The sequence below is a fragment of the Caballeronia sp. INML3B genome (assembly GCF_023631305.1).
Taxonomy (GTDB): Bacteria; Pseudomonadota; Gammaproteobacteria; order Burkholderiales; family Burkholderiaceae; genus Caballeronia; species Caballeronia turbans.
This window is the reverse complement of record NZ_JALQDI010000036.1, coordinates 1-57,671: the sequence shown is the minus strand read 5'-3', so window position 1 is coordinate 57,671 and position 57,671 is coordinate 1. Positions and strand designations below refer to the sequence as shown.

The 57,671-nt window shown below is 63.8% G+C and carries 47 protein-coding genes and 1 pseudogene (1 of these 48 running past the window's edge); 14 read left to right on the top strand and 34 right to left on the bottom strand.

Features of this window, described 5'->3' with window-relative positions:
* The 6 genes from NCS58_RS14270 to NCS58_RS14245 form a co-directional block, all read right to left on the bottom strand.
* Positions 1-304, bottom strand: the 5' end (the start) of a protein-coding gene (locus NCS58_RS14270; protein ID WP_061120836.1) for a FadR/GntR family transcriptional regulator. 401 nt of this gene lie to the left of the window's left edge; only the first 304 of its 705 coding nucleotides appear in the window; its start codon is at positions 302-304; its stop codon lies off the left edge, out of view.
* A gap of 86 nt (positions 305-390) precedes the next feature.
* Complete coding sequence (locus NCS58_RS14265) at positions 391-729, bottom strand: thioredoxin family protein (RefSeq protein WP_061120835.1); 339 nt, start codon at positions 727-729, stop codon at positions 391-393.
* 89 nt (positions 730-818) lie between these two features.
* Positions 819-1,379 carry a hypothetical protein gene (locus NCS58_RS14260; protein ID WP_061120834.1) on the bottom strand — a complete coding sequence of 187 codons (561 nt, stop codon included), beginning with the start codon at positions 1,377-1,379 and terminating at the stop codon, positions 819-821.
* A gap of 70 nt (positions 1,380-1,449) precedes the next feature.
* Positions 1,450-1,800 (bottom strand): hypothetical protein, encoded by a 351-nt coding sequence (locus NCS58_RS14255; RefSeq protein ID WP_143756420.1) that lies wholly within the window; start codon positions 1,798-1,800, stop codon positions 1,450-1,452.
* Between the two features lie 420 nt (positions 1,801-2,220).
* Entirely contained in the window at positions 2,221-3,156 is a 936-nt protein-coding gene (gene panE / locus NCS58_RS14250) for a 2-dehydropantoate 2-reductase (protein ID WP_061120832.1), read from the bottom strand.
* A 30-nt stretch (positions 3,157-3,186) separates the two neighbouring features.
* Entirely contained in the window at positions 3,187-3,528 is a 342-nt protein-coding gene (locus NCS58_RS14245) for a hypothetical protein (RefSeq protein ID WP_061120860.1), read from the bottom strand.
* A gap of 281 nt (positions 3,529-3,809) precedes the next feature.
* On the opposite strand from NCS58_RS14245, the gene gndA reads away from it, so the two are divergent.
* From gndA to NCS58_RS14235, 3 genes and pseudogenes are all read left to right on the top strand, one after another.
* Entirely contained in the window at positions 3,810-5,216 is a 1,407-nt protein-coding gene (gene gndA / locus NCS58_RS14240; protein ID WP_061120831.1) for an NADP-dependent phosphogluconate dehydrogenase, read from the top strand.
* A gap of 111 nt (positions 5,217-5,327) precedes the next feature.
* Positions 5,328-5,690, top strand: a pseudogene (locus NCS58_RS34470) (STM2901 family protein).
* Positions 5,691-5,936 (top strand): DUF1493 family protein, encoded by a 246-nt coding sequence (locus NCS58_RS14235; protein WP_250477265.1) that lies wholly within the window; start codon positions 5,691-5,693, stop codon positions 5,934-5,936.
* A 124-nt stretch (positions 5,937-6,060) separates the two neighbouring features.
* Here the strand turns inward: NCS58_RS14235 and NCS58_RS14230 are convergent, their stop codons facing one another.
* The 6 genes from NCS58_RS14230 to NCS58_RS14205 are packed head-to-tail and all read right to left on the bottom strand — an operon-like array spanning position 6,061 to position 12,803.
* Positions 6,061-7,182, bottom strand: coding sequence for a Gfo/Idh/MocA family protein (locus NCS58_RS14230; RefSeq protein ID WP_061120830.1), 1,122 nt, complete (start codon positions 7,180-7,182; stop codon positions 6,061-6,063).
* Positions 7,179-8,252 (bottom strand): sugar phosphate isomerase/epimerase, encoded by a 1,074-nt coding sequence (locus tag NCS58_RS14225; protein WP_061120829.1) that lies wholly within the window; start codon positions 8,250-8,252, stop codon positions 7,179-7,181. Before NCS58_RS14225 ends, NCS58_RS14230 begins: the two co-directional genes overlap by 4 nt.
* Positions 8,253-8,298: 46 nt before the next feature.
* Positions 8,299-9,264, bottom strand: coding sequence for a substrate-binding domain-containing protein (locus tag NCS58_RS14220; RefSeq protein ID WP_061120828.1), 966 nt, complete (start codon positions 9,262-9,264; stop codon positions 8,299-8,301).
* A 32-nt stretch (positions 9,265-9,296) separates the two neighbouring features.
* On the bottom strand, positions 9,297-10,313 hold the full coding sequence (locus tag NCS58_RS14215) for an ABC transporter permease (RefSeq protein WP_061120827.1): 1,017 nt from the start codon (positions 10,311-10,313) through the stop codon (positions 9,297-9,299).
* Entirely contained in the window at positions 10,294-11,781 is a 1,488-nt protein-coding gene (locus NCS58_RS14210) for a sugar ABC transporter ATP-binding protein (protein WP_061120826.1), read from the bottom strand. Before NCS58_RS14210 ends, NCS58_RS14215 begins: the two co-directional genes overlap by 20 nt.
* 2 nt (positions 11,782-11,783) lie before the next feature.
* A complete protein-coding gene (locus tag NCS58_RS14205) occupies positions 11,784-12,803 on the bottom strand; it encodes a LacI family DNA-binding transcriptional regulator (protein ID WP_061120825.1) in 1,020 nt (339 codons plus the stop codon).
* 205 nt (positions 12,804-13,008) lie between these two features.
* Here NCS58_RS14205 and NCS58_RS14200 point away from each other — a divergent pair, with 205 nt between their 5' ends.
* Positions 13,009-13,425: a YciI family protein gene (locus NCS58_RS14200; RefSeq protein WP_061120824.1), complete on the top strand. Its 417-nt coding sequence runs from the start codon at positions 13,009-13,011 to the stop codon at positions 13,423-13,425.
* Between the two features lie 46 nt (positions 13,426-13,471).
* On the opposite strand, the gene NCS58_RS14195 is transcribed toward NCS58_RS14200, so the two are convergent.
* From NCS58_RS14195 to NCS58_RS14185, 3 genes are all read right to left on the bottom strand, one after another.
* Positions 13,472-14,665 carry a thiolase family protein gene (locus NCS58_RS14195; RefSeq protein WP_061120823.1) on the bottom strand — a complete coding sequence of 398 codons (1,194 nt, stop codon included), beginning with the start codon at positions 14,663-14,665 and terminating at the stop codon, positions 13,472-13,474.
* Positions 14,666-14,678: 13 nt separating this feature from the next.
* Positions 14,679-15,386, bottom strand: coding sequence for an SDR family oxidoreductase (locus tag NCS58_RS14190; protein WP_061120859.1), 708 nt, complete (start codon positions 15,384-15,386; stop codon positions 14,679-14,681).
* A gap of 79 nt (positions 15,387-15,465) precedes the next feature.
* Entirely contained in the window at positions 15,466-15,894 is a 429-nt protein-coding gene (locus NCS58_RS14185) for a MarR family winged helix-turn-helix transcriptional regulator (protein WP_061120822.1), read from the bottom strand.
* Between the two features lie 367 nt (positions 15,895-16,261).
* Here NCS58_RS14185 and NCS58_RS14180 point away from each other — a divergent pair, with 367 nt between their 5' ends.
* Positions 16,262-17,416, top strand: a complete 1,155-nt coding sequence (locus NCS58_RS14180) for a branched-chain amino acid ABC transporter substrate-binding protein (protein ID WP_061120821.1) — start codon at positions 16,262-16,264, stop codon at positions 17,414-17,416.
* A gap of 7 nt (positions 17,417-17,423) precedes the next feature.
* On the opposite strand, the gene NCS58_RS14175 is transcribed toward NCS58_RS14180, so the two are convergent.
* Positions 17,424-18,350, bottom strand: a complete 927-nt coding sequence (locus NCS58_RS14175) for a LysR substrate-binding domain-containing protein (RefSeq protein WP_061120820.1) — start codon at positions 18,348-18,350, stop codon at positions 17,424-17,426.
* Between the two features lie 139 nt (positions 18,351-18,489).
* On the opposite strand from NCS58_RS14175, the gene NCS58_RS14170 reads away from it, so the two are divergent.
* From NCS58_RS14170 to NCS58_RS14160, 3 genes are all read left to right on the top strand, one after another.
* Positions 18,490-19,644: a methionine aminotransferase gene (locus NCS58_RS14170; protein ID WP_061120819.1), complete on the top strand. Its 1,155-nt coding sequence runs from the start codon at positions 18,490-18,492 to the stop codon at positions 19,642-19,644.
* A 23-nt stretch (positions 19,645-19,667) separates the two neighbouring features.
* The gene (locus tag NCS58_RS14165) at positions 19,668-20,450 is read left to right on the top strand and encodes an ABC transporter substrate-binding protein (protein ID WP_061120858.1); all 783 of its coding nucleotides are present in this window, start codon (positions 19,668-19,670) and stop codon (positions 20,448-20,450) included.
* 101 nt (positions 20,451-20,551) lie between these two features.
* Complete coding sequence (locus tag NCS58_RS14160) at positions 20,552-22,135, top strand: DHA2 family efflux MFS transporter permease subunit (protein WP_061120818.1); 1,584 nt, start codon at positions 20,552-20,554, stop codon at positions 22,133-22,135.
* 44 nt (positions 22,136-22,179) lie between these two features.
* Here NCS58_RS14160 and NCS58_RS14155 read toward each other — a convergent pair whose 3' ends face one another.
* The 3 genes from NCS58_RS14155 to NCS58_RS14145 all read right to left on the bottom strand — a co-directional run bounded on the left by NCS58_RS14155 (position 22,180) and on the right by NCS58_RS14145 (position 28,047).
* Positions 22,180-22,617: a DUF29 domain-containing protein gene (locus tag NCS58_RS14155; protein ID WP_061120857.1), complete on the bottom strand. Its 438-nt coding sequence runs from the start codon at positions 22,615-22,617 to the stop codon at positions 22,180-22,182.
* 93 nt (positions 22,618-22,710) lie between these two features.
* The gene (locus NCS58_RS14150) at positions 22,711-26,400 is read right to left on the bottom strand and encodes a DUF748 domain-containing protein (RefSeq protein ID WP_250477264.1); all 3,690 of its coding nucleotides are present in this window, start codon (positions 26,398-26,400) and stop codon (positions 22,711-22,713) included.
* Between the two features lie 183 nt (positions 26,401-26,583).
* The gene (locus NCS58_RS14145) at positions 26,584-28,047 is read right to left on the bottom strand and encodes a DUF1254 domain-containing protein (protein ID WP_061120816.1); all 1,464 of its coding nucleotides are present in this window, start codon (positions 28,045-28,047) and stop codon (positions 26,584-26,586) included.
* Positions 28,048-28,437: 390 nt separating this feature from the next.
* Between NCS58_RS14145 and NCS58_RS14140 the strand changes: the two genes are divergently transcribed.
* Positions 28,438-30,675: a cation-translocating P-type ATPase gene (locus NCS58_RS14140; protein WP_086961472.1), complete on the top strand. Its 2,238-nt coding sequence runs from the start codon at positions 28,438-28,440 to the stop codon at positions 30,673-30,675.
* On the opposite strand, the gene NCS58_RS14135 is transcribed toward NCS58_RS14140, so the two are convergent.
* From NCS58_RS14135 to NCS58_RS14120, 4 genes are all read right to left on the bottom strand, one after another.
* Complete coding sequence (locus NCS58_RS14135) at positions 30,618-31,097, bottom strand: thioesterase family protein (protein ID WP_061120815.1); 480 nt, start codon at positions 31,095-31,097, stop codon at positions 30,618-30,620. The two genes, NCS58_RS14140 and NCS58_RS14135, sit on opposite strands and share 58 nt — an antisense overlap.
* A gap of 13 nt (positions 31,098-31,110) precedes the next feature.
* Positions 31,111-32,058: an L-carnitine dehydrogenase gene (locus NCS58_RS14130; RefSeq protein ID WP_061120814.1), complete on the bottom strand. Its 948-nt coding sequence runs from the start codon at positions 32,056-32,058 to the stop codon at positions 31,111-31,113.
* Between the two features lie 20 nt (positions 32,059-32,078).
* The gene (locus tag NCS58_RS14125) at positions 32,079-33,008 is read right to left on the bottom strand and encodes a 3-keto-5-aminohexanoate cleavage protein (protein WP_061120813.1); all 930 of its coding nucleotides are present in this window, start codon (positions 33,006-33,008) and stop codon (positions 32,079-32,081) included.
* 705 nt (positions 33,009-33,713) lie between these two features.
* A complete protein-coding gene (locus tag NCS58_RS14120) occupies positions 33,714-34,661 on the bottom strand; it encodes a choline ABC transporter substrate-binding protein (RefSeq protein WP_061120812.1) in 948 nt (315 codons plus the stop codon).
* A gap of 454 nt (positions 34,662-35,115) precedes the next feature.
* Between NCS58_RS14120 and NCS58_RS14115 the strand changes: the two genes are divergently transcribed.
* Both NCS58_RS14115 and NCS58_RS14110 read left to right on the top strand, forming a co-directional pair.
* Positions 35,116-38,184, top strand: coding sequence for an acetoacetate--CoA ligase (locus tag NCS58_RS14115; protein WP_061120811.1), 3,069 nt, complete (start codon positions 35,116-35,118; stop codon positions 38,182-38,184).
* A gap of 115 nt (positions 38,185-38,299) precedes the next feature.
* Positions 38,300-39,277, top strand: a complete 978-nt coding sequence (locus NCS58_RS14110; protein WP_061120810.1) for a GlxA family transcriptional regulator — start codon at positions 38,300-38,302, stop codon at positions 39,275-39,277.
* A 9-nt stretch (positions 39,278-39,286) separates the two neighbouring features.
* On the opposite strand, the gene NCS58_RS14105 is transcribed toward NCS58_RS14110, so the two are convergent.
* Entirely contained in the window at positions 39,287-40,435 is a 1,149-nt protein-coding gene (locus NCS58_RS14105) for a porin (protein ID WP_061120809.1), read from the bottom strand.
* 368 nt (positions 40,436-40,803) lie between these two features.
* Here NCS58_RS14105 and NCS58_RS14100 point away from each other — a divergent pair, with 368 nt between their 5' ends.
* A complete protein-coding gene (locus tag NCS58_RS14100; RefSeq protein WP_061120808.1) occupies positions 40,804-42,120 on the top strand; it encodes a hypothetical protein in 1,317 nt (438 codons plus the stop codon).
* 32 nt (positions 42,121-42,152) lie between these two features.
* Here NCS58_RS14100 and NCS58_RS14095 read toward each other — a convergent pair whose 3' ends face one another.
* Both NCS58_RS14095 and betC read right to left on the bottom strand, forming a co-directional pair.
* Positions 42,153-43,100, bottom strand: a complete 948-nt coding sequence (locus tag NCS58_RS14095; RefSeq protein ID WP_061120807.1) for a choline ABC transporter substrate-binding protein — start codon at positions 43,098-43,100, stop codon at positions 42,153-42,155.
* 48 nt (positions 43,101-43,148) lie between these two features.
* Positions 43,149-44,684 (bottom strand): choline-sulfatase, encoded by a 1,536-nt coding sequence (betC, locus tag NCS58_RS14090; protein WP_250477263.1) that lies wholly within the window; start codon positions 44,682-44,684, stop codon positions 43,149-43,151.
* A 109-nt stretch (positions 44,685-44,793) separates the two neighbouring features.
* Here betC and NCS58_RS14085 point away from each other — a divergent pair, with 109 nt between their 5' ends.
* Complete coding sequence (locus tag NCS58_RS14085; RefSeq protein WP_061120805.1) at positions 44,794-45,705, top strand: choline sulfate utilization transcriptional regulator; 912 nt, start codon at positions 44,794-44,796, stop codon at positions 45,703-45,705.
* A gap of 119 nt (positions 45,706-45,824) precedes the next feature.
* Positions 45,825-46,700: a formyltetrahydrofolate deformylase gene (gene purU, locus NCS58_RS14080; RefSeq protein ID WP_250538605.1), complete on the top strand. Its 876-nt coding sequence runs from the start codon at positions 45,825-45,827 to the stop codon at positions 46,698-46,700.
* Positions 46,701-47,450: 750 nt separating this feature from the next.
* Here purU and NCS58_RS14075 read toward each other — a convergent pair.
* From NCS58_RS14075 to NCS58_RS14040, 8 genes are all read right to left on the bottom strand, one after another.
* Positions 47,451-48,305, bottom strand: coding sequence for a glycine betaine ABC transporter substrate-binding protein (locus NCS58_RS14075; protein WP_061120803.1), 855 nt, complete (start codon positions 48,303-48,305; stop codon positions 47,451-47,453).
* Positions 48,306-48,431: 126 nt separating this feature from the next.
* A complete protein-coding gene (locus NCS58_RS14070) occupies positions 48,432-49,667 on the bottom strand; it encodes a hybrid-cluster NAD(P)-dependent oxidoreductase (protein ID WP_061120802.1) in 1,236 nt (411 codons plus the stop codon).
* A 23-nt stretch (positions 49,668-49,690) separates the two neighbouring features.
* The gene (locus NCS58_RS14065) at positions 49,691-50,989 is read right to left on the bottom strand and encodes an SRPBCC family protein (protein ID WP_061120801.1); all 1,299 of its coding nucleotides are present in this window, start codon (positions 50,987-50,989) and stop codon (positions 49,691-49,693) included.
* 96 nt (positions 50,990-51,085) lie between these two features.
* On the bottom strand, positions 51,086-51,844 hold the full coding sequence (locus NCS58_RS14060) for a drug:proton antiporter (RefSeq protein ID WP_061120800.1): 759 nt from the start codon (positions 51,842-51,844) through the stop codon (positions 51,086-51,088).
* Entirely contained in the window at positions 51,841-53,001 is a 1,161-nt protein-coding gene (locus NCS58_RS14055; RefSeq protein WP_061120799.1) for an electron transfer flavoprotein subunit alpha/FixB family protein, read from the bottom strand. Before NCS58_RS14055 ends, NCS58_RS14060 begins: the two co-directional genes overlap by 4 nt.
* A 4-nt stretch (positions 53,002-53,005) precedes the next feature.
* The gene (locus NCS58_RS14050; protein WP_061120798.1) at positions 53,006-54,916 is read right to left on the bottom strand and encodes a (Fe-S)-binding protein; all 1,911 of its coding nucleotides are present in this window, start codon (positions 54,914-54,916) and stop codon (positions 53,006-53,008) included.
* Positions 54,917-54,930: 14 nt separating this feature from the next.
* Positions 54,931-56,994 (bottom strand): NADH:flavin oxidoreductase, encoded by a 2,064-nt coding sequence (locus NCS58_RS14045; protein WP_061120797.1) that lies wholly within the window; start codon positions 56,992-56,994, stop codon positions 54,931-54,933.
* A gap of 41 nt (positions 56,995-57,035) precedes the next feature.
* Positions 57,036-57,566 carry a DUF5943 domain-containing protein gene (locus NCS58_RS14040; RefSeq protein ID WP_061120796.1) on the bottom strand — a complete coding sequence of 177 codons (531 nt, stop codon included), beginning with the start codon at positions 57,564-57,566 and terminating at the stop codon, positions 57,036-57,038.
* Positions 57,567-57,671: the final 105 nt, after the last annotated feature.

Below are 57,671 nucleotides of genomic sequence, written 5' to 3'. Positions count from 1 at the left end.
GCAGCGCGAGAATCTGGACGACCGCGCCCGGCTCGACGGCCTGCGCGTAATCGATGCGCAACGGCCGGATGCCCGCCCGCTCCACGATGAACACACCGCTGCCCTGGCGCGGCTCGACCATGCCTTCGTTCTTCAGCCGTGAGATGGCTTCGCGGATCACGGTGCGGCTCACGCCGAATTCCTGCGCGAGCACGGCTTCGGTCGGCAGCTTGCCGGTCGTGGCGAAGCTGCCGGTCTCGATGAGCTTCTGCAATTTCTGCGCGACCGTGTCCGACAGGGCGCGCGGCGGGATCTTCTCGAACATGCGACTCGATGGAACGCGTAAAGTCATCGGGTCATCATACAAGTTTCGGGAGCGGCGTTGACCGAGGAATAACCCTCGGAGGAACGCTATTGCGCGAGCGGTTCGTCGATGAGCGCGAGCGCGTCGCGTATTTCGGAGACGTCGCCGGGGCGCACGAGGCGCGCGACTTCCTTGCCGCCGAGCATGAAGACGAGCGTCGGCCAGAGCTTCACGCGAAACGAGCGGCCGAGCGGTCGGCCGCTGCCGTCTTCGATCTTCATATGCTTCACCGCGCCATGACCCTGGAACGCCTGCGCGATGAGCGGCTGCGCGGCGCGGCAGAAGCCGCACCAGTCGGTGCCGAACTCGACGACCATCGGGCCGCTCAGCGCGTCGATTTCGGCGCGCTCGGGCGCGGTCTTCGCGTATTCGATATTCATGCTCATGACGCTCGTCCTTGCTCCCTTGTGATTTCGGTGAAACTAGCAGAAAACTTGCCCACCCGCCGTAGCGAGCGGGCGCGGGAGCAGGGATATTACGATCCGACGGCGATCGCAGTCACCTCATGATTGGCGCCGCCCGTTATCGTGACCGGAATGTTCATCCGCAGCGCCATCATGAAAAGGCTGTTTCGGTTGTCGTAGTTATCCCTGTTGGGCCACATCTGGGCGCAGTATCGCGAGCCGTCGCTCGTCTGGAGCACGTAGGTGACCGCCGAACCTGGATCCTTGTCGACGATTCTCACCACCGTGCCGGTACGCGTGTCCTGCAACTTTAGAAACGCGGAATTCAGGGATGGAATCGGCGAATCACTCTTCGCAACGGCGAGGCCGGTTATGTTTCCCGAATCGTCACCCGAGAGTGTGACGGGCAGACCGTAATCCAGCGCCATCATCAGGAGATTGTTTCTATTTTCGTGAGTGACGATATTCAGTTGACCACAATATAACGCGCCCTCTCCGGTTCGAATGACGAAATTAACGTTCTCGAGATCATTCGAATCGATTATGCGGGTGAGAAAACCACCCTTGACGCCCGTGAGCGGAATGCCGCCTCGCACAAGGCCGAGGTTGACGGAACTATCAATGTTTCTCACTCGTGATCCTTTTTTCATGATTCCAAAATCGCGCGCCTCCGGATAATGGAGCGACGCGGCATGTGACTTTTTACGGGCGCCCGCTACGCGCGTCGTTTGGGTTCGATCCACCAGTCGATTCAAAAAGCGCATGACTGGGAGCGCCGACCATCGCCGCCTTCACATAACTGTTGATTCCGCCGATAACCATGACCGAGCGTCCTGATTCCAGCGCGAGCCGCAGCAGCGCATCGCGATTGCGCCGGCGCCGGACGTCCATCTGCCCGCAGTATTGCGTGCCGTCCGCCGTCTGAACGAGGTAATTCGCATACACCGACGCATCCGAGTCGATGATACGCACGACCACGCCGGCCTGCGCGCCATCGAGGGGAACCCCGGGGCAGATGAGCGATGGGATTACAGGCGAACTTCTGATTTTCATTTAAACGTCTCCTGACATGTAATTGGCCATTCAGGGAAATGGATGTTTATGCGAACAAGGCGATTATCGTTCGTTGAAAGGCTCTTCTCAGTTTTACGCTGATTGACATATATCACGCTTGGTATGTAAATTCTTAATCATGTTTTCGTACAAATTCGCGTCAACCAGTAAAAATTCAACGGCGAACAAAGTCCGCGCGCATCGCCAAAAGGCGTTGCGTGGCCATAAACAAGCTATTTAATATTACTAATGCGGTCAGGAAAACGATTAATCAGCGCCGATATTCGCGACTTGTCGCAGGCAAAATCTAGTAGCGAAAATTATGTCAGTCAATTTAGTAATTGTCATTTTTTGAGATGTCACTGACATAAAAATCCAACGCCGCCATTTCGGCGGCGCGTGAATCGTGGCAGGTAATGCTCAGGCGCGGGACATGCGAGCGCGCCGTGCCTCGTAGGCCTTCAGATGCGCATAAGCCACCGCGAGCGCCGACACACCGCTGAAAGCGGTGCGCCGCCGTGCCAGCAGATCCCCGACGATGTGATCCGCCTCGATCGGCGCGCCGTTCTCCAGATCGCGCAGCATCGACGCGGTCATCAGCGAGCCGCGTTCCGCGAAGAACGCACGGGCGCGCGCGACGACCGCCTCGCCCGGCGCGTGCGTGTTGTCGGCGGCGATGCCGCGGCATTCGTCGAAGAGCTGGAACAGCAGCGCTTCGCCGCCCGGTGCCGCGAGAATATCGCCGATGGGTGCGCGCATCAGGCACGTTCCCGTCGCGAGCGTCGCGAGGAACACCCACTTGTCCCACATCGATTGCAGGATGTTTCCGCTTACGTCCAGATCGAAGCCCGCGCCGCCGAGTTGTGCAGCGATCGCGTCGATGCGCGTTGTGCGGCCGCCGGCGCGTTCGCCGATGGTCATCGAATGCATCTTGTTCAGGTGCAGGATCTCGCCCTCGGCGTCGAGCGTCGCGGCGATCACGCATTGGCCGCCGAGCACGTTCGCCGGATCGAAGCGGGCATCGAGCGCATCGAGATGGCCCATGCCGTTCAAAAGCGGCAGGATCGCGGTGCCGGGGCCGACCGCGGGCGCGAAGGAATCGATCGCGCCTCGCAGGTCGTAAGCCTTGCAGCTCAGCAACACGAGGTCGTAAGGCCGGTCGATGTCCTTTGCGAGCACCATCGGCGGACAGGCGAACGCGAGATCGCCCTCCGGGCTCTTCACTTTCAGGCCGCATTGCCGCAGCCGCTCGGCGCGCCGCTCGCGCACGAGGAAGGTCACGTCCCTGCCCGCATCGAGCAGCCGCGCGCCGAAATATCCGCCGATGGCCCCCGCGCCCACTATCAGAATCCGCATGTATCGCTCCTCATGGTTTGATGCACCGCTTTACGCCTGCCACACGCCATAACCCGCTTCCCGCAAACCTATCGCCAGTTCCACTTCCATGTCGCGCGCGCCGTCGTAGGGCATCGGGTTGTACATGTCGTACAGATGCGGCAGAAGCCGCAGCCCGAACTCGCGTACGAAGCGGTTCGACTGGATGCCCGCCTTGTGCTTGTCGAAGCGCACGTCGGGATCGATGCCCGTCATGCCCACATACACGAACGGCATGCCGGTCACGTAGTCCGGATTCGCGCGGCGAAAGCGCGCTTCGTTCCAGACCGTGCCGGACAGTTCGATCACATAGACGGAGTAATGATGGCTGCGCGCGCGCCGGGATGGCGGCATGTCTCGGGTGGCCTTCGCGGCGTGCTCGTTGCGGGCGTTCATTCTAAGACTGCGTGACGCAACGCGCTCGATCGTCCGGCGCGCGGCCTGCCGGATGCGGCTCGAAGTGGTAAATTCGGGGCGGTCTGCGCTCGCGCAAGATGATCGGATCGCCGCACCGCCCGTCGAGCCGCCGATCAAGACTGAGATGACCTCTCACGCGAGCGCCGCTCCCATCGACACGTTTTCATCCCGAAGCCGCGCCACGAGCCGCGTCCGCTTCGGTTATCCGGAGATCAAGCATGAGCAAACAAGCTATCGGCGTGGTGGGCCTCGCCGTCATGGGCCGCAATCTGGCCTTGAACATCGAGAGCCGCGGTCACGCCGTTTCGGTCTACAACCGCAGCCGCGCCAAAACCGACGAACTGATTGCCGAACATCCCGACAAGAAGCTCGTGCCGACCTACACGCTCGAAGAGTTCGTCGAGTCGCTCGAAAAGCCGCGCCGCATCCTGATGATGGTGAAGGCGGGTGCCGGCACCGACGAGACCATCGCTTCGCTGCGTCCGCTGCTCGAGAAGGGCGACATTCTCATCGACGGCGGCAACACGCATTTCACCGACACCATCCGCCGCAATCAGGATCTCGCGAAGTCGGGCCTGCATTTCATCGGCACGGGTGTGTCGGGCGGCGAGGAAGGCGCGCTGAAAGGCCCGTCGATCATGCCGGGCGGACAGAAAGAAGCCTACGAACTCGTCGCACCGATCCTCACCGAGATCGCGGCGAAGGCGCCGGACGGCGAGCCGTGTGTCGCCTACATGGGTCCGGACGGCGCGGGCCATTTCGTGAAGATGGTGCACAACGGCATCGAGTACGGCGACATGCAACTGATCGCCGAGAGCTATGACGTGCTCAAACGTGTCGCCGGTCTGTCGAACGAAGAACTGGGCAAGGTCTACGTCGAGTGGAATCAGGGCGAGCTGGACAGCTACCTGATCGAGATCACGTCGAAGATCTTCTCGAAGAAGGACGAGGAAACCGGCAAGGATCTCGTCGATGTGATTCTCGATCGCGCCGCGCAAAAAGGCACGGGCAAGTGGACGAGCCAGAATGCGCTCGATCTCGGCGCACCGCTGCCGTTGATCACCGAAGCGGTGTTCGCGCGCGTGCTGTCTTCGCTGAAGGATCAGCGCGTGGCGGCGAGCAAGGTTTTGAGCGGCCCGTCGCCGAAGTTCGATGGCGATCGCGCGGCGTTCGTCGAGTCGGTGCGGCGCGCGTTGTATCTGTCGAAGATCGTTTCGTATGCGCAAGGGTTTGCGCAGTTGCGTGCCGCATCGGAAGAGTACAAATGGGACCTGCATTACGGCGAGATCGCGAAGATCTTCCGCGCGGGCTGCATCATCCGCGCGCGCTTCCTGCAGAAGATCACCGACGCGTATGAGAAGAATCCGCAACTCGCAAACCTTCTGCTCGATCCGTATTTCAGCGATATCGCCGCGAAGTATCAGGACGCATTGCGCGATGTGGTCGTCGCGGCGGTGAAGGCGGGCATTCCGGTGCCCGCGTTTTCATCGGCGATCGCCTATTTCGATGCGTATCGCTCCGAGCGGCTGCCCGCGAATCTCGTGCAGGCGCAGCGCGATTTCTTCGGTGCGCATACGTTCGAACGCGTGGACAAGGCGGGAAGTTTTCACGCGAATTGGGCGTGATTCCGTAACGATTGCGGCTCTGAGTTGAGAAACGCGGCTCTTGCGGGAGTCGCGTTTTTTCGGATGTACCAAATTAATATCGTCCGACTTATGAATGATTCACGGACGAACATGGGCCAGCGCTACCAATACGGCATGCATACGGATTTAGAGCCCGCCGAGCTGTTTTTCTTATCACAATCGATGAGATTTACAGAGAGACCGGCATAGACGATCTGTCGAGCATCGCGATGACCCTGCTGGGTCAGTTGCGTCGATCGTCTCCAGAACGATGCTGCCCTTCGACATCAAGTACAGAATTTTGCCGACGGTGACATCCTTTTGCGCGTCAAGTTCACTCGCAATCTGGGAGCCTTCGTTGCAAGGGCGATTCCGGGCGTCGGCTGGGTGCTTCTCGCCACCGATGTATCGACCATTCTGTTTCGATCGGTTCAGTCTTACAACGGTATCGTGAAACCCGAGGATCGGCTGTAAATGATTGCTCGACCGGAAGCGTGGGAGCGGCTCGTCGACTTCATAGAAGCCAAGCTGGGCAAACCGTTCCTGGGACAGAACAGCCTCGCGCCCGAGACCGATCTGTATCACGACCTCGACTTGAATCCACCGGAGATTTCAGCGTTGCTCAGCGAGTGGGGAACGAAATTCGACGTCGACATGAGCGAATTCCAGCTTGGCCACTATTACCCCTTCATTCAGTTGAGCAAGCCGGCGTTTTTCTGAACAGTACTCAAGTCCCCCTTCAGCCTCGAGGCTCGAGAAACGCTCGGCGGATGGCAGCTCACACTCGGCATGCTGGAGGAAGCGATGATTCGGGGAAAATGGGTGATCGACTAAAGCATCCGAATCAAGCAAGCGTCACCCATTCAGCATTCCTCTCGCTGCTTCTCAACACCGCATCCACGAACCTCAATCCCGCGACGCCGTCCTCGACCGTCGTAAGCCAGTCATCCCCTTGCGTAGTTCCGCTCGCGATGCACGCCGCCGCATCCGTATAAAGCTGCGCGAACGCTTCCAGATACCCTTCGGGATGCCCCGCCGGCACGCGCGTCGCATGCTGCGCTTCGGGGCTTTGCACGCGGCCACGCGTGATCCGTTCCGACGCGCCGCCGATAGTCGTGAACCACAACTCATTCGGCTTCTGCTGATCGAATGCGATGCCCGCCTTCGTCCCATACACACGCAAACGCAGCGCGTTCTCCTCGCCCGCCGCAATCTGGCTCGCCCACAACATTCCGCGTGCGCCGCCGGTATATCGGAACATCGCCTGCACGTGATCGTCCACACGGCGATTCGGCACGAATGTCGTCACCTCCGCCGACAACTCCGCCGGCCGCATGCCCGTCACGTAGTCCGCGAGCTGATACGCGTGCGTGCCGATATCGCCGAGACAACCCGCCGGACCCGCCAGCGCAGGATCGGTGCGCCACACCGCCTGGCGGTTCGCCTGCGTCTCGACGGGCAGCGAAAGCCAGTCCTGCGCATACTCCACCTGCACGACGCGAATATCGCCGAGCAGGCCGCGTCGAACCATTCCGCGCGCATGACGCACCAGCGGATAGCCCGTATAGGTATAAGTCACCGCGAACACGCGATCCTTCTCGCGCGCGAGTTTCGCGAGCGCCTCGCCTTCATCGAGCGATACTGCGAGCGGCTTGTCGCAAATCACGTGAATGCCCGCTTCGAGAAACGCCGTCGCGATCGGCGCATGCAGATGATTCGGCGTGACGATCGCCACCGCCTCGATGCCGTCCGAGCGCCCCGCCTCGACGCGCGCCATCTCGCGATAATCGTCGTAACTGCGCGCAAGCCCGATCGCCGCCGCACTCGACGCCGCACGCCGCGCATCCGACGACAACGCGCCCGCGACGAGTTCATAGCGATCATCGAGCCGCGCCGCGATGCGATGCACCGCGCCGATGAACGCGCCCTCGCCGCCGCCGACCATGCCCAGCCGCACGCGGTTCATCGCGTCTCTCCCGCCTGGTCTCCGATCCCGAGCACACCGCGCATCTGCTCGCGGCTCGCGCCGCTGCCCGCGAAGTCATCGAATGCACGCTCGGCCACGCGGATGATGTGATCTCGAATGAACACGGCGCCCTCGCGCGCGCCGTCTTCCGGATGCTTCAACGCGCATTCCCACTCGAGCACGGCCCAGCCGGGAAAATCGTATTGCGCCATCTTCGAGAAGATTGCCTTGAAGTCGATCTGGCCATCGCCCAGCGAACGGAAACGTCCCGCGCGATCGGTCCATCCCGAATAGCCACCGTACACGCCCTGCTTTCCATTCGGCCGGAACTCCGCGTCCTTCACATGAAATGCCTTGATGCGCGCGTGATAGATGTCGATGAACGCGAGGTAATCGAGTTGCTGCAGCACGAAGTGACTCGGATCGAACAGGATGTTGGCGCGCGGATGATCGTCCACCGCCGCGAGAAAGCGCTCGAACGTGACGCCGTCGTGCAAGTCCTCGCCCGGATGCAGTTCGTAGCACACGTCGATGCCCGCGCGATCGAACTCGTCGAGAATCGGGCGCCACCGTTTCGCGAGTTCCTCGAACGCGGCTTCGACGAGACCCGCCGGACGCTGCGGCCACGGATAGACATAGGGCCACGCGAGCGCGCCCGAAAACGTCACGTGCGCGCTCAGGCCAAGACGCTTCGACGCCGCCGCCGCGAGCTTCAATTGCGATATCGCCCATTGCGTGCGCGCCGCCGGATTGCCCCGCACGTGCGGTGCGGCGAACCCGTCGAACAGCGTGTCGTACGCCGGATGCACCGCGACCAACTGGCCTTGCAGATGCGTGGACAATTCGGTGATCGCCACGCCCGCATCGTCCACCGTGCGGCGGATGTCGTCGCAATAGGCATCGCTCGAGGCGGCTTTTTCCAGATCGATCAGGCGCGGATCGGCGGGCACCTGGATGCCTTGATAACCGAGCGAAGCCGCCCACGACGCGAGGTTCTCCAACGTATCGAACGGCGGCTCTTCGCCCATGAACTGCGCGAGAAATATCGCCGGCCCTTTGATGGTCTTCATCTTTCGCCTCTAGGAGAAAGAAGGCCGGGTGAACGGCCTTCGCACATCAGAACGGCGAGTTCGGGAAATAGAACTGCTTGGCGTTGTCCTTCGTGATGAGCACCGACGGGATGATGGTCGTCGGCGGCAGCTTGTCGCCCTTGAGGCGCGCCTCGGCGGTCAGCTTGATCGCGTCATAGATGAACTTCGGCGAGTACGACACGTCGGCCTGCACGCGCTTGTCGCCGTCCATGATGCGCTTCACGGCTTCCTTCGATCCGGCGCCGCCGAAAACGATCTTGACGTCCGTGCGCTTCGCCTGATCGATCGCCTTCAGCACGCCGACCATCATGTCGTCGTCGGCGGCCCAGACGGCGTCGATGTGCTTGAAGCGCGTGAGATAGTCCTGCATCACCTTGAAGGCATCGTCGCGGTTCCAGTTCGCGTACTTGGCGTCGAGAATCTTCATGTCCGGATGCTGCTTGATCACACCTTCGAACGCGGTCCAGCGCTCGTTGTCGAGGGTCGTCGGAATGCCGCGCAGCGCGACGATGTCGCCCTTGCCGTTCAGCGTCTTCGCGATGTATTCCGCGGGAATCTTGCCGAATGCGGTGTTGTCGCCGGCGACATAGGCATCCTGCGCGCTGGGGTCGGTGAGACCGCGATCGACCACCGTCACATAGACGCCCTTCTTCTTCACCTGCGCGACAGGTTGCGTGAGCGAAGCCGATTCCTGCGGGAAAATCACGAGCGCATTGATCTTGTTGACGGTCACGAGGTCCTGCAACTGGTTCGCCTGCTCGGGCGCGGTGCCGGCGGTCTTCACGATGACCTTCAGGTCCGGGTGCGCCTTTTCCAGCTCCTTCTTCGCTTCGTTGGCCCACCACACGATGCCGCCCGTGAAGCCGTGATCCGCGGTCGGAATGGCGACACCGAGCACGACCTTGTCGGCGGCGTGAGCGCACGGCAATGAGGCGGCGAACGCACTCGCCGCAAGCGTGAGCGCGCCGAGCGCGCGAAGCATGTTCTTCATGACGAAGTCTCCTTGTCTTGTGGATATTCCGGCTAACGACGACCGCGCTGCAAAAATGCTACGAGGATGATCACGGCGCCCTGCACCGCCGCGTTCAGATACACGCTGATGATGCTCGTCAGGTTCAGGATGTTGTTGATGACCGAAAGCAGAATCGCGCCGATGACGGTGCCGATCACGCGCCCTTCGCCGCCTTTCAGCGCAGTGCCGCCGACCACGACGGACGCGATCGCTTCGAGCTCCCAGAGGAGGCCCGTCGTCGGCGTGGCGGAGCCGAGGCGCGGCACGTACAGAATCGTCGCGACGGCAACGCACAAGCCGAGCAGCACATAGGTGACGATCTTCACGCGATCCACGCGAATGGCCGCATAACGCGCGACCTGCTCGCTCGAACCGATCGCCTGCACATGCCGTCCATACACCGTCCGATTGAGCACGACGGCGCCGCCCGCCGCGACGATCAGGAAGATCCATATCGGCACCGGCACACCGAAGAGGCTCGCGTAATAGACCGGCCCGTAGAGATCGACGAGCGAGTTGTCCAGCGTGAGCGCGCCGCCGTCCGCGAGCCATGTGAGCAGCGCGCGAAAAATGCCGAGCGTGCCGAGCGTGACAATGAACGGCTCGATGCGCCCCTTCGTCACCAGCACGCCGTGCGCGAAGCCGAACAGCCCGCCCAGCACGAGCGCGAGCACGACGCCGAGCGCGATGATCAAGAGCGGCGGCACCGCGTGCCCGTGAAAGCCCTGCATGAGCGCGTTCATCATGTAGATCATGCTGCCCGCGATCAGCGCGGCCATCGACCCGACCGACAGGTCGATGCCGCCCGAGATGATCACGAAGGTCATGCCCACCGCGATGATGCCGATGAACGATGTGCGCGTGAGCACGTTCATCGCGTTGTCGAGGGTGGCGAAGTCGCCGTTGAGCAACGTGCCGCCGACGCACAGCGCGATCAGCCCGATCAGCGGCCCGACGCCGAACAGAAAGCGCGCGGCGGCGGAAAGACGGCTCTCGCTGTCGATGTCTTCAGTGTGTGCCGGTCGCATGCGCGATCAACCTCTCTTCGGTCAAAAGATCCATGCCGAGCGTCGCGACGAGCTCGCCCGCGCGCATCACCGCGACGCGATGACACAAGCCGATCAGCTCGATCAGCTCGGATGAAATCACGATCACCGCGCGGCCCTCGGCGGCCAGCCGGTGAATCAGGAAATAGATGTCGCGCTTGGCGCCGACATCCACGCCGCGTGTCGGTTCGTCGAGCACGATCACGCGCGGATCGGGATTCAGGAACTTCGCGAGCGCGAGCTTCTGCTGGTTGCCGCCCGACAGCATGCGCGCGCGAATCGACGTGTTCCCCGTGCGAATGCCGAAATCGTTCACGGCTTTCTTCAACGCGTCGCGTTCGGCGTGCATGTCGATGAACGGATGCGCATAGCGCTCCAGCGTCATCATCGTCAGGTTGTCCTTGAGCGCCATGTCGACGTGCAGTCCGCGTCCTTTTCTATCCTCGCTCAGGTACGTGAGGCCCTGCTTCATCGCTTCGCGCGGGCTCGTCAGGCTGACGGTCTTGCCGTCGATCACGACGTGTCCCGCGCTCAACGGCCGCAAGCCGACGAGTGCCTCGAACAACTCCGTTCGTCCCGCGCCGACGAGTCCCGCGAAGCCGAACACTTCGCCTTTGCGCACCGAAAAGCCGATGCCGTTCGCCCAGCCCGGAACCGATGCGCCTTCGACCTCGAATGCGACCGGCGCGTCGTCGGTCAGCGGTGGCTTGTCGGGAAACATGTCGGAGACTTCGCGGCCGACCATCAGATTGGCCATCTGCTGGCGCGTGAGCTCCTCGGTCGGCGCGCGCGCGACGAAGCGGCCGTCGCGCATCACGATCACTTCGTCGGTCACGCGCTCCACTTCGTCGAGCTTGTGCGAGATATACACGATGGTCGTGCCCGCATCCTTCAGGCGCGCCATGAGGCTGAACAGACGCTGTGTCTCCGATGGCGTCAGCGTCGCGGTCGGCTCGTCCATGATGAGCAGCCGCGCGTCGCGCAGCATCGCCTTCGCGATCTCGACGAGCTGCTTCTCCGCGACGATCAGGTCGCGCACCTTCGTATCCGGATTCTTGTGCAGGCCGACGTCGTTCAGTCGCGCACGCGCGGCTTCGCGCATCGCCGGTTCGTCGAGGAAAAGGCCTTTCTTCAGCTCGTGGCCGAGGAACATGTTCTGCGTGATGCTCAAATGATCCGCGAGATTGAGTTCCTGGTGAATCAGCACGATCCCCGCGTGTTCGGCCTCGCGTGAACTCGCGAAGTCGCGCACGCGTTCGTCGATATACAGCTCGCCCGCGTTCGCGCGCTCGTAGCCCGCGAGGATCTTCATCAGCGTGGATTTGCCCGCGCCGTTTTCGCCGAGCAATCCATGGATGCGCCCCGGCGCGATATCGAAGGTGACGCCGTGCAGCACGCGCACCGGCCCGAACTGTTTTTCGATGCCCTGAAAGCGCACGGCGAGGCTCATCGTCACGCGCTCCTTCTTTGAATCAGCCGATGCGGCAGCAGCACGCCCGGCACTTCGGCGCGCGGATCGCGCAGGCGCTTGAGCAAGAGTTCAGCGGCGGTTTCGCCGAGCAGTTGCATCGGTTGCGACACGGTCGTCAGGGGCGGATAGACATGCGCGGCGACGGCGATATCGTCGAAGCCCACGACCGCGACATCGTCCGGCACCGCGAGCCCCACGCCGCGAAAGCCGTTCATCACGCCGATGGCGAGCGTATCGGAGACGGCGAAGGCGGCGGTCGGCCTTGCATCGCCGAGTGAAGCCAGTTGCACGGCCGCGCGTTCGCCGGCGTCGTAGTCGAGACTGTCGAGCTCGATCAGCCACTCCGCACGCGGCTCGATGCCCGCGTCCTTCAGCGCGTCGCGATAACCCGCGAGGCGTTGACGCCCGTACAGATAGCCCTGTCCCGAGTTGATGAGCGCGATGCGCCGATGACCCTTGGCCGTCAGATAGCGCACGACGTCGCCTGCCGCGAGATGATTGTCGATGCCGACATACGGCACGCCCGCCGCCGGATCGAACTCGCAGCACGCGACCCACGGCAGCGCCGACGCTTCTTCGGCGAGCGCCTTTTGCACGGCGGCAGGATCGAGGCAGATCGCGCCATCGGCGCGGCGTCCGCGCAGAAGATCGAAATAGCTGCGCTCGCGTAGCGGGTCCGCACCGGTGTCGCACAGCAGCATGAAGTAGCCGTTCTGGCGCGCGACGCTGTCGATGCCGCGCACGATCGCCGCATAGAACGGGTTGCCGAAGTCGGGGACCATCGTGAGCAGCAGGCGGCTTTCCGCCGTGCGCAGATTGCGCGCGAGCTCGTTGATGCGATAGCCGCTCAGCGCGACCGCTTCGCGGACTTTTTCTCGCGTCGCCTCGCGAACGTTCGTGTGGCCGTTAAGCACGCGCGAAACGGTGGCCACCGACACGCCCGCGCGCTCGGCGACGTCGGCAATCGATACTTCCTCACGTGGACGAACCGTATCTGACATTGCGGCGTCGCTCGCGGCGATCGAGATGTAATGGATTACATTATTTGATCGTACGAGCGCAATGGCAACAGCAATCGACTAGGGACAAACGCTTAAGACAGAAATCCACGGGCATGTGTCGATCCCTTGCAGGGTTGCGCGTCGTAAGGTGTGAGCGGGCCGATCACGCTCGACACCAATACACTCTTTTGAAGGAGCAATCCACATGCGATTCATGATGCTGATGATCCCGCGCGGCTACGAAAGCGCGGAGCCGGGCGCGATGCCGAGTGCGGAAGCCGTCGCCGCCATGATGAAGTACAACGAGGAATTGCAGAAGGCCGGCGTGCTGCTCGCGCTCGACGGACTGCATCCGCCGTCGATGGGCGCGCGCGTCACGTTCGAAGGCGGCAAGCCGCGCGTCACCGACGGACCGTTCGCCGAGGCGAAAGAAGTGCTCGGCGGCTACTGGATGATCCAGGTGAAGTCGCGCGAGGAAGCGATCGAATGGGCCAAGCGTTGTCCCGGATCGGAGAACGAGATGATCGAAGTGCGGCAGGTACAGGAGATGGAGGATTTCCCGCCGGACGTGAAGGCAGCCGCGGCGGGGTTCGACGAGATGCAGAAAGCGGTCAGGAAATGAGCGAGAGCCGGCCCCGATCGTGCCGGCCCCGCTCACGTCACGACGCTCAGATCAGGCGCTCCAGCGCGAGCGCAATGCCCTGCCCGCCGCCGATGCACAACGTGACGATCGCGCGCTTCACGCCGTCACGGCGCATTGCGTGCGCGAGACGCGTCGTGAGCACCGCGCCGGTCGCGCCGATCGGATGCCCGTGCGCAATCGCGCCGCCCTCCACGTTGACGATATCGTCCGGCACGCCGAGCGTCCTCGCCACGGCGATCGGCACCGCCGCGAAGGCTTCGTTGATCTCGAAGCGCTCCACATCGGCGAGGTTCCATCCCGCGCGCTGCAACGCCTGCTGCACCGCAGGCACCGGCCCGAGCCCGAACATGCCCGGTTCGACCGCCGCCACGCCGAACGCCGCGAGCCGCACGAACGGTTCGATACCGCGCGCATCGGCTTCCTTGCGGCTCGTCACGATCATCGCCGACGCGCCGCTGTTCAGCCCCGGCGCATTGCCCGCCGTGATCGTGCCGTCGGGACGAAACGCCGGGCGCAGTCTGGCGAGCGTCGCGAGACTCGTGTCGGGGCGCGGCTGCTCGTCGCGCGCGAACGTGACGGTTTCCCGGCCCGCCTTCACATCGACGCCGACGATTTCCGCATCGAACGCGCCGTCCTGCTGCGCGGCCGCGAACAACTGTTGCGAACGCTCGGCCCAGCGGTCCTGCGCTTCACGCGTGATATCCAGCTTCGTCACGAGGTCTTCGGTGTGCCAGCCCGAATGCTCGCCGGAAAACGCATCGACGAGGCCGTCGCGCAGCATGCTGTCGTAGATCTGCGCGTTACCCATGCGATAGCCGCGGCGCCCGCCGTCGAGCAGATACGGCGCGCGATCCATGTTCTCCATGCCGCCCGCGACCGCGAGCCTGGCGATGCCCGCCGCGATCTCGGTCGCGGCTGTCGCAATGGCTTGCGCGCCCGAGCCGCACACGCGATTGACGCTCAGCGCGGGCACGGAGACGGGCACGCCGCCGCCGACCGACGCCTGCCGCGCCGGATTCATGCGGTTGCCCGCCTGGATCACGTTGCCGAACACGACCGAGTCGATCGACGCGGGATCGAGCGCGCTGCCCGCCCGCCGCAGCGTTTCCGCGATCGCCGCCGCGCCGAGATCGACGGCGGGCGTGTCCTTGAGCGCGCCGTTGAACGCGCCGATCGCCGTGCGCACCGGATGAGACAAAACGATGTCTTGCGCAAACATGGCGGTGCCTCGCTTAGCGTGGGATGCCGGTGAGATAGATCGGCGTGTCGGTGGAGAGCGAACGCTTGACGTCGCGCCCGGTGTCATCGACGAGCACTTCTTCCTGGTTCTTTTCCAGCGCGGCGAGCACTTCGTTCACCACATGCGCCGGCGTCGACTTCGGCGCGGTGACCTGCGCCGTCATGTCGGTGTCGATGTAGCCGGGATGCGCCGCCACGACGAGCGTGCCCTGCTCGCGCAATTCCTCGCGCAATGCGTTGGTGGCCGCCCACGCCGCCGCCTTCGAAATGTGATACGCGCCGCCCGCCGGCAACGAAACCCAGCTCAGCACCGACAGAATGTTGACGACCGCGCCGCCGCCGTTCCTCTTCAGAACGGGCGCGAACGCCTGCGTGAGCGCGATCGGGCCGAACGTGTTGATCTCGAGCAGATCGCGGATGCCTTGCGTCGATGCCGGATCGACGAGCAGGCCGCGCGTCGTCGCGCCCGCGTTGTTGACGATCACCTGCACGTCGCTATAAGTCGCGGCCGCTTCGGCGATGTCGGCCGCGTTGGTCACGTCGAGGCGGATCGCTTCGACGCCGGGAATATCGACGCTCTTCGGATCGCGAGCGGCGGCGTAGACCTTCGCCGCGCCCGCTTCGAGCAGCGACTTTGCGAATTGCTTGCCGAGGCCGCGATTGGCGCCGGTGACGAGAACGACTTTTCCTTTGATCTGCATGATGTGCTCCATCAAACTGTGCATATGCACTAATACGATACGAAAAAGGCCCGCGCCCGGCGAGCCTGGTCGATGCCGCTCACTCCATCGTCGTCAGTTCGAACAGCGATTGACGCAATGCCTTCGCGCGCTTTTCGCCGAACTTCGCTTCGAATTCCGCCTGCGCGACACGCCATTGCGCCGATGCCTTGACGAGCGTGTCCTTGCCGGATGCCGTCAGCCGCAGACCGACCGCGCGCGAGCTGGCGGATTCCTGCGCCGCTTCGACGAGGCCGTCGCGCTGCAAGGGCTTGAGCGCGCGCACGAGCGTGGTGCGGTCCATCACCATCGACTCGGCGAGCTCGGCCATCTGCACGCCGGGCCTGCGCCCGATCGCCGCGAGAATCGTGAACTGCGCCGCCGTGATGCCGACCACGTTCAGGTGCCGCTCGTACATCTGCGACACATAACGCGCCGCCTGGCGGATAGCGAAACAGTTGCAGTCGAGAGGAGAAGAGTGGGAAGTCATGTCGAGCAGGATATGAGTGCATATGCACTTTGTCAAGCAAGGGAATATCGATCGTTGCGATAGGCGCCGCCCGGCGATGGTCGGGAATCGTCGTTCGCCGCGCGGTGCCGAAACGCGCCGAGCCGCCCCCGGCTTGCGATCGCGGCACATCGGGCCTGTGCCGAAATCCGCATCGGACGCGCGACTTAACACCAAGACGCGGCGAAATTGGCTTTCTACATTGCGCATGTCCGCTGCCTGTGCCGGGCCGCGCGCGAAGCGGCTGCTTTCATCGCCGGATTGCCGGCCGTCGAGGGCAAGTCCGTCTTGCCGGCACTGGACCGGTCGTGTTCCATTCGATTGCCAAATCAAAAGGGAGAGGAAAACCATGCGCATCCGTACCAAACCTTTGGCATGGCTCGTGGCATGCGCCGCGGCCACCTTCGCCGCCGCGCCCTTCGCCGCGAGCGCCGACGAACTGCCGGTGAAAGTGGGTTTTGCCGCGCCGCTGACCGGCGCGAACGCGGGTTACGGGAAAGACCTCCAGAACGGCGTGCAGCTCGCGCTCGACGAAGCCAACGCGAAGAAGATCATGATCGGCGGCAAGACGGCGAAGTTCGAGATCCGCGCGGAAGACGACCAGGCCGACCCGCGCGTCGGCGTTCAGGCGGCGCAGAAGCTCGTCGATGATGGCGTGGTAGTCGTCGTCGGGCACTTCAATTCGGGCACGACGCTGCCCGCCTCGCCGATCTACAACAGCGCCGGCATCCCGACGATCGACCCCGCCGCGACCAATCCGACCATCACGACACGCGGCCTGGAGAACATGTTCACCGTGATTTCGAGCGACGCGCAAAACGCGGGCAACGCCGGCGCGTATGCAGTGACGACGACGAAGGCGAAGCGCATTGCGATCATCGACGATCGCACGGCCTTCGGTCAGGGCGAAGCCGACGAGTTCGAGAAGGCAGTGAAGGCGAAAGGCGGCACGATCGTCACGCGCGAGTACAGCGACAATCAGACCGTCGATTTCAGCGCGCAGCTCACGCGCATCAAGGCCGCCAACGCCGATCTGATCTTCTTCGGCGGCCTCGACCGCCAGGCGGCGGCAGTCGTCAAGCGGATGAAGCAGCTCGGCATGAACGCGCAGTTCGTCGGCGGCGGCGGCGTGATGGACGCCGATTTCCTCAAGCTCGCGGGCGATGCCGCCGAGGGCGCGCAGGCGTGGGAATACGGCAGCCCGCTCGACAAGCTGCCCGAAGGCAAGGCGTTCAGCGACAAGTTCCAGAAGCGCTTCGGCGTCGCGATTCTCTCGTATGCGCCGTTTGGCTACGACGCCGCATGGGCCGCGATCAACGCGATGCAGAAGGCCAATTCCATCGATCCGAACGTGTACCGGCCCGTGCTGAAAACGAACACGTTCCAGGGCATCACCGGGCCGATCGCGTTCGACAGCAACGGCGCGCTGAAGAACGCATCGTCGACGCTGTATCAGGTGAAGAACGGACAGTGGGCGTCGGTCGTCACCAAGCACGGCATGTAACGATGCTTCAGGCCGGCGCCGCGTGCGTCCGCGCCTGAAGTCCCGCGCGCGTTTTCGCCGCCTCGTCGCCCAGCCATTGCGCGAATTGCTGCAATGCGGGCGACGGCGCGGGCCGCTCCGGATACGCGAGGTAATACGCCGCGCCGCTCGTCACGCACAGCGGGAACGGCGCGATCACGCGCTTCGCGCGCAAATCTTCCTCGATCAGCGAGACATCGCCGATCGTCACGCCCAGACCCTGCATCGCCGACGACATCGCCAGATCGAGCGTGTCGAAATGCTGCGCTTTCGTCGACGGCAGGCCCGCATAGCCGTAGGCGCCGAGCCACAGAAGCCAGTCGCGGCGGTCTCGCGTGGGATGCAGAAGCGTCTTGCCGGCGAGATCGTCGGGCGCGGGCGCGGCGTGCTTTTTCGGCTTCCACAATTCGGGCGCGCAGACGGGCGTCAGCACTTCATCGAAAAGATGATGCGACACCACGCCTCTGAGCGACGGCGCGGCGCCGAACACGATCGCCGCATCGAACGCCTCCGCGCCGAACTCGACGCCGTGCGACACCGACGCCGTCACCTCCACCACCAGCTCCGGGCGCTCATTCTGCAAGCGGATGACGCGCGGGAGCACCCAGCGCATCGCGCAGGTCGGGCACTTCACGCGCAGAATGCCGGATTGCGCGCCGCCTTTCGCGAGCGCATCGTCGATATGCGCGAACGCCTGTTGCAAGGGCGCGACGAGCAGCGCGCCGTGCTGCGTCAACGCGAGCCCGCGCGCCTGCCGCGTGAAAAGCGCGTAGCCGAGATGCGCCTCGAGTCCCGCAATCTGGCGGCTGACCGCGCCTTGTGTCACGTTCAGCACCTCGGCGGCGCGCGTGAAATTCAGCTTCTGCGCGACCACGAGAAAGGTCTTGAGCAGGTCGAGGGAGGGGAGCTGTTTCATCGGAGCTATCGGGTTTTTTGACATGTAGCCATGAATTGCAAGCATGGCTAGTATGACAAAGTTTCGATTGTCCGCGCTTTATTGCTGCGGTTGAATCGACGGCAGTCATCGCCGAACCGCAATACCGGAGACACTCGCCGTGCAAAGCGCCTGCATTCCCGAATCGAAGCTGCCGAAAGTCGGCACGACCATTTTCTCTGTCATCGGCCAGTTGGCCGAGGAGCATCACGCGCTCAACCTGTCGCAGGGCGCGCCGAACTTCGCGTGCGATCCGAAGCTGATCGAAGGCGTCGAGCGAGCCATGCGGGCAGGACATAACCAGTATTCGCCGATGTCCGGCGTCTTCGCGCTGCGCGAGGCAATCGCCGTGAAGACGCAGAAGCTGTATGGCGCGCAGTACGATCCGGACACGGAAATCACGGTGGTCGCGAGCGCGAGCGAAGGCCTGTACGCGACGATCAGCGCGCTCGTGCATCCCGGCGACGAGGTCATCTATTTCGAGCCGTCCTTCGACAGCTATGCGCCGATCGTGCAGTTGCAGGGCGCCACGCCCGTCGCAATCAAGCTTTCGCCCGAGACTTTCCACATCGACTGGGACGAAGTCGCCGCCGCGATCACGCCGCGCACGCGCATGATCCTCGTCAACACGCCGCACAATCCGACCGGCAGCGCGTTCACATCCGCCGACATCGAACGGCTCACCGCCCTCACGCGCGACACGAAGATCGTCGTGCTGTCGGATGAAGTCTACGAGCACGTCGTCTTCGATGGCGCGCCGCATCACGGCATGGCCCGCTATCCCGAGCTGGCGCAACGCAGCGTGATCGTGTCGTCGTTCGGCAAGTCGTATCACGTCACGGGCTGGCGCGTCGGCTACTGTCTCGCGCCGGCGCCGTTGACGGCCGAGATCCGCAAGATCCACCAGTTCATGACCTTCTCCGCCGATACGCCGATGCAAATGGCTTTCGCCGAAGCACTCGCGGACGAAGCGAGCTATCTGAATCTCGGGCCGTTCTATCAGCACAAGCGCGACCTGCTCGCCGAATCGCTGAGGCAATCGCGCTTCGAACTGTTGCCGAGCGCGGGCAGTTTCTTCATGCTGGCGCGGTATGACGCGATCTCGAACGAGTCCGACAGCGACTTCGTGCTGCGCCTGATCCGGGAAGCGCGCGTCGCGACGATTCCGCTGTCCGCGTTCTACACCGACGGCACCGACAACCACCTGATCCGTCTTTCGTTCGCGAAAGACGACGACACGCTCGTCGAAGGCGCGCGCCGCCTTTGTTCGATCTGACGATTTCCCTGGAGACCAACACGATGAAACTCAAACACATCGCCAGCGCCCTGTTCGTCGCATGCACGTTCGCGAGCGGTGCGGCGCTTGCCGCCGATACGCTGCGCTTCGGACTGGAGGCGCAATACCCGCCGTTCGAATCCAAATCGTCGACGGGCGAACTGCAAGGGCTCGACATCGACGTCGGCAACGCGGTCTGCGCCGCCGCGAAGATGCAGTGCAAGTGGGTCGAGACGTCGTTCGACGGCCTGATTCCCGCGCTGCAGGGCCGCAAGTTCGACGCGATCAACTCCGCGATGAACGCGACCGACCAACGCCGCCAGGCGATCGACTTCACGACGGTCGTGTATCGCGTGCCGACGCAACTGATCGCGAAGAAAGGCAGCGGTCTGGAGCCGACGTCGGCATCGTTGAAGGGCAAGAGCGTGGGCGTGCTGCAAGGCTCCATTCAGGAGACGTTCGCGAAGGCGCACTGGGAGAACGAAGGCGTGAAGGTCGTGCCGTATCAGGATCAGAACCAGGTATATGCGGATCTGAAGTCCGGCCGTCTCGACGCGACGCTCGTGCTCGCGCCCGCCGGACAGACCGGGTTCCTGTCGAAGCCGGACGGCGAAGGCTTCGCGTTCGTCGGTGCGCCGGTGCGCGACGACAAGATTCTCGGCAGCGGCATCGCTTACGGCGTGCGCAAGGGCGACGATGCGCTGAAGGCGAAACTCAACGCGGCGATCGAGAAGGTTCGGGCGGACGGGACCATCGACAAGTACGCGAAGAAGTATCTCGGCAATATCGATATTTCAGCGAAGTGACACGGCGGCGGCTTCAGCAGCTTTTTTTGAGCGCAGGCACACTGGCGGCTTGACCTTCTCGGCCGCGGCGCGACCATCGCGGCCCCGAGCATTGGAGCCGCATGAGCACGCCGACGACGCCCCGTTCCGCCGCCGCATCGCCACCTGCGCCGCCTGCGCCGCTCGCAGGCGGCCAGCTCGTCCTCGCCACCTTCGCGGTGGCGCTCGCGACCTTCATGAACGTGCTGGATTCGTCGATCGCCAATGTCGCGATTCCGACGATCTCCGGCAATCTCGGCGTGTCCGTCAACGAGGGCACGTGGGTCATCACCGTGTTCGCGGCATCGAACGCCGTCTCCATTCCGCTGACCGGCTGGCTCACACAGCGGCTCGGGCAAGTGCACCTTTTCGTCGGCGCAATCCTGATGTTCGTGCTGTCGTCGTGGCTGTGCGGCCTCGCGCCGAATCTGCCGGTGCTGCTGTTCGCGCGCGTGTTGCAGGGCGCGGTCGCCGGGCCGCTGATTCCGCTGTCGCAGGCGATCCTGCTCGGCTCGTATCCGAAAGAGAAATCGTCGATGGCGCTTTCGCTCTGGGCGATGACCGCGACCGTCGGGCCGATCGCCGGTCCCGCGCTCGGCGGCTGGATCACCGACAGCTATTCGTGGTCGTGGATCTTCTACATCAACATTCCGGTGGGCATCTTCGCGGCGGGCGTCACGTGGCTCATCTACCGCGATCGCGAATCGCCGACGCGCAAAGCGCCGATCGACGTCATCGGTCTGCTGCTGCTCGTTTCGTGGGTGGCGTCGCTGCAGATCATGCTCGACAAGGGCCGCGACCTCGACTGGTTCTCGTCGCCGCTGATCGTGGTGCTCGCGATCGTCGCGGCCATCGCGTTTGCGTTCTTCGTCGTGTGGGAGTTGACCGACCCGAATCCGGTCGTCGATCTGCGTCTTTTCGCGGGGCGCAACTTCTTCGGCGGGACGGTGGCGATTTCGGTCGCGTACGGCGTGTTCTTCGGCAATCTCGTGCTGCTGCCGCAATGGATGCAGCAGTATCTGAACTATCGATCCGTCGATGCGGGGCTCGTCACCGCGCCGCTCGGCATCTTCGCCGTGATCCTCGCGCCGGTGATGGGCAAGGTCTTGCCGCGCAGCGACGCGCGCATCATCGCGACGATGGCGTTCATCGGTTTCGCGTTCGTGTTCTGGCTGCGCTCGAAGTACGTGATCGAGATCGACACGTGGCATCTCGTGCTGCCGACGCTCCTGCAAGGCATCCCCATGGCGATGTTCTTCGTGCCGCTCACAGCGATCGTGCTCTCGGGATTGCCGCCGTCGAAGATTCCGGCGGCGGCGGGGCTGTCGAATTTCGCGCGGGTGTTTTGCGGCGCGGTGGGCACCTCGCTCGCGGGCAACGCGTGGGATAACCGCATCGCGCTGCATCACGAGCGGCTCACCGAGCAGGCGAATGTCTACAACCCGGCGTTTCTGCAGTCGCTCGGGCTATCGCAATCGACACTCGATGTCAGCGAAGCGCAAGCACGCGGGATGTTCAATTTCACCGTCAACACGCAAGCCGCGATGATGGGGCTCAACGATATCTTTCTGATCTCGGCGGTGATCTTCATTTTGATCATTCCGCTAATCTGGATTACGAAGGTGGCGAAGGGAGGCGGGGGCGGGGCGGCTTCGGGGGCGCATTGAAGGTAGCGCGAGCCTCGCGCGGCTCGCGTGGCTCGCGTGGCGTGTTACTCGGGCAAAAACCCCTGCTCCAGTACCGAGGACATCGTCCACGGACAGCTTTCCGGGAAATCTGCGAAACCGATACGCGCTTCATTCGCCGCCTGTTCGCGCGCATCGCCCCACATATCGGCGATCCGGTCCTCTTCGGTGAGCATCGGCTTCAGACTCGGCGTTTTCCTGAGCCGTCGCTCGATTGCGGCGCGCTGAGTCAGGATGGTGTTCGTCCAGCTATTGGTTCGCCGCTCCGGCTGAAACTGCCACTTCAGCAAATGCGCCAGCAAGATCGCCATCCTGCTCGCGAATTCCCTTTGTTCACTCTTACCGACGTCCTCGATTTCCTCAGCGATATGCTCGATATCGATGGACGCAAGCTTCCCTGCACGCAGCAGCGCGGCCTGTTCATAGGCCCACGCCACCACGTCCTTTTCATAAGGTGTTCCCATCGGCAGATTCCCGTTTTCCTTCGGATTTTCGGTATCGCCCATGCTAGTTTGCATTCCCTTGTTCATGCAGATCGTCCAGACGGCTAACGCGACTCACTTCAAACCGAGTTCCACGCGCGAACCCGCCCCCTTGTCCTTGATATCGTCCGCGGACATCTTCGGCGCGACGACAAAAATCCGCTTGCTGTCGATCTTCCCGTCGAAGTACTCCTGCACCGCCTGCGCGCGACGCTGCGCCAGATCGCGCAGCGACCCGTCATCCACCGGCGCATTCTTCGTCAAGGCCGCTTTCATGTCCGCATCGGACACCGTCTTCGTCATGCCGATGAAGTTGGTCGGCTTCTTGAACTCCGCCGACTTGTACACCTTCGCCAGATACTTGTCGTAGTCGGCATCCGATATCTTGATCGCGTTCCAGTCCACGGTCTCGCCGTTGTCGGACATGTCGCGCACCTTCGCGCGCTTGACCTGGCCGTCGAGCCACGCGGCCCGCAACGCCGGCTCGTCCGTATTCGGATCGACACGGCCCGTCACGTCCATTCGCACCGACGGCTTGTCCACCAGCGCCTTGGCAATCGTATCCAGCTTCTTCTGCGCGGCATCGTTCAACGCGGCCGAACCCGCATCGAATTCGATGTAGTTGAGATCCTCGCCGCTGCCGCCGCCGAACGCGTGCGCGAGCAGCGTGAACGGCGCGGTCACCGCCTTCTGCACGAGATTCACGATCGCCTGCCACACGAGCCCGCCGATCGAAAACTCCGGATTGTCGAGCGACCCGGAAATCGGAATGTTGACGTCGATCTCGCCGCGCGAATTCTTCAAGAGCGACACCGCGAGCCTCACCGGCAGCTTCGTCGCCGTCGGATTGTCGATGTGATCGCCGAACGTCAGCTGATCGATGAAGAGATGATTGTTCGCCGTGAGCTTGTTGTCGGCCAGCATGTAGTGCAGATCGACGTTGAGCTTGCCCTTCGTGATCGGATAGCCCGCGTACTTGGACGAATACGGCGTGAGGTTCGTCAGCTCGACGCCGTGCGCGCTCGCCGTCAGATCGAGCGCCGGCTTCTCGATCAGCGGGTTGATTTGCCCCTTGATCGATACCGGCCCGTTCGCCGCCAGCTTCGCCGATACATCGACGGGCGCGGGCGTCGTCGAACGCGTGCCGAATGCGCCGATCGTGCCGTTGATCGCAACGAGATTCGCCGTGTAGTTCGGCTTGATGAAGTTGTCGGTATAGGTCACGCGGCCGTCCTGCAGCACCAGCTGGCCGAAGTGCATGTTGACCGGCGGCCCGGAATCCGACGCGGTTTTCACCGGCACAGTCGCGGGCGCGCTCGCCGCCGCCGGCGCAGACGCGCCTTCCTCCTTCGCTCCGCCGCGCGTCACCGATTGCGGCCCGCCCTCACCCGCCACCACGCTCTTCAGGTTCAGCCTGCCCTGCGCGTCGAGCAGCACGCGGCCGTAGAACTTCGCGAAGGTCACGCGCGCCGCGTCGATATCGGTGCCGCGCTCGCTGTAGTTCACCTTCGCGTTGGTCAGGCCGAGCAGCTTCCAGCCCGCGAAGCGGTCGGACGTCGCCTTGTCGAGCATGCGCACATCCGACAACGAAACATCGCCCTTATACGACGCCGCGAGCGTCTTGCCGCTGCCCGACATCGCGACATCGCCGTTCGCGTTCAGATAGGCGCTCGTCACTTCGATGTTCAGCCTGTCGCCGAAATACGGCTCGAACGCGGAGGCATCGACCTGATCGCCCTTCACGTGCAGCGCGAGCTTGAGCGGCGTGACCGTGACATTGCCGCCGATCGCGAGCGCGCCACGGCCGTTCAACGTGAGCTTGCCATCGACGGCGAGCGGTTTGGTCAGATCGTCGCTGAACTGCTTCACGTTCACCGCGAGCGGCGCGACGCGCAGCTTGACCGGCCGCGCCGTGGATTCGTCGGTGATATTCGCCGATGCATCGGCGAGCGTGATCTCGCCGATCTGATAGCGCCACGCCGGGCCGGCCGCCTGCGCCTTCTGGATCTTGCGCGTCGCGGTCTGCTCGGGCGCGGCCTCGTGCGGCCCCGCGAGCGCGGCGAGATCGATGCTGCCGTCCTTGCGGCGCGTCGCGTCGAGCGCGAGACCGCTCAGTTGGACGCTGTCGAGCGATGCGTTGCGCGCGGATACATCGACCTTGCCGATCTTCGCCACCGCCGACGCCAGCTTGATCGGCGCGCCGCCGCCCGCATTGGGCACGAGCGCGAGCGCATCGAGTTTCACATTGCCCGCGCCGACCTGCACGCCGCCATCCGGCTTGCTCCAGTCGACCGACACCGGCAGGTTCGCGCCGAGCGTGCCGCTCGTCACCCGCGCGGCCATCAGGTTCGCGAGATACGGCTGCAGCGGCGGCAGCGCCAACGCGTTCAGCGCCAGCTTCACGTCCGCCGTCTTCGCGGCGAGCGTCACGTTGCCCGAGGCATCGAGCGCGCCGCCCTTGTCGAATGCGGTCTTGAGCGTGTATTTCGCGGGGGTCTTCGCGAGCGTCGAGAAACCGTCGAGCGTGACGGCGAGGCCGGTGAGCGCACCCTGCGCGCGTGTCTTGAGCAACTGGTCATCGAGGGCGATCCTGCCGCCGTCGATCGCGAGATGACGGATCGTCAGATCGAGCGGAGGCGCGGCCTTTTGCGCTTCCTTCGCGTCTTTCGCCGGCGCGGGACCGGCCAGTTTCTGCACATTCAACTGTCCCGCCGGATCGCGCGCGAGATGCACATCGGGGTTCGACAGCGTCACTTCGTCGAAGTGATAGATGTCGCGCAGCGGCTCTGCGTTCGCGATCTTCACGTGCAGCGCGCGGGCCGCGACGAGCGGCGCGTTCGCCTTGTCGATGACGGCGAGATCGGCGAGATCGGCGGTGCCTGCAATGCGGATCGTCGGCGTGTCGCCCGAGATCGCGAAGTTCACGTTGAGATCCGTCGACAGCTTGCCGCTCTTCACTGCGACCGGCACCGAGGCCGGCGCGTATGACGCCATCTGCGGCACGTCGAGGCCATCGAGCGTGAGCGCGATCTCGGATTCGCGCGACTGCGCGAACGGCTTGGTGCGCCCTTTCACGACGAGCGGCGAGCCGTCGATACGCGCCTGCAACAGCGGCGTCACGAAAATGTCCGTGGCCGACGGCAGCGTCGCGATGAACGGGATGCCGAGCGCGAAGCGGTCTATCACGTGCTTCGCCTTCAGCAGCCTGTCATCGAATGTGATCTGGCCATTTTCGAGCCGGATGTTCGACACCGAGAAGCGCGCGGGCTTGTCCGAGGGCGTCGGCGAGGGCTTCGAGAACTTCGCGATCAGATCGGAGAAGTTGAAATGCTCGCCGTCGAAGCGCACGACGTTGATGCGCGGCGAATCGATTTTCAGTTCATTGACGACCGGCGCGAGCCTGAACACCGACGACCACGAGGTGCGCACGACGAGCCGCGACACATCGACGAAATCGGCCGGGGCGCCCGGCGTCTTCGCGAGATTCGCGGGCGATTCGCCGATATGCACGCCATCGGCTTCGAAATCGAGCGTGTAGGGATTGAGCGAGATGCGCCTGATGCTGACCGGGCGATCGAGCTGCTGCGCGAGCTGCTGCTCGGCGATATGCCGGATGACCGGCGGCGCGACGAAAAACCCGAGCGCGCCGATGACGAGTAACGCAATCAGCAAGCCGATGAAGATGCGCCGCGTGCGCCGCGCATGAACGACTCCGCGCAGGGTTTGACCGGCGGAGGCAAGAGAAGACCTGGTGATGCTTGACATTCGATGCGCGGCGACAGGCCGCCCGTATGAGCGCCGCCCGAGCTTCGCCGTCCCGGAAAGATGATGTTCGAGTATACGACGAGGCGGCTCGCAAACGTTGCCCAAACCGCGTATCAAAAACATGAAGGCCGCGAAAAAATCGCGGCCTTCATGTTTCAGTCTGATTGCTTTCGCGAGTCTGACTCACTGCCGGTGAACGGGCGGCGGCGCCCATGTGCCGTCGCTCGCTTGCGCCTTGGGCGCATAGAGACGCATCGCGAGCTGGAATTCGCCTTCGGGCGCGGGCAGCCAGTTCGCGTCGCGCGCGCGTCCCGGCGACTTCGCCGACACGATCACGTCGACGGAACCATCGCGATTCTTCTTGAGCCGGTCGCGGTCGGAGAGCGACAGGCGCGGCAGCGTCTCGTTCGCGAGCGCGCCGTCCTTCGTATACGCGGTGATCGTCCAGAAGCCGCGCACCGGCGGCAACTGATCGGGCGCGAAGTGCAGCGTGTACGCTTTCGTGCCGTCGAGCGCGTGGCCTTCGCTGTCCACGCGCGTCACCGGCTTCACTTCGCCTTCCTTCGTGCTCGTCGCAGTCTGGCGGCGTGCGAGATAGGCGCGCAGCGTGTAGTCCGTGCCGTAGATGCCCACGCCATCGCCGAACCAGGTCCAGCCGTTCTTCGTGATCGCGTTCGGCGGCACCGTCGCGAGCCGCTCGCGCGCATCGGCGAGGCCGGAATCGAGGAGCGGCGCATCGGTCTTCCTGAACTGCACCGGCTCGCCGGGCTTCACGCCGAGTTCGGCGAGCTGGCTCATCGCGTGGGCATCGTCGGTGGCGGCGGGATTGTCGTCGAGCGAGCGGGCAAGGCGCGCGAAGAACGCGTTCGCGTCGAGCGCTTCGGCCTGCGCGCCGGGTGCTACCGTTGCCAGTGCGGAGGGCAGCGGCGGCACCGCGGGCTGGCGCGCGCCGTTCGCGGGCCACGCGCCGGCCACCGCCGGCGTCGGATCGGCGGCCGAGCCCTTCGCGGGCGTCAGCGTGTCGATGCGCATCGACGTCTGCAGCTTGCGCGCCTCGCGCACATCGCGCGGGCCGTTCACGCGCACGCGCACCGAAAGCCACACGTAACGCGTGCGCGTCTCGACGCGCGTCGCAACGGCGGGCAGCGTGCCGGTCCAGCCCGCGGGCACGAACGCGATCAGTTGCATCTTGGGATACGGCGTCGTGTCGGCGCTGGAATAGAGCGCGTTGGTCCACGCGTCGAACGCGCGGGCGTCGAGATAGCGGCCGTGCGGCGCGGCGGGCAACGAGACGATCACCGGATCGGCAAAGACATCGAGCCAGGCGGTCGATTCGAGCGTATCGACGCTCGGCCAGCCCGCCGCGCCTGCGGGCGGCAGCGCGATCGCGTGACGGAACGTGTTGAGCGGCGTCTGCCCGGGCTGCCCGGTGCGGCCGCTGGCACGCTCGCGGGCGATGTCTGAGGCGACGAGCGGAAATCCGAACGTATAGGCGTCGGCGACCTGATTTTTCACCCAGCCCGTGCTGGTCGGCTTCACCTCGGGCTGCTTTGTCGCACAGCCCGCCAGGAGCGCCATGCCGGCGAGACTCACGCTCATCCAGGTTGCGGTGTTGAGCGGAAACGTCCAGCGTCGGTTGTTCTTCATTCGAATGTAAATCCGGTTCTTCTTTCGATTTGGGTCTTCGCGCGATCCGGTTCGGGATCGATTCACGGCACGCTCGCAAGCGGCTCGATGCCGCCCCGAATCCCCGCGCGGCGCGCCACGAGCATTATCTCGAAATTCGGGTTTTAACTTAACCGCTGACGATAGGCAAGATGAAGCGTATAAAAGCGCTCCGGCAGGTCGAAGAATGCACCAGATGCCGGTCAAAAGCACTGAATGTCGCGCGTTTCGTCCTTCGAATACGATGATTTTCGATGTATTGCACGATCGCACGACGCCGTCCATTGCGTCCTTGACCTTCCAATCATTGGAAGGTCGATACTCGTGTCGTGAGGGATCTGCGCGATCCCAGCCAGACCGGAGCGTTTCACTATGTCCACAGCATCATCCGAGAATCCGAGAACCGCGCAACTCGCCGTGAGCGGCATGACGTGCGCCTCGTGCGTGGCGCGCGTCGAGAAAGTGCTCAAGCGCGTGCCTGGCGTCGAAAGCGTCGCGGTCAATCTCGCGACCGAGAAGGCGACCGTGCACGCGAACGGCGCCGTGACGGACGATCAGCTCGTCGCCGCCATCGCGAAGGCCGGCTATGAAGCCGCGCCGATTCTGCCCGAAGCCGCGCCCGCCGCCGCGCCGGCCGCATTCGATCGCGAGTTCGCCGCGGTGTTCGCCGCCGCCGTGCTCACCGTGCCGCTCCTCGCGCCGATGTTCGGGCTCGCGCTGAATCCGTGGCTGCAACTCGTGCTCGCGAGCGTCGTGCAGTTCGGCTTCGGCGCGCGTTTCTACGTCGGCGGCTATCGCGCGGTGCGGGCGTTCGCGGGCAACATGGACCTGCTCGTCGCGCTCGGGACGTCGGCGGCCTGGGGCTTGTCCGTCTATCAGATGTTCGCGCACGGCGGCATGACGGAGCATCTGTTCTTCGAGGCGTCGGCGGTCGTCATCACGCTGGTGCGCTTCGGCAAGTGGCTGGAAGCGCGCGCGAAGCGCCAGACCACCGACGCGATCCGCGCGCTCAATGCGCTGCGTCCGGACAAGGCACGCGTGCGCGACCGCGACGATCCGGCGCGCGAACGGGACGTCGCGCTCGCCGATGTGCGCGTCGGCGATATCGCCATCGTGCGGCCGGGCGAGCGCGTGCCGGTCGACGGCATCGTGCGCGAGGGCCGCACGCATATCGACGAATCGCTGATCACGGGCGAAAGCCTGCCCGTCGCGAAGGAACCGGGCGCCCGTGCGACCGGCGGCTCGATCAACGGCGAAGGGGTCATTGCGATCGAAACCACGGCGATCGGCGCGGAAACGACGCTCGCGCGCATCATCCGGCTCGTCGAATCGGCGCAGGCGGAGAAGGCGCCGATTCAGCGGCTCGTCGATCGCGTATCGGCGGTGTTCGTGCCGGCGATTCTGGCGATCGCGCTCGTCACGCTCGCCGGCTGGCTGCTGCACGGCGCAGGCGCCGAAACGGCGCTGCTCGACGCGGTCGCGGTGCTCGTGATCGCCTGCCCGTGCGCGCTCGGCCTGGCGACGCCAACCGCGATCATGGCCGGCACCGGCGTCGCGGCGCGCCAGGGCATTCTCATCAAGGACGCGCAGGCGCTCGAGCAGGCGCATGCGATCCGGATCGTCGCGTTCGACAAGACGGGCACGCTGACCGTCGGCCGGCCGAGCCTCGTCGCGTTCGATGCCGCGCCCGGGCAGGACCGGGCCGAAGCGCTCGGGCTCGCCGCCGCCGTGCAGCGCATGAGCGAGCATCCACTGGCGAAGGCCGTCGTGGCCGCCGCGAACGACGCGCCGCGTTTCGAGGCGAGTGCGGCGCGCGCGGTGGCCGGGCGCGGCGTGGAGGCGAAGGTCGGGGCGCGGCGCGTCGCGATCGGCAGCGCGCGCTGGGTCGCGGAACTGGGCGCGGGCGTGCCGGCATCGCTCGAAGCGCGGGCGCGCGAACTGGAGGCGCAGGGCAACACGATTTCCTGGCTCATCGATCTCGATGGCGCCGTGCTTGCATTGCTGGCATTCGGCGACACGATGAAGCCGACCGCGCGTGCCGCCGTCGAACGCCTGGCGAGCATGGGCGTGAAAAGCGCGCTCGTCACCGGCGACAACGAAGGCAGCGCGCGAAGCGTCGCGCGTGCGTTGGGCATTCCATCGGATCTCGTGTTCGCACAGACGCTTCCCGACGACAAGGCGCGCGTCGTCGCGCAACTGAAGGCGTCGGCGGGCGGCATCGTGGCGATGGCCGGCGACGGCATCAACGACGCGCCCGCGCTCGCCGCCGCCGACATCGGCATCGCGATGGCGAGCGGTACCGATGTGGCGATCGAAGCGGCCGGCCTCACGCTGATGCGCGGCGATCCGGCGCTCGTCGCTGATGCAATCGACATCTCGCGGCGCACGTACCGCAAGATCCGGCAGAACCTCTTCTGGGCGTTCGTCTACAACCTGATCGGCATTCCGCTCGCGGCATTCGGCTTGCTCGATCCGATGTTCGCGGGCGCGGCGATGGCGTTCTCCAGCGTGAGCGTGGTGACCAACGCGCTGTTGCTGAGAACGTGGCGCGCTCAGGCCGGCGCCGTCGAGGAAGCGCGCGCGGGCAAACCGATCACGCGTCCGGCGTAAGGTGCATCCGTGAGCGCGATGGCCGGCTCGGCGGCGATGCGCGCGGCGATGTCTTCATCGAACGATGCGGACTTCGGCGCGCCGCTCGAATCGATGTGCAGCATCATCTGCTCGCACGCCGACACCGGCTCGGCGGCATCGCCCTCGAACATCTCCATGTATAGATGGATGCGCTTTTTGTCGTGCGCAATCACGTGTGCAACGACCCGCACCGCCGCTCCTTCCTTGATTTCGCGCAGATAGCTGATGTGCGCTTCGAGCGTGTAGAGCGTGCGCTGCCTCGCGCGGCGGCCCGCGTCGTCGAGACCGATGCGGTCCATGAACGCATCGGTCGCGAGGCTGTAGATCAGCATGTAGAACGCATCGCGCAGATGGCCGTTGTAGTCGACCCATTCGGGTTTGACCGTATCGCGATAGATCATCGTCGTCGTTCCTCTAGTCTTCGATGCCGTGGCGTGCTTTCGCCTGTGCGATCGCCTCGATTACGCTCGCGATGCAGTCGTCGCGATAACGCTCCAGTTCCTTGATGCCGCGCCCGCTCGTCTGCCGCGACGTGCCCTCGACCACGCGGTCGATGAGCTCGTCGGTCAGCTTCGGCGCGACGAGCTTCGTCCACGGCAATTCGAGCGCAGGGCCGAACTGCTGCATGAAGTGTCGCATGCCCGCCTCGCCGCCCGCCAGCGTGTACGTAAGGAACGTGCCCATGAACGACCAGCGGATGCCCGCGCCGTAGCGGATGGCATCGTCGATTTCGCCGGTCGTCGCGACGCCGTCGTTCACGAGATGCAGCGCCTCGCGCCAGAGCGCTTCGAGCAGGCGGTCCGCGATGAAGCCCGGCACCTCCTTGCGCACGCGCAAGGGCCGCATGCCGATGGATGCGTAGAAGCTCATTGCCGCATCGATCGCCTCGCCCGACGTCGCTTCGCCGCCGAGCACTTCGACGAGCGGCAGCAGATACACCGGATTGAACGGATGTCCGACGACGCAGCGCCCGGGATTGACGGCGCGCGCATAGAAATCGCTCGGCAGGAGCCCGGACGTCGACGACGCGATGATCGCATCGGGCTTCGCCGCGCGGCTCACGCGCTCGTGCAGCGCGAGCTTCAGTTCCTCGCGCTCGGGCGCGCTTTCCTGGATGAAGTCCGCGTCGGCGACGCATTCCTCGACCGTCGATACGACACGCAGCCGCTCCTGCGATGCGCCCTTGGCCAGTCCAGCGCGTTCGAGCGCCGGCCACGCGTTCGCGACGTTCGCGCGAAGCTGCGCCTCGGCGCCGGGCGCCGGGTCCCACGCGGTGACGTCGAGGCCTGCTCCGAGCGCGCGCGCCACCCAGCCGCTGCCGATCACACCCGCGCCGAGCGCGGCGAATTGCTTCACTTGCATGTCGATGTGTCCTTGTCTTGTCAGGCGAATTGTTCGGCGATGCGCTTTTCCAGCGGACGTTCGCCGCGCGGGGGAAGTCCGAGCTTTCTGCGTCCTTCGGCGGGTGTGAGCGCGCGTGCGCCCAGACGCTCGATGATTTCGACCGCGCGCTGCACGAGCGAGCCGTTGGTCGCGTGCACGCCGCGATCGAGCCACAGGTTGTCTTCGAGACCGACGCGCACGTGGCCGCCGAGCAGCATCGCCTGCGCGACCATCGGCATCTGCATGCGGCCGATGCCGAAGCCTGCCCAGTGCGCGCCGGGCGGCAGGTTGTCGACCATGGCTTTCATCGTGCCGGTGTCGGGCGGCGCGCCCCACGGAATGCCCATGCACAGTTGAAAGAGCGGCGGGTCGTCGAGCAGGCCTTCTTTGAGCAGCTGGTTGGCGAACCACAGGTGACCCGTGTCGAAGATTTCCAGTTCGGGCTTCACGCCGAGTTCCTGGATGCGCTTGGCGCCGGCCCGTAGCTGCGCGGGTGTCGATACGTAGATGTAGTCGCCGTCGCCGAAGTTGAGCGTGCCGCAATCCAGCGTGCAGATTTCGGGCAGCAGTTCTTCGACGTGGGCGAGGCGCGTGAGGCCACCGACGAGATCCGTGCCTTTGCCGAAGCGCATCGGCTCCTCGCCCGGGCCGATCTCGAGATCGCCGCCCATGCCTGCGGTCAGATTGATGATGACGTCGGTGTCGGAGGAGCGGATGCGGTCTACCACTTCCCGGTATAGCGCCGGGTCGCGGCTGCCTCTTCCAGTCTTCGGATCGCGGACGTGGCAGTGGGCGACTGTGGCGCCGGCGCGGGCCGCTTCTATTGCTGCTTCGGCTATTTGCTTCGGCGTTACGGGGACTGCAGGGTGCTTGCCGGTGGTGTCGCCGGCGCCCGTCACTGCGCACGTTACTATCACTTCGTAGTTCATGGGTTTTTGCTTCCTCGGGTTGGTTAGGGTTCCTTCTTTTTCCTGGTTGCTTGCGCCTTCTTGGGATCCCGTTTTGGTTTTGGTTTATTAGCACTGCCCCTGTGCGGGGCGGCAGTCACTTTCTTTGCTGCTGCAAAGAAAGTAACCAAAGAAAGCAGCTCCACACGCCCGCGGTCACACGCAGTTTGGCCACGCTTGCCAGGTGACCGTGGGCTGCCTAAGTGTCGCCCTCACAAGACTAACCGGGCTTGGATCGCACACGGTCTGTCACCGCGCGTCGCACAGCGGAGCGGTTCAGCACCAAATGGCTCCGGCCCGCTTCGCGGCCGTTGGGTCAATCGGGTTTGCCCGAACTTTCTTTACTAACGCCTCCATCTCACTGTAAGTGCCGACCGAGGTTGTCCCTTGCAAACCCAGCGGCAGCGCGTAGCGCTGTGCCGGCGCTGTTTCGTGCTGAACCAGCGCGTTTGAACAACTAGCTAGTCAGACCGTGCGCGATCCAAGCGCGGTTGGGCCTATGAGGGCGACACTTAGGCAGCCCACGATCGGCTGGCAAGCATGGTCAAACTGCGTGTGACCGCGGGCCTAACAAGCTGCTTTCTTTGGTTACTTTCTTTGCAGCAGCAAAGAAAGTGACTGCCGCCCCGCATAGGGGCAACGCTAATAAACCAATAACAAAGCGGGATCCGCCGAAAAACAAAAAAATCAAAGCCCCAAATACTGCCGAACCGCCGGCAGCCCCTCCTTCCCATCCACAGTCTTGACGCCTGCAAGCCACGCATCCAACACCTGCGGATTCTGCTTGAGATAAGCCTTGGCCGCATCGGAAGGCCGTTCCTTGTTCATCACAGGCTGCATCAACCGATTCTCGAGATCGGTAGTAAACCGCAAATTGGAAACAAACTTCCCCGCATTAGGACACCGCGTCAAAAAGTCCGTGTTAGTCAGCGTATAGACCCGCGCCTCGCCATAGTTCGGCCCGAACACCTCATCCCCACCAGCGAGATAGTTGATCTTCATCTGAATGTTCATCGGATGCGGCTCCCAGCCAAGAAACACAACAGGCTTCTTCTCGCGGATCGCGCGCTCGACCGTCACCAGCATTCCCGCCTCGCTCGACTGCACGAGCTTGAATCCGCCAAGTCCGAACTGGTTCGTGTCGATCATCTTCTGGATCTTGGCGTTCGCGCTGCTGCCAGGCTCGATGCCGTAGATCGTGCCGCCCAGCTCATCGCGATGCTTCGCGATATCCGCAAACGTCTTGATGCCCGCGTCATACGCGTAGCTCGGCACCGCGAGCGTCGCCTTCGCGCCCGACAGATTCGGCGGCTCGAGCTTCTCGATGCTCTTCGCTTCGAGGAACGGCTCGACCGCCTTTTGCTGCACTGGCCACCAGTAACCAAGCGACACGTCGATCTGCTTGCTCTTCAGGCCCGCGAGCGAAATCGGCACCGAGGCGACCGTGGTCCGCGGCGCATAGCCGAGCCCTTCGAAGACGACCGAGGCAAGCGCCGTCGTCGACGTGATGTCGGTCCAGCCAATATCGACGAAGCGCACCGTGCGGCAACTCGCGTCCTCCGCGTGCGCGCCCGGCGCGACGAACGCGGCGCATGCGCCGGCGAATAGCAGAGTGGAAATCAGGCGTTGTGTCATAACGAGCCTTCCGTGGAGGGTTGAATCGATGCGCCGGTTCGAGTGCCGGCGTGCATCAAAAGTACCGCCGCATAAAAGCGCCCGAACGCCCGCGTGCGACCGTGACTTGACCGCTTGCGACCTCGCCGCAACGTTCTCTTGCGGATGCACGTCCGCCGGACGCGCGTCTCAGCGTTAACGCGCATTGAACTGATGAGTTCGGTACGGATGCGTATTTATTGCCGCACTTAATCATTCGAATACATGTCCGGCGCGCTTGCGCAAGGTCAATCTTTGCCGAAACGCCACAGCGTCTGTGGTTGGTCGCACATAGCAAGGATTTCTAACCGGGTAATGTGCGGGCAAAGGGTTATGCTCGGCTCGCAATGGCTCGGCCAAAGGAAATGGAGAGGTTTCCCGCGATGCCGCCGGGCACATGTTGTTTACTGCACGCTTCCAATCAAAGGCCTGGATAATGGACCGTCAAGACGCCATCCGAGAGAGTGCGCGGCTGTACGCGCGCGAACCGCTGTTCTCGCCTTCCGCCGACCAGATTTCCGCATCGCGCATGACGGCCTTTACCGAGGCCTTCCAGAAAGCGACCGGCGAGCGATTCACCGACTATTCGGCATTACACGTCTATTCAGCCCGTGAATATCGCCAATTCTGGAAATGCTTTCTCGAATCGGCGCATGGACTCGAATGGTCGGGATCCGATGAGCCGGTTTGCATCGGCGATCAATGCGAAACCGCACGGTTTTTCCCCAATATCGAATTGAATTACGCCGAGAATCTGCTCGGCAAACGCATTGCGCCCGATGACGCCCCCGCCATCACCTCGTGCTTCGCCGATGGCAGCCGCGTCACCTATACGCGCGGCGAGTTGCGCGAGCGCGTCGTGCGCCTCGCGCAGGCGCTCTCCGAACTCGGCCTGACGCAAGGCGACCGCGTGGTCGCGATCATGCGCAACGACTGCGAGGCGATCACCGCGGCGCTCGCCGTCACCGCGCTCGGCGCAACGCTCTCGACGGCCGCGCCGGAAAACGGCGTGCAGGCGATTCTCGATCGCTTCGCGCCGCTCGCACCGACGATGATGTTCGCGCACACGATGCAGCGCCCCTTCGACACCGGCGGCTCGCTCTCGGGACACGTTGCGGCAGTCGCCGCGCAACTCCCGTCGCTGACCGACATCGTCTGCCTCGAAGACATGGAGCTGCCAAGCACGGTGACGCAGCGCCAGCACGAACTGCGCTCGCTGATCGCGCAAGGCGACGCGATGCGCTTCGCATGGAAGCGCTTTCCGTTCAATCATCCGCTCTTCATCATGTTTTCGTCGGGCACGACGGGCAAGCCGAAATGCATCGTGCACGGCGCGGGCGGCACGCTGCTCGAACACGTGAAGGAGCATCGCCTGCACAGCGACTTCGGTCCCGGCGACAAGCTTTTCTTCCACACGAGCTGCTCGTGGATGATGTGGAACTGGCAGATGTCGGTGCTCGCGTCGGGCGTCGAGATCATCACCTACGACGGTCCCGTGGCCGCCGTCGACACGCTCTGGCGCCTCGTCGCCCGCGAACGCGCGACCGTCTTCGGCACGAGTCCCGCCTATCTGAAGATGAGCGAGGACGCGGGCATCGAGCCCGCCGCGCAGTTCGATCTCTCCGCACTGCGCGCGATGATGTCGACCGGCGCCGTGCTCTACGACTCGCAGTTCCAGTGGGTCTACGAGCACGTGAAGCAGTTGCAATTGCAATCGATTTCGGGCGGCACGGACATCATCGGCTGCTTCGTGCTCGGCAATCCGAATCTGCCCGTCTATGCGGGCGAAGCGCAGTGCAAGAGTCTCGGCCTCGACGTGCAGGCGTTCGATCAGGGCGCGAGCACGATCATGCCGGGCGAGCTCGTCTGCACGAATCCCTTCCCGTCGAGGCCGCTCGGTTTCTTCGGCGACGACGACGGCTCGCGCTTTCACAAGGCCTATTTCGCGGCCAACGAAGGCGTGTGGACGCACGGCGACGTCATCGAGTTCTCGCCGGAGGGCTCCGCGCGCCTGCACGGGCGCAGCGACGGCGTGCTCAACGTGCGCGGCATCAACGTGAGCCCGGGCGAGATCTACCGCATCCTGAGCGAGATTCACGAAATCCGTCATGCGATGGTCGTGGCCCAGACCGGCGCCAATGCGGGCGATGCAGGCCAGCGTATCGTGCTCCTGCTCGTGCTGCGGCCCGGTGAGCAACTGAACGCTGCGCTCGCCGCGCGCGTGCGCCGCGACCTCACGCGCCAGGGCTCCGCCGCGCTCGTGCCCGACGTGATCGCGCAAGTCGACGGCCTGCCCGTCACGCACAACAACAAGCCGTCGGAAGCGGCCGCGCGCGATGCGGTCAACGGGCTGCCCGCGCGCAACGTTTCGTCGCTCGCCAATCCGGAATGTCTCGATCAGATTCGCGAGCATCCGTCGCTCACGCGCGTGAAGCGCGATCTGCCCGCGCCGGGCAAATCGGCCGAAGAGATCGAAGCGTATCTGTGCGCGCTCTGGGAGCAGCATTTCAGCTTCTCGCCCATCGCCCGCGACGACAACTTCTTCGAACTGGGCGGCCATTCGCTGCTCGCCGCGCGCATGCTCGCCGACGTGCAGCGCGCGACCGGCCGCACGCTGCCGCTTTCGACGATGATCGTCGCGCCCACCATCGCGCGCCTCGCGGCGGTTCTCGTCGCCGGCGCGGACATGCGCGCGGGAGACTCGACGCTCGTGCAGATGCGCGCGGGCAGCGGCCGGCCGCTCTTCATGCTGCACAGCATCACCGGTTCGGTGATGGAGTGCCTGACGCTCGCGGGCATGGTGCAGAACGAGCGGCCCGTCTACGGCCTGCAGGCGCTCGGCCTCGACGGCGACGAAGCCCCGCAGCATAGCGTCGAAGCGATGGCGCGCGACTACGTGTTGCGTATGCGCGAGGTGCAGCCGAGCGGGCCGTATGCGCTCGTCGGCTATTCGTTCGGCGGCCTGATTGCGTTCGAGATCGCGCAGCAGCTCGTCGCGGCGGGCGAGAAGATCGAAATGCTCTGCCTGCTCGATACCTACGTTCACACGCGCTGCCTGCCCTTGTCACAGTGGACGCGCTATCAGGCCGCGGTGGTCGTGGAACGGCTGCGCGAATTGCGCTCGCTCGAAGCGAGCCAGCGTTTGGGCTACATGCGCGGCAAGGCGGCGGTCATCACCGACCGCGTGCGCATGCGCATGGGCAAGCAGGCGCACAAGCCCGCGCCCGATGCGGCCGCCCTGCCGCCCGTGCTGCAGCGCGTGCGCGAATCGATGCGCGTCGCGATGTCGACCTACAAGCCACGCCGCTATGAAGGCGGTCCGATCGTCTACGTGCGCGCGAGCTTGCTCGACAACTCGCGCAGCGATCCGCTACCGGTCTGGCAGCGCGTAGCGAAGCGTGGCCTGCAGGTCATGCAGGTCGATGGCAGGCACACCGATCTCGTCGTCGAGCCGCAGCTCGCCACCGTCGCGCGGACGCTCTCGAACGCGCTCGCGAGCGCCTGACTCCGCATAGAAGTAGCACCGAATCCGGCCGCCCTACGGGGCGCGCCGGATTGCGCGCGTTTTTTGCGCTTGCTAGCGTGGACGGCTTGCTCATCGACCCGTCGCTATCGATCCGATGTCCGCGCCCCACGATTTCCATTTCCTTCTGCTGCCCGAATTCTCGTCGATCGGATTCATGTCCGCGATCGAACCGCTGCGCGTCGCGAATCGCTTCGCGGGCGACCTGTATCGCTGGCATATTCTGAGCGTCGATGGCGGGCCCGTCGCCGCGAGCAACGGCATCACGCTCAACGCCGAAAGCGCGTTCGATCAGGTGAGCGACGCGCGCACCGTGTTCGTCGTGTCTGGATTCGAGCCGCTCTCGGGCTACACGCGCGCGATCGGCGACTGGCTGAAGCGGCTCGACCGTGCAGGCGCGACGCTCGGCGGCATCGACACCGGCAGCTTCATCCTCGCCGAAGCGGGGCTGCTCGCGGGCAAGCGCGCAACGCTGCATTGGGAAGCGGCAGCGGCGTTCGCCGAACGCTATCCGGCTATCGAGACGAGTCAGGAGCTCTTCGAAATCGACACGCGGCGCATCACGTGCGCGGGCGGCACGGCCTCGATCGACCTGATGCTCGACGTGATCGCGCGCGAGCACGGCGCGAGCCTCGCCGCGCAGGTGTCCGAGCAGTTCGTGCTGGGCCGCATCCGGCAGCGCTCGGATCACCAGCGTCTGCAGATCGCGGCGCGCTACGGCATCCACAATCGCAAGCTGATCCAGGTGATCGAACTGATGGAGCAGCATATGGAGGAGCCGCTCTCGCCCGATGCGCTTGCCGAATCCATCGGCGTGACGCGGCGTCAGCTCGAACGGCTGTTCTGCGCGTCGATGAAGGACACGCCGACGCATTTCTATCTCGGCCTGCGCCTCACGCGCGCGCGCGAACTGCTTCAGCAGACCGACATGTCGATACTTGCCGTCTGCGTCGCGTGCGGCTTCGAATCGCCGTCGCATTTCTCGCGCACGTATCGCACGCGCTTCGGCACGAGCCCGAGGCAGGACCGCAGCGCACTGCGCGCCGTCCTGCCCGCGCGGCTCGCCGCGGCTTAGGTCTGTTCCCTAGAACGAATGCCGCATGCCGACACGCACATCGGCCTGCGTATTCGATGACGACGGCGTGAAGCTGTAGCCGATCACCGCATCGATCGGACCGGATGCGCGCAGATAGTCGCCGGAGACATAGACATCGGTGCGCTTCGAGAGCAGATAGTGCAGGCCGAGCGAACCCTGATTCCAGTGATTGCCTTCGAAGCGCGTGTGCTGATAGCCGCCGTAGAGACTCAGGTCGGGCATGAAGCTATATGACGCGCCGCCTTCGTACACCTGCATGTGCGACGTCTGGCCGAGGCCCTTGATGGTCGTGTACGTGAAGTTCCCCGACAGCATCAGGTTGCCGATGGTCCACGCCGCGCCCACGGCAAACGCGCCTTGCTTATCGACGGGGAACGGGTTCGCGCTGTAGAGATCGGTGACGGCGCCCGTCGCCGGATCGACGGATACGGTGGGCTGGCCGAGGAACGTGCGTGCGCCGATCATCGCGTAGGGATCGAACGCATAGATGCCGTTGGGATTGTTGAGTTGCGTGTACGCCGCGCCGACGTTGAAGGTGTTCGCCGCATAGTGCGCGCCCACGCTCCACGCGCTGTTGCGATGGAAGTTGCCCGCCTGGTTGCCGAACGAATACATGCCGCCGAACGTGAAGCCGCCGAAGTTGTTCGACAGGAACTTGATCGAGTTCGGCAGGCGGTCGCCGTTCATGCGGTCGAAGTCGCCCTGGTGAATCGCATAGCCGCTCGCCCACGCCGAGATGTTGTAGAGATAGACGAACTCCTCGGTCATGTCGAGCTGATTGCCGAGCGAGAGCGTGCCCCACTGGTTCTTGAGGCCCACATAGGCCTGCCGGCCGAACTCGGCGCCGCCGAATGCGTACTGGCCATTGCCGAGATGAAAGCCCGACTCCAGCACGAAAACCGCCTGCAATCCGCCGCCCAGATCCTCCGTGCCGCGAAAGCCGATGCGGTTGCCGTAGGAGATGCCGTCGTCGAACTTCACCACGTGCGAGCCGCCGGTGTTGCTCACCCAGGTGATGCCCGCATCGAGAATGCCGTAGAGCGTCACGCTGCTTTGTGCATGCGCCGCCATCGGCATGGTCGCGGTCCCCGCTGCAAACGCGAGGCCGGCGATCTTCGCGGCATGTCCTTTTTTCATATGCTGGTCCTTTGCTCGTCTTGATCGATATTGCGTTGGAAAAAGCGATGCCCTGCCTCGCGCGCGGCGTGAGGACATAGCGCCAGGCTGACGTTGCCGGTAGCTGCCGAAGTGCCCTTGAGCGGCTATGCGACGCGATGAAGATGCGTTGCGTCGACGTTGTCAAAAATAAGGCCCCATATATGTCGCGGCTCGACCCGGTGCGACGCAAATCTGCCCAGTTGCGACTACGGCATTGCGGCGTGCGGCGTCGATAGAACTCTTTCGATTTCGGACATGCCCGATATGCACGGCAGGGTATGGCTCCCATACTTCCGAATCTGTAAAAAACCCGCATTGCCGCACGACCTGAATTCGATCCGAACGATATGACGACCCGCTGCCTGAGCATCCTCCAAGCCGAAGCACCCGAAGTTCTCATCAACCACAAGCATTACGCGGCGCGCCTGGGTTACGACCACGCCACCATCTCGATGGCGGGCATACCCTGCCCTTCACAACGTTTGCTGCTCAAGTACGAAGCCGTCCTGCATCACCTGCGTCAGATGGCCGATATGGCGCTGCTCGTGTGCATGGGCGAAGACTGCATCGTGCTGAATATGCATCCCGTCGAACCGATCGCCGACGGACGGCAACACACGCTCATGGCCGTATCCGGGAATGGCGAAGCGCATCAGACGGCCGTGCAGATCTGGCGCAACACGGCGGAAATCCGCCAGCTCATCGTTTATTTCATCGGGCAATGCAAGCTCGGCGGCGCGCCGCAAAACGAGGTCGCGATGCTCTCGTCGCTCGACTACATCGAGCCGCACGGCGCACGCGGCGGGATCACGTGCACGATGCATTGCGGTCCGCGCTTCGAACCGGTCTGGACGAAGTACCCGCACCTCTGGACCATCGTGGTGGCCGAGGAAGCGGTCTACGGCGGCATCCCGTCGAGCTTTCGCAACGCGCTCGCAGGGCACATCAACGACTGTCAGCAGAAGGGCCTGCCGCTGCTGCAGTTTCCGGCACAAAGCGCGACGCCGGACGAGGCGTGCAGCGTCTATAACCCCGGCAAGCCCATCGCGCTCGTCACGTACTACACGCCCAACGTGCGCGCGTACGGCGCAATCGCCGAACGGAACATGCGCCGCTATTGCGAACGCCACGGCTACACGCTCTACGTCTATCGCGAGACGCCCGCCGAAGTCGGGCCGGGCACATCGGGCACGTGGCTCAAGCCGTGGTTCCTGCGCAAATATCTGCCGCATCACGAATGGGTGATCTGGGTCGATGCCGATATCCTCTTCTTCAATCAGCGCGAGCCGCTCGAACCGCTGCTCGTCGGACGCGACATTCTCGCGGCGCACGACATCGGCCCGTGGGTCATCAACGCCGGCGTGCTCGGTTTCCGCAGCAAGCCCGCGACCATCGCGTTCGTCGAAGAGATCTACGAGCACGTGAGCGCGGCGCCCGATAAATCGACCACTTACGCGAACGGCGGCGACCAGACGATCATCGCGAACCTGCTGATCGACCGGCTCGGCTGGAAGCTCGAGCACGGCCTCGACTGCATGACCATCAACACGCCGTGGTACTTCCAGCAGGCGGACAGCCTGATGGTGCATTTCGTCGCGATCCAGTCGTCCATGCGCGCCGTGCTGATGGGCGTACAGGATCGCGCCAGCATGCAGCTCGGCTGATCGAGTTCTCCGCTTCTCTCGTCTCTTTTCCTTCACTTCACCCCGAGCGCGCTCTGAACGGCTTCCAGGCCGTTCCCGCCGCTCGCCGTGGTCACGCCGTCGAGCCACGACTTCAGCAGTTCCGGATGACGCTTAAGCGCATCCGTCGCGGCTGCATCGACATTGGTCTTCTTCTCCAGCACGTCGGCGATCACGCCGTTTTCAAGATCGACGTTGAACGCCATCTGCCTGAAGAGCCGGCTCACGTTCGGGCATTGCTGCTCGTAGCCGCTGCGGGCCACCGTATTGACCGTCGCGCCGCCGTAGTTCGGGCCGAAATATTTGTCGCCGCCATCCAGATAGGCGAGCTTGAACTTCGTGTTCATGAGATGCGGCTCCCAGCCGAGAAACACGATCCACTTCTTGTCGCGCACCGCGCGCTCCACTTGCGTGAGCATCGCGGTTTCGCTCGATTCGACCAGCTTCCAGTCGCCGAGGCCGAAGGCTTTGTCGTCGACCATGCGCTTGATGTTCTGATTCGCGGGCGCGCCCGGCTCGATGCCGTAGATGCGGTTATCGAACTTGTCGGCGTTCTTCGCGAGGTCCGCGAACGAGTGCACGCCGGCCGCCGCCACATAGTCCGGCACGGCGAGCGTGAACTTCGCGTTGGAGAGATTCGGGCGCACCACGTCGATCGATTTCTCCTCGAAGAACGGCTTCACGAGCGGCGCTTGCGCGGGCATCCAGTTGCCGAGGAAGACGTCGATCTGCCCTTTCTTCATGCCCTGATACGTGATCGGCACCGACAGGTTCGCGACGTTCTGCCGATAGCCCAGCGCCTTGAGCACGATGCCGCTCATCGCGTTGGTCGCGTCGATGTCGGTCCAGCCGGGCCCCGCCATGCGCACCTGCGTGCAGGCCTGCGGCTCGGCTGAAAACGCGTGAGACGCCACGCACGCCAGCGCGGCGGCGAAGAGCGCATGGATGAACCCCTTATTCATGGTGCGTTCCTGTCGGATGGGATGATGAAGGTGAAGGGAATCGCGTTCTCAGTGCTCGACGGCGGGAAAGCGCGCCATCGCTTCGAGATCGTCCAGATCGATGTGATTGCGCATATAGCGCTGGCTCGCATCGACGTGAGGCTGCCAGTCCCACGATTGGATCGTGCCGCGTGTCGTCGCCGCGAAATGAAAGTGGCGCCGCCGCTGGCTTTTCAGCACGTCCTGATGCAACGCGTCGAGGTTCCAGCGGCGCGCGATTTCAGCGCGGAATTCGGCCACTTGCGCGGCGTGACGTTCATCGCCCGCGAGATTTTCGCGCTCGAACGGGTCCGCCTTCACATCGAAGAGCTGATCGGGATCGACGCTCGAGTGAATGAATTTGAAGCGCCCGCGCCGGATCATCACGATGGGCGCGACCGCGCCTTCCGCGAGATATTCGCCGATCGCTTCGTCATGGCCGCCGCTAGCGCGCAGATGCGGCACGAGGCTTCGGCCGTCGATGCTGTCGGGCCACGATTGTGGCGCTTCTCCACGCGCGAACTCGACGAGCGTCGGCAGCACGTCGAGATGCGAGACCGATTCCGCCACGCGACGCGCACGGAACTGCTTCGGCGCATGCACGATGAGCGGCACGCGGCAGCCGCCTTCGAAGAACGTCATCTTGTACCAGAGGCCGCGCTCGCCCAGCATCTCGCCGTGATCGGACGTGACGACGACGATCGTATCGTCGGCCAGGCCGGCCTGTTCCAGCGCTTCGAGGATCGATGCGAACTGATCGTCGACGTAGGACACCGCGCCGTAATACGCGCGGCGCGCGTGACGAATCTGATGCTCGGTCGGAGGCGTGCGGTCCGCCTCATACACGTGACGCAGGCGCTTCGAATGCGGATCGCATGCGTCGAGCGAATCGCGATACGAAGGCATGTCGATATCTTCATCGCGGTACATGTCCCAGTACTTGCGCGGAATCGCATACGGATCATGCGGATGCGTGAGCGATGCGACCATCATGAAAGGCCGAGCGTCGCGGCCCGCATTGCGCTCTCGTGCGATATCGAAGAGCTTCTGACGCGCGGTGAACGTCACTTCGTCGTCGAAGTCGAGTTGATTGGTGCGCACGCACGGACCCGCGTCGATGACCGAGCTCATGTTGTGATACCACGTCGGGCGCGCATCGGAGTTCTGCCAGTCGGGCGTCCAGCCGAAATCGGCGGGATAGATGTCGGTCGTGAGGCGCTCCTCGAAGCCGTGCAACTGATCCGCGCCGCAGAAATGCATCTTGCCCGAGAGGATCGTGCGATAGCCTTCGGCGCGCAGATAGTGCGCGAAGGTCAGCGTTTCGGAGGGAAATTCGGCGGCGTTGTCGTACGCGCCGATGTTCGATGGCAGCTTGCCCGCGAGTAGCGAGAAGCGCGACGGCGCGCACAGCGGACTTGCGCAATACGCGGATTCGAACACGACGCCTTCTTTCGCGAGCGCATCGATGCGCGGCGTCTTCGTCACGCGATTGCCGTATGCGGAGAGCGCGAAGGGCGTGAGTTGATCGGCCATCAACACGAGGATATTTTGTTTCGTCTCAAGCATGAATGCGTGCCTCGAATAGAATCTTTGATTGAAGCGTTCAGCGTCACTATTGCCGTTTAAATCGCGGCTGTGAAGACAGCAAAACGTTATGCGTTCATAAGGGGGAGTTATGCCGCGGCCGGACCGCCTGCCACCGATGCAGGCGTTATCGATGTTCGAATCCGCCGCGCGTCTCGCGAGCTTCACGGCAGCAGCGCGCGAGCTGGGCTCGACGCAACCCGCCGTGAGCCAGCGCGTCGTGCAGCTGGAGGAATCGCTGGGCGCGCCGCTTTTCGAGCGCGGGCATCGCGGCGTCACGCTCACGGAAGACGGCGCCCGCCTTTTCGATGCGGTGCGTCAGGGGCTCGACCTCATTCGCGCGGCGACATCGGAGATCCGCGCGCGTCACGCGCAACGCACGCTTACGCTCTCGACGGACTTCGGCTTCGCCACCTATTGGCTGATGCCGCGCCTGCCGCAGTTCAAGGCGCTGATGCCCGATGTCGATGTGAAGATCATCACGTCGCAGAGCCTGCCGAGCGCATCGGGCGATCATGCGGATGTCGTCATCGTATTCGGCGATACGCAAGCCGAATGGGGCACGAAGAGCGCCGTCAAGCTCTTTGCCGAGCGCGTGATGCCGGTATGCAGCCCCGCGCTGATCGCGGGCAGGAGCGAACCCGTGTCGCCCGCCGATCTGCTCGGACTGCCGCTTCTGCATCTCGAACCGACCTTTCCCGAGCGCTGGCTCTCGTGGAGCGCGTGGTTTGAAGCGCAAGGCCTCACGGCGCCGCCGACGCACGGCGGCTTCACGTTCAACAGCTATGCGCTCGTCGCGCATGCGGCGGTGATGGGCCAGGGCATTGCGCTCGGCTGGGCGCCGCTCATCGACGAACTCGTCGCGACGGGGCAGCTCGTCGCACTCTGCGATGCGCCGCTCGTCACCGATCGCGGCTACGTGCTCGTCACGCCGCGCGAGCCGCCGGCGGCCGTGCGCGCGTTCAGCGAGTGGCTGCTCGACGAATGCGACGTCGCCGGCTGACGCTTTCGTACTATTCGCTCGGCGGTTCGCTTCTATCCGGGACGAGCGCGCGTTTGCTCTACTAGCGCGTACGCTCGCCGCATTTCGCGGCGCTGCAACCATTCGAATGTGGAGCACGCATGGCAGCCGATTCCCGCTTTGATCAACTGGTGCTTACCGTTTCGTGCCCGAGCGCGGCGGGCCAGGTCGCCGCCATCGTCGGTTTTCTGGAGCGGCATCACGGTTATATCGACGAGCTCACCGTCTTCGATGACGATTTATCGGAACGCTTTTTCGTGCGCTGTGTATTTCATGGCGCGCGTCCTGAAGAGCCGCTCGATCTGGCGATGCTGAAGCGCGAATTCGAGCCGATTGCCGGGCGCTTCTCGATGACCTGGGCGATGCACGATCTCGCAGTGCGGCCGAAGGTGCTCATCACGGTGTCGAAGCTGGAGCACTGTCTCGCCGATTTGCTGTTCCGCTGGCGCATGGGCGAGCTGAAGATGGATATCGTCGGTATCGGGTCGAATCATACTGATCTCGCGCATCTGGCCGAGCAGCATGGCTTGCCGTTTCACCATCTGCCGATCACCGCCGATACGAAGTCGCAGCAGGAAGCGCGTTTGCTCGATCTGTTCGAGACTTCAGGCGCGGAGTTGATGGTGCTTGCGCGGTATATGCAGATTCTTTCTGGCGAGACGAGTCGCAAGCTTGCCGGGCGTGCGATCAATATTCATCATTCGTTCTTGCCGGGGTTCAAGGGTGCGAAGCCTTATCATCAGGCGCATACGCGAGGGGTCAAGTTGATCGGCGCGACGGCGCATTTCGTCACCGATGATCTCGATGAAGGGCCGATCATCGAGCAGGAAGTCGAGCGGGTCGATCATTCTTATGGCCCGGAGCGGTTGTTGGCTACCGGGCGGGATGTGGAGTGCATTACGCTGGCGCGGGCTGTCAAGGCGTTTATCGAGCGGCGGGTGTTTATCAATGGGGAGCGGACGGTGGTTTTGCGGTAGCGCCGGATTCCGGGTTCTTTTTGGTTTATTAGCGCTGCCCCGAAGAACGGCTTTCGCCGGATCCCGTTTTGTTTGTGGTCTATTAGCACTGCCCCTATGCGGGGCGGCAGTCACTTTCTTTGCTGCTGCAAAGAAAGTAACCAAAGAAAGCAGCTCCACACGCCCGCGGTCACACGCAGTTTGGCCATGCTTGCCATGTGATCGTGGGCTGCCTAAGTGTCGCCCTCATAGGCCCAACCGCGCTTGGATCGCGCACGGTCTGTCTCATCGCACCACTCCACTTGCTGGTTCAGCACCAAATAGCGCCGGCACAGCGCTACGCGCTGCCGCTGGGTCTACAAGGGAAACCAACGAAGCACCCACGCAGTGAGATGGAAGCATTAGCAAGACATTACGGGCGGACCCGATTGACCCAACGGCCGCGAAGCGGGCCGGAGCCATTTGGCGCTGAGCCAGTGAGTCAAGCGGTGCGAGGCGACAGACCGTGCGCGAGCCAAGCCCGGTCAGACCTTTGAGGGCGACACTTAGGCAGCCCACGATCGCCTGGCAAGCATGGCCAAACTGCGTGTGACCGCGGGCATATCGAGCTGCTTTCTTTGGTTACTTTCTTTGCAGCAGCAAAGAAAGTGACTGCCGCCCCGCACAGGGGCAACGCTAATAAACCAATAACAAAACGGGATCCGGCGAAAAAAAAAGCGCCGCAGGAAATAAAACCCACGACGCTCCAGCGTTGCCCAACGCAAAAAAACCTCACTTAGTCCAGCTATCCACCCGATCCCCATGCGCGCTGATCCAGGCATCAGCCGCCGCCTGCGGTTTCTCACCATTCTGCGTAGCAAGCATCACACTATCGATCTCGCCTGGCTTCCACTGAAACTTCTTCAAAAAGGCCACCACCTGCGGCGCCTTCTTCTCGAGATCAGGATTGACCACGCTATCCACGTGCTCGGCATCGCCGAAAACCTTCTTCGGATCTTCAAGGAATTTCAGCTTGTACTTGGCGAACATCCAGTGCGGCTTCCAGCCAGTCACGATGATCGGCTTGTTGGCCGCTTCCGAACGCGCCAGTTCCGCCGTCATCGCCGAACCCGAGCTCGGCAGCAGCTTGTAGTCGAGGTTGTAGGCCTTGATGGCCTCGCTCGTCTTCTGCATCACGCCCGCGCCCGCGTCGATGCCGACGATGCGCGAATCGAATTCCGCCTTCTTCGCTTCGAGATCCGACAGGCTGTTGACGTCGACATTCTCCGGCACGATCAGACCGATCTTCGCATCCTGAAAGTTCGGCCCCAGATTCACGACCTTCGACTTGAAGTTGTTCCAGTACGCGCCATGCGTGACCGGTAGCCACGCCGAAAGCGTCGCATCCAGATCGCCGCGCGCGACGCCCTGCCACATCACGCCCGCCGCCACCGGCACGAGCTGCACCGGATAACCCAGCTTCTTCTCGATGACTCGTGCCGCGACATTCGACGTCGCAACGCTATCGTCCCAGCCCTCGACGTAACCGATCTTGATCGTCGGCTTATCCGCGGCGCTTGCCATAAAGCTCGAAGCCAGGGCAGCGGTCATCGCCCCAAGTACGAGCATTCTTCTCATCGGTTTCATTTGGTTTCCCCTTTGCGGCCCCACGCCGTGTAGCGAACAGAATCACCAGCCAGAATTGGCCCGTAACGCACTTTTCCGACACTCAGTTGTCAAGAAACGACGCACCCCGATCAGGGTCCGAGGACTTCACTTATCGACGACGAGATCGCTCAAAGGCTTGCTGCAGCACAGCAGCACCATGCCCTGATCGATCTCGCGCTGACGAATGCCGCCCGCGTGCTTCATGCTCACTTCGCCGGACACGAGCTTCACCTTGCAGGTGCCGCACATGCCCTGCGTGCACGAAGAAGGCAGACGCACGCCCGCTTTCTTCGCGGCATCGAGCACGTGTTCGCCGCTGCCGCATTCGATGTCGCGCCGGCTCTTCGCGAAGCTCACCTTGAACCTCGTTTCGACTGGCGCGACTTCGATCGTCTCGATCGTCGAGATCGGTTCAATCGGCGCCGGTTCGAAACCGGCCGCTTCTTCACGCGCTTCGACGAAATCCGTCTGCGTCGCGAGCGCATCGGCGACATGCGCAGTCGTCAGCTCCGCCGCGACGTCTTCGACGACACCGAACGAGAAGCTCTCCTCGTGATAATGCTTGCGATCGAAACCACCTTCGTCGAGCAGGTCGCGCACCGCCTTCATGTATGGCGCAGGGCCGCACGTGAAGATTTCGCGCTCGAGAAAGTCCGGTGCGATCAGCTTGAGCAACGGCAGGCTCAGAAAGCCCGTCACGCCCGGCCAGCTCGTGCGCGCGCCGATACGCTCGCATACGAAGGACGTGCGGAAGTTCTTGTGATTCGACGCGATCAGATCGAGCTCGCGCGCAAAGATGATGTCGTCGGGCGTGCGCGCGCTGTGCACGAACACGATGTCGGCATCGTCGCCGAGCTCGTGATGCGCGCGGCTCATCGACATGAGCGGCGTGATGCCCGAGCCCGCCGACAGAAACAGGTACTTGCGCGACGGATGACGCGCGCACGTGAATTCGCCCGACGGCCCGAGCACGCGCACGGTCGAGCCCGCGACGACGTTATCGTGCAGCCAATTCGACACCTTGCCGCCCGGCACCCGCTTCACCGTGATGGAGATCGTGTGCGGGCGAGTCGGCGCGGACGAGATCGTGTAGCAGCGGTTGATCTGCTCGCCGTCGATATCGAGTTCGAGCGTGATGAATTGCCCCGGCTCGAATACGAACGTGCGCTCGCCGGGCGCATTGAAGAAAAAGCTCTTGACGTCGTGCGTTTCCTGCCGGACGTGACAGCAGACGAGCGTCTCGTCGGTGTCGCAGTCCCAGCGCACGGGCAGCGTTCCCCAGAATTTCGGCTGGGTCACGCGGCTTTCGGTCGGCTCGAACGTAGCCTGATCGCGCATCATGTTCTGCTCCTGCTACGACTGCTTTAGCGCATGAAGGAAACGACTTTCTCGCCGTGCGACGCATCGACGCCGTGTTGCGGCGTATCGGCGTAATCGGCAAGACGTCCGATGTACCACTCGCAAAACTTCTCGACGAGGCCTTCCGTGAACGGCGAATACGGACCCGGCTCGTACGCGTTGCTGGCGACGCCAAGCTGCGAATACTCGACGAGGGTGCGGTCCTGATCGTTCGTCGCGCGCCACACTGCCGTGAGGTTGTCGACGTCGTAATCGATGCCTTCGCGCGCATCCTTGTGCACGAGCCATTTCGTGCGCACGAGCGTTTCACCCGATGCAAGCGGAATCACGCAGAACGTCACGATGTGATCGCTCATGAAGTGATGCCATGAATTCGGCTGCGTCCAGAACGACAGCCCGCCCAGGTCCGCGCGCTCGAAACCGCCGAGCAGCTTCTTCGATGCGACCTTCGCGTCGAGCGTCTGCGATTCGCCTTCACGGTCGAGCGGCAGCCGTTGCGTGCGAAAGCCGGTGACGAGATCGGCGAGGCGTTCGATTTCGGCGGACGGCAGGCACATCGCTTCCCATTGCTTCGTGCGCTCTTCGACGGTCTTCTCGAACGCCGCCATGCCTTCCTCGTTGGCAGGCGAGCGCTGATAGCCGAAGCCATATTCATAGAGCGAAATGGTCAGTTCCGGATGGTTCGCGACGCAGTGATAGCACTCGCGATTGTTTTCCATCGTGAGCTTCCAGTTGCCTTTCTCGACGATGTCGATGCTCGCCGCGATCTTGCAGTCCTTCAGGCCATGCGGCGCAAGATACGGCTCCATCGCTTCGCGCATCACGGCAAAGTCGGCGGGCGGATCGTCGGCGAGGCAGATGAAAATGAGGCCGGCCAGATTCTGCACGTGCACTTTCTTCAGGCTGTGCTTGCAGCGGTCGAACTGGTCGCCCATATGCTCGGCAAACATCAGGTCGCCGGAGAGGTTGTAAGTCCAGCTGTGATACGGGCACACGATATTGCCGAGCGAGCCCTTCTCCTGATTGCACAGGCGCGCGCCGCGATGGCGGCACACGTTGTAGAAGGCGCGGATCTCCATGTCGTCGTCGCGCACGATCAGGATCGAATCGTGCCCGATCTCGATCGTGGTGTAGTCGCCCGGCTCGGGAATGTCCGGTTCTACGGCGACCTGAATCCAGGTCTTGCGGAAAATGGCATCGAGGTCGAGCGCGTGGATTTCTTCGCTCGTGTAGAACGGGGCCTCGAGCGTGTGGCCCTTTTTGCGGCGTTCGATCAAAGCGCGAACGTCTGCCGAAACTTTCATCGTGTGCTCCGTTTTGCGTCACGTCTGGTGCCCCGCCAAACACCTTTGAACGCGGGCTGCTGCTTTCTTGTGTGGGTCGCCCGGCTGGGCTGAAAATCAGTAATCGACGAGTTGATGCTCGCGCAAATACGCCAGAATCACTTGTGCTTTTTCGACGGAACTCCCTTCAATTACGACGCTGCCGCCGCGGCTTTCGGTCGTCGTCGCGCCGAGCATGCGCGCGTGGCCCGAGCGCTTCTCGGGCGCGGCCAGCTTCTTCGGCTTCGCCGTGATGGGGCCGACGTTCCATGCCGCAGCTTCCTTGTCGGCGGGGGCGCTCGCGGCGACCGGCGCGACGTGGCCTTCACGCATGCGCGCATACGCATAGCGCGGCGCGGCGTTGGCGAGCGGATGCACCGCGACGAGCGCGGGCAGCGTCGTGCGCACGCGGCGGCGCAAACCCTTCGGCATGAACTGGCGCACTTCCACGCCTTCCTGCGTCACGCTGACATCGACGGCCGCCCCGACGAGCGGAACGTTCAGCGCATCCGCGAGCTTGTAAGGCAGCGTGCCGCTGTCGAATGCGCCTTCGGCGCGCGTGCCGGTGAACACGAGGTCATAACCCGCGAGCCGCGCGCCGAGCGCGGCGCACGCGTCGCCTTGCGTGTTGAGCACTTCGACTTTCGGCGCGCCGAGCGCGAGATATTCGGCGAGCGCCGGATTCGCGGGATCGCCTGCGTGCAGCACGTCGAGTTGCGCGCGCTGCGCTTTGGCAATGTCGATGGCGATCGTCAACGCGGCCGCATCGTTGCGGCTGTAGCGCGCCGTGCCGCTGACGGGATGGCGGCCGGTGGAAACCAGAACGGCGATTTTCATGCTGCAACTCCTTCGGCCACGCGCGCGGTCTGCAGGATCGATGTGCCGTTGGCACGCGCGGCGCGCGCGGCGGCGGCGGCATCGGTCAGCGCCTTGATCGTTTCCTGTGTGTCCGCGACGATCGTAAGGTTCGCGCGCTTCGCAATCGGCGCGCTCGCATCGAGATTCACGGCGATCACGTGACGGCAATCCTTGATGCCCTGCAAGTGCTGCACGGCGCCCGAAATGCCGAACGCAATATACACGCTCGCTTCCACGGTCTTGCCCGTTGCGCCGATCTGCTTGTCGCGCGTGAACTTGCCATCGTCGACGGCGACGCGGCTCGCACCGATCGCCGCGCCCAGCGTGCCCGCAAGTGCCTCGAAAGCGGCGATGTCGGACACGCCGTTGCCCGCCGACACGATGAAGTCCGCTTCTTCCAGCGCGACCTGCGCGGCGTCCATTTCCTCGATGCCGAGATCGACGTACGCGCTCGCTTTCGATGCCGGCACGATACCCTCCGGATTCACCGCCTCGCCCGCGCCGACGAAAGGCAGCTTCGCATCGACGGCATTGGCTGCAAGCAGAACCACATCGGGCAATGCACGCGATGCGACCGCGCGCCCCGCATGCGCATACGACGCGGCATGCGCCGCATCGAGCTCGACGACGTGCGTTGCAATCGACGCGTCGGCGCGCGCGGCGTAACGGCGGCCGAGATCGCCGTCGCCGGTCGCGTTGTCGGGCATGAAGATCTGCGCCGGTGCGAAAGCCGAGACGCATGCCGTCAACGCCCGCACTTCTTCATCGGGCGCGTAGTTGCGCCGGTCGAACGCGGGCAGTTCGATGAAACGATCCGCGCCCAGCGCCGCGGCATCGTCCTTGAATTCGCCGAACGCGATCAGCACGACGTCGGTCTGATCGTCCGCGAGCAAGGCCGCGGCGGCGAGCGCCTGGCGCGCGTGATCGTCGAGCGCGCCGCGATCCGTATGCGCCGCGACGAGCAGCGAGCGTGTCGCGCGCTTCGTCGTGCGGCGCGGTTTCACCGCCTCCCTGTGACCGCCGTGCGTGAAATCCAGCACGACGCCGTTGCCGACTTCACCGAGCGTGATGCGCTTCAGCCCGGCGGCCGTAACGATGAAAGGCCGGCGCGGATCGATTCGTTTGATGTCGTTCATGGCTTCACTCCAGCGCTGCGGCGACGAGTTCCGCCACGTCGAGCACTTCGGGACGAGGACCGACCACGCCTTCCAGCATCGCGGTGCATTGCGGGCAACCGACCGCGACCACATCGGCGCTGACCGATCTCGCATCGGCGATGCGGATATCGGGAATGCGCTGCTTGCCGGGGATATCGGTCAGCGGCGCGCCGCCGCCACCGCCGCAGCAGCGCGCGCGCATGCCGTGACGTTCCATCTCGACGACCTTGATGCCGATGGTCTTCAAGAGCTTGCGCGGCGCTTCCGTTTCGCCGTTGTAGCGGCCGAGATAGCACGGATCGTGATACGTGATCTTCTTGTCCGCGAGCACGGCGGCGGCCTTCGGCGAGAGCTTGCCGCTCGCGACGAGCTCGGCCATGAACGCGGTGTGATGCTGCACTTCGTAATAGCCGCCGAGCGCGCGATATTCGTTGCGCAGGCTGTGCAGCACGTGCGGATCGGCCGTGACGATGCGGCGGAACTGGTACTGCGAAAGCGTGTTCATCAGTTTCGACGCGCATTGCTGGAACGTGGCTTCGTCGCCCAGACGGCGCGCCGTGTCGCCGGTATCCGTTTCGGCGCCGCCGAGCACCGCATAGTCGACGCCCGCCTTGTTCATCACCTTCGCCAGTGCGCGCAGCGTGCGTTGATAGCGCATGTCGAACGCGCCTTCGCCCGCGATCAGCAGCACATCCACCGGACGGCCCGGTTGCGCGACCTGCACTTGCAGATCCACCGACCAGTCATAGCGTGCGCCGATGTCGTAGCCGTTCTGACTGCCCGTCTCGCGCAGATTCGCGAGCGTGATCGGCCCCTTGCCCGGCACGCTGCCTTCGACGAGCGTCTGGTTGCGCCGCATGTCGACGATCGCATCGACGTGTTCGATCAGCATCGGGCACTCCTGCACGCACGCGCGGCACGTCGTGCAGGACCAGATCGTGTCCGCTTCGATCATCTGCGAGATGAGCGGCCTGGCCGGACCGCCCGTGTGCCTGCCGACGGGAATGCCGGGCGTCGGGCTGCCCGCGTATTGCGAGTCCGAGCCGCCGACCATGCCCACGACCAGATCCTGAATCAGCTTCTTCGGATTGAGCGGCTGACCCGACGCGAACGCGGGACACGCAGCTTCGCACTTGCCGCATTGCACGCAGGCATCGAAGCTCAACAGCTGATTCCAGCGAAACTCGACCGGCTTGCCGACGCCGTATTCCTTCGCATCCAGCACGGGCTTTTTCAGCGCGGTCGGCGGCACGACTTCCTGGTGCGTGTTCGCCCTGAAGCGCTCCTGACGCGGATGGAACGCGAGATGCAGCAGACCCGCCATCGCGTGCTTCATCGGGCCGCCCTGCGCCGCGCCGAAGGTCATCGTGTATGCGCCCGCGGCGATCAGCAGCGCGACGATGATCGCGAGCGCGCCGGACATCCACGATGCGGGCAGCAGCATGAACAACGCAAGGCCGAGCGCGAACGAGCCGAGCAGAAGCGGCAGGCTGTCCCACGGTCCATGCGACAGGCGCGCGGGCACGTTCTTCGCATGACGGCGCCGGTACACGAACACCGCGCCGGCGAGCATGATGATCGCCGCGAGGAAGATCGCGCGGTCGAGCCACGGCGAGTAGATCGCGAGGCCGTAGTTGATGAAGACGAGCGCCATTGCGGCAATCGCGCCGCCCGCGGTCGCCACGTGCGTCTTCGCGATATACGGGTCGCGCGCCACGACATGATGCAGATCGACGAAATAGCGCTTAGGGATGTTGAGCAGATTCGCCCATCCGTACGCGCCGGCCGCCGTCGCGCGCCCTTCGCGCCAATACGCTGCGCGCTTGAGCAGGGCGAACGCGAGGCCCGCCACCGAAAGCCACAGCAGCGCGGTGATGACAAACACGGGGTTCATCGTCGAATACCTCGTTAGAAGTCTTTGCAGAGGCGCAGCGAATCGTAGATCGCGCTGTGGATGTTGTGCATCGAGATGCAGTCGCCGACGCGAAACAGCAGGAAGCGCCCGTTGCCGAGTTCTTCGCTCAGGCACGGCTGCGGTTGCGATGCGAACAACGTATGCACATCGATTTGCCCGCGATTGAGCGACTCGGGCTTGAGCTTCCAGTAAAGCGCGTCGTTCGGCGTGATGCCGTTCTCGATCACGACCTGATCCACCGCGCGTTCTTCCTGCTCTTCCGTGTACTCGTTGCGGATGACGGCGATCTTCTTGCCGTCTTCGTCGTACACCTTGTCGAGCCAGTAGTTCGGCGTGTGGATCACGCCCTGCGCATAGAGGCGTCGATAGAAAATCGGGAACGTGGTGCCGCCGGTGTCGTCGGCGACCTTCACGTCCGGTGTGACGATCTCGACGTTATTGCCCTTCGACGCGATGAAGTCCGCGACGCCCGCGCCGGCATGCGTCGAGACGCCGTCATAGACGAGCACGTTCTTGCCCGGCTCGACCTTGCCCGAGAGGATGTCCCACGAGCCGACCGCGAGGCCTTGCTCGACGCCCCACGCGGGCACCTGGCCCGTGAACGACGAGCCGCCCGTCGCGAGCACGACGATGTCCGGCTTCTCGGCCATGATCATCTTGTCGTCGGCTGCGACACCGAGACGGCGATCGACGCCCAGACGCTTCGTCTCCATGTCGAACCAGCGCACGATACCGGCCATCTGCTCACGCTGCGGCGCCTTTGCGGCGAGCATGATCTGACCGCCGACGTAATCGTTCTTTTCGAACAGCACGACGTCATGGCCGCGCGAACGCGCGACGCGCGCCGCTTCCAGGCCCGCGGGGCCCGCGCCGACCACGACGACCTTGCGCTTCGGCCCGCGCGTCTTTTCGATGACATGCGGCATCGTCGCCTCACGCGAGGTCGCCGCGTTCTGCACGCACAGCACGTCGAGGCCGTTGTACTGACGGTCGATGCAATAGTTCGCGCCGACGCACTGCTTGATTTCGTCCTCGCGGCCATCGCGAATCTTGATGACCATGTGCGGATCGGCGATCTGCGCCCGCGTCATGCCGACGAGATCGACCATGCCGTTCGCGAGGAGGCGCTCGGCCTGACCCGCGTCACGAATGCTCTGCGCATGCATGATCGGCAGCTTCACGACCGACTTGATGCCCGCCGCGAGATGGACGAACGGCTCGGGCGGCAGCGCCATCGGCGGCATGCAGTTGGCGAGCGTGTTGTGCGTATCCGCGCCTGAGCCGATTACGCCAACGTAATCGATGAGGCCGCTTTCGGACATCGCCTGCGCGATCTCTTTCAGGTTCTCGTGAGAAAGCCCGTCTTCATGGAACTCGTCGCCGCACATGCGCAGGCCGACGCAGAAGTCCGCGCCCACTGCTTCACGTACGGCTTTCAATACTTCGGTGCCGAAGCGCAAGCGGTTCTCCAGAGAGCCGCCCCATTCGTCGGTACGAAAGTTGGTGCGCGGGCTCCAGAACTGATCGATCAGATGCTGGTGCGCCGCGGAGATCTCGATGCCGTCCATCCCCGCATCCTTCACGCGCTTGGCGGCCGCGGCGAAGTCGGCGATGATGCGCTTGATCTCTTCCACTTCGATGATCTTCGCGTTGCCGCGATGCACCGGCTCGCGCACGCCAGATGGCGACATCAGATGCGGCCAGTGCTCGCCGTGCCAGGCGGAACGGCGGCCCATGTGCGTCGCCTGGATCATGATGAACGCGCCATGACGATGCATCGCTTCGGCAAGACGCGCGAGCGGATCGATGACCTTGTCGGTCGCGAGGTTCACCGACTTCCACCAGCCTTGCGGGCTGTCGATCGAAACCGGACTCGAACCGCCGCACACGGCGAGGCCGACGCCGCCCTTCGCTTTCTCCTCGTAGTAGCGGATATAGCGGTCGCCGGGCAGGCCGCCCGGTTCGGCATAGACCTCCGCATGCGCGGTGCTGACGATGCGGTTGCGCAACGTGAGCTTGTTGAGCTGGAGAGGCTTGAAAAGGTTCGGGTAACGCATTGCGATCGACCTCGGAATGGATTTGCTTCGGTGCGTGGCGCTTACAGCGGCGACACTTCGAACACGCAATGATCGTGTCCCTCGGCGGCGCATTGCGTCTCGATCGACTTCGAGCGCGGGCCTTTCTTCGCGCTGTCGGGCGCAGTGTCGTTCACCCAGTCCATCGCGCCGGCGAACCAGCCCGCGAACATGTAGCAGAGCTTGCCCTGCTTGCCCGGCTGCTGGAGCACGAACGACGAGTGACGCAGATGGATGCGCGCATGCGAAGTCGCCGGATCGGCTTCGACGATGTCGAACAAGCCCCAGCCGCGCTGCGACAAACGCTTAAGGTAGTGCTCGAACACGGCCATGCCGCTGATGCCGTGCTTCTCGGCTTCTTTATCGCACCAGTGATACGCGGACTTGTAGCCGGCCTTGTACAGAATCTCCGCATACGCATCGCGGCCGAGCGCTTCCTCGACGGCGACGTGATTGTTCGTGAAGAAATGGCGCGGCACGTAGAGCATCGGCAGCGCATCGGTGGTCCAGACGCCGGTTTGCGGATCGACGTCGATAGGCAGTTGAGGTTGCATCGCAGGGTTCCTTGTATTTGTCGTTGGTGATCAGACGTTCCAGACTTCGCCGAAGAAGCGCATCCAGTTTTCGCCCATCACTTTCTTGATGCGCGACTCGCTCCA

Bases quoted from the DNA above. Each gene is read 5' to 3' on its own strand.
- NCS58_RS14265 (WP_061120835.1), bottom strand. From the start codon at position 729: ATGAGCATGAATATCGAATACGCGAAGACCGCGCCCGAGCGCGCCGAA.
- NCS58_RS14255 (WP_143756420.1), bottom strand. From the start codon at position 1,800: ATGAAAATCAGAAGTTCGCCTGTAATCCCATCGCTCATCTGCCCCGGG.
- panE (WP_061120832.1), bottom strand. From the start codon at position 3,156: ATGCGGATTCTGATAGTGGGCGCGGGGGCCATCGGCGGATATTTCGGC.
- NCS58_RS14245 (WP_061120860.1), bottom strand. From the start codon at position 3,528: ATGCCGCCATCCCGGCGCGCGCGCAGCCATCATTACTCCGTCTATGTG.
- gndA (WP_061120831.1), top strand. From the start codon at position 3,810: ATGAGCAAACAAGCTATCGGCGTGGTGGGCCTCGCCGTCATGGGCCGC.
- NCS58_RS14235 (WP_250477265.1), top strand. From the start codon at position 5,691: ATGATTGCTCGACCGGAAGCGTGGGAGCGGCTCGTCGACTTCATAGAA.
- NCS58_RS14230 (WP_061120830.1), bottom strand. From the start codon at position 7,182: ATGAACCGCGTGCGGCTGGGCATGGTCGGCGGCGGCGAGGGCGCGTTC.
- NCS58_RS14225 (WP_061120829.1), bottom strand. From the start codon at position 8,252: ATGAAGACCATCAAAGGGCCGGCGATATTTCTCGCGCAGTTCATGGGC.
- NCS58_RS14220 (WP_061120828.1), bottom strand. From the start codon at position 9,264: ATGAAGAACATGCTTCGCGCGCTCGGCGCGCTCACGCTTGCGGCGAGT.
- NCS58_RS14215 (WP_061120827.1), bottom strand. From the start codon at position 10,313: ATGCGACCGGCACACACTGAAGACATCGACAGCGAGAGCCGTCTTTCC.
- NCS58_RS14210 (WP_061120826.1), bottom strand. From the start codon at position 11,781: ATGAGCCTCGCCGTGCGCTTTCAGGGCATCGAAAAACAGTTCGGGCCG.
- NCS58_RS14205 (WP_061120825.1), bottom strand. From the start codon at position 12,803: ATGTCAGATACGGTTCGTCCACGTGAGGAAGTATCGATTGCCGACGTC.
- NCS58_RS14200 (WP_061120824.1), top strand. From the start codon at position 13,009: ATGCGATTCATGATGCTGATGATCCCGCGCGGCTACGAAAGCGCGGAG.
- NCS58_RS14195 (WP_061120823.1), bottom strand. From the start codon at position 14,665: ATGTTTGCGCAAGACATCGTTTTGTCTCATCCGGTGCGCACGGCGATC.
- NCS58_RS14190 (WP_061120859.1), bottom strand. From the start codon at position 15,386: ATGCAGATCAAAGGAAAAGTCGTTCTCGTCACCGGCGCCAATCGCGGC.
- NCS58_RS14185 (WP_061120822.1), bottom strand. From the start codon at position 15,894: ATGACTTCCCACTCTTCTCCTCTCGACTGCAACTGTTTCGCTATCCGC.
- NCS58_RS14180 (WP_061120821.1), top strand. From the start codon at position 16,262: ATGCGCATCCGTACCAAACCTTTGGCATGGCTCGTGGCATGCGCCGCG.
- NCS58_RS14175 (WP_061120820.1), bottom strand. From the start codon at position 18,350: ATGAAACAGCTCCCCTCCCTCGACCTGCTCAAGACCTTTCTCGTGGTC.
- NCS58_RS14165 (WP_061120858.1), top strand. From the start codon at position 19,668: ATGAAACTCAAACACATCGCCAGCGCCCTGTTCGTCGCATGCACGTTC.
- NCS58_RS14160 (WP_061120818.1), top strand. From the start codon at position 20,552: ATGAGCACGCCGACGACGCCCCGTTCCGCCGCCGCATCGCCACCTGCG.
- NCS58_RS14155 (WP_061120857.1), bottom strand. From the start codon at position 22,617: ATGGGAACACCTTATGAAAAGGACGTGGTGGCGTGGGCCTATGAACAG.
- NCS58_RS14150 (WP_250477264.1), bottom strand. From the start codon at position 26,400: ATGTCAAGCATCACCAGGTCTTCTCTTGCCTCCGCCGGTCAAACCCTG.
- NCS58_RS14145 (WP_061120816.1), bottom strand. From the start codon at position 28,047: ATGAAGAACAACCGACGCTGGACGTTTCCGCTCAACACCGCAACCTGG.
- NCS58_RS14140 (WP_086961472.1), top strand. From the start codon at position 28,438: ATGTCCACAGCATCATCCGAGAATCCGAGAACCGCGCAACTCGCCGTG.
- NCS58_RS14135 (WP_061120815.1), bottom strand. From the start codon at position 31,097: ATGATCTATCGCGATACGGTCAAACCCGAATGGGTCGACTACAACGGC.
- NCS58_RS14130 (WP_061120814.1), bottom strand. From the start codon at position 32,058: ATGCAAGTGAAGCAATTCGCCGCGCTCGGCGCGGGTGTGATCGGCAGC.
- NCS58_RS14125 (WP_061120813.1), bottom strand. From the start codon at position 33,008: ATGAACTACGAAGTGATAGTAACGTGCGCAGTGACGGGCGCCGGCGAC.
- NCS58_RS14120 (WP_061120812.1), bottom strand. From the start codon at position 34,661: ATGACACAACGCCTGATTTCCACTCTGCTATTCGCCGGCGCATGCGCC.
- NCS58_RS14115 (WP_061120811.1), top strand. From the start codon at position 35,116: ATGGACCGTCAAGACGCCATCCGAGAGAGTGCGCGGCTGTACGCGCGC.
- NCS58_RS14110 (WP_061120810.1), top strand. From the start codon at position 38,300: ATGTCCGCGCCCCACGATTTCCATTTCCTTCTGCTGCCCGAATTCTCG.
- NCS58_RS14105 (WP_061120809.1), bottom strand. From the start codon at position 40,435: ATGAAAAAAGGACATGCCGCGAAGATCGCCGGCCTCGCGTTTGCAGCG.
- NCS58_RS14100 (WP_061120808.1), top strand. From the start codon at position 40,804: ATGACGACCCGCTGCCTGAGCATCCTCCAAGCCGAAGCACCCGAAGTT.
- NCS58_RS14095 (WP_061120807.1), bottom strand. From the start codon at position 43,100: ATGAATAAGGGGTTCATCCATGCGCTCTTCGCCGCCGCGCTGGCGTGC.
- betC (WP_250477263.1), bottom strand. From the start codon at position 44,684: ATGCTTGAGACGAAACAAAATATCCTCGTGTTGATGGCCGATCAACTC.
- NCS58_RS14085 (WP_061120805.1), top strand. From the start codon at position 44,794: ATGCCGCGGCCGGACCGCCTGCCACCGATGCAGGCGTTATCGATGTTC.
- purU (WP_250538605.1), top strand. From the start codon at position 45,825: ATGGCAGCCGATTCCCGCTTTGATCAACTGGTGCTTACCGTTTCGTGC.
- NCS58_RS14075 (WP_061120803.1), bottom strand. From the start codon at position 48,305: ATGAAACCGATGAGAAGAATGCTCGTACTTGGGGCGATGACCGCTGCC.
- NCS58_RS14070 (WP_061120802.1), bottom strand. From the start codon at position 49,667: ATGATGCGCGATCAGGCTACGTTCGAGCCGACCGAAAGCCGCGTGACC.
- NCS58_RS14065 (WP_061120801.1), bottom strand. From the start codon at position 50,989: ATGAAAGTTTCGGCAGACGTTCGCGCTTTGATCGAACGCCGCAAAAAG.
- NCS58_RS14060 (WP_061120800.1), bottom strand. From the start codon at position 51,844: ATGAAAATCGCCGTTCTGGTTTCCACCGGCCGCCATCCCGTCAGCGGC.
- NCS58_RS14055 (WP_061120799.1), bottom strand. From the start codon at position 53,001: ATGAACGACATCAAACGAATCGATCCGCGCCGGCCTTTCATCGTTACG.
- NCS58_RS14050 (WP_061120798.1), bottom strand. From the start codon at position 54,916: ATGAACCCCGTGTTTGTCATCACCGCGCTGCTGTGGCTTTCGGTGGCG.
- NCS58_RS14045 (WP_061120797.1), bottom strand. From the start codon at position 56,994: ATGCGTTACCCGAACCTTTTCAAGCCTCTCCAGCTCAACAAGCTCACG.
- NCS58_RS14040 (WP_061120796.1), bottom strand. From the start codon at position 57,566: ATGCAACCTCAACTGCCTATCGACGTCGATCCGCAAACCGGCGTCTGG.